At 69.0% G+C, this 56268-nt stretch carries 54 protein-coding genes, 1 tRNA gene and 2 pseudogenes (1 of these 57 only partly in view); 37 read left to right on the plus strand and 20 right to left on the minus strand.

All coding sequences use genetic code 11. From position 1 onward, the window contains the following. Positions 1-18: 18 nt before the first annotated feature. Positions 19-95 (plus strand) — tRNA-Met (locus ACFW16_RS22475). 127 nt (positions 96-222) lie between these two features. Here ACFW16_RS22475 and ACFW16_RS22480 read toward each other — a convergent pair. Then, positions 223-348: a hypothetical protein gene (locus tag ACFW16_RS22480; protein ID WP_380309163.1), complete on the minus strand. Its 126-nt coding sequence runs from the start codon at positions 346-348 to the stop codon at positions 223-225. 181 nt (positions 349-529) lie between these two features. Here ACFW16_RS22480 and ACFW16_RS22485 point away from each other — a divergent pair, with 181 nt between their 5' ends. Beyond that, positions 530-1234: a FadR/GntR family transcriptional regulator gene (locus tag ACFW16_RS22485; RefSeq protein WP_380309166.1), complete on the plus strand. Its 705-nt coding sequence runs from the start codon at positions 530-532 to the stop codon at positions 1232-1234. Positions 1235-1294: 60 nt separating this feature from the next. Here the strand turns inward: ACFW16_RS22485 and ACFW16_RS22490 are convergent, their stop codons facing one another. The 10 genes from ACFW16_RS22490 to ACFW16_RS22535 form a co-directional block, all read right to left on the minus strand. After that, positions 1295-1945, minus strand: coding sequence for a 4-carboxy-4-hydroxy-2-oxoadipate aldolase/oxaloacetate decarboxylase (locus ACFW16_RS22490; RefSeq protein ID WP_380309168.1), 651 nt, complete (start codon positions 1943-1945; stop codon positions 1295-1297). Continuing rightward, entirely contained in the window at positions 1929-2981 is a 1053-nt protein-coding gene (locus tag ACFW16_RS22495; RefSeq protein ID WP_380309170.1) for an aldo/keto reductase, read from the minus strand. The genes ACFW16_RS22490 and ACFW16_RS22495 overlap by 17 nt, the downstream gene beginning before the upstream one ends. A 32-nt stretch (positions 2982-3013) precedes the next feature. Further along, on the minus strand, positions 3014-4162 hold the full coding sequence (locus ACFW16_RS22500) for a mandelate racemase family protein (RefSeq protein ID WP_380309172.1): 1149 nt from the start codon (positions 4160-4162) through the stop codon (positions 3014-3016). Further along, positions 4159-5013, minus strand: coding sequence for an ABC transporter ATP-binding protein (locus tag ACFW16_RS22505; protein WP_380309174.1), 855 nt, complete (start codon positions 5011-5013; stop codon positions 4159-4161). The genes ACFW16_RS22500 and ACFW16_RS22505 overlap by 4 nt, the downstream gene beginning before the upstream one ends. Positions 5014-5023: 10 nt before the next feature. Next, positions 5024-5863: an ABC transporter ATP-binding protein gene (locus ACFW16_RS22510; RefSeq protein ID WP_380309176.1), complete on the minus strand. Its 840-nt coding sequence runs from the start codon at positions 5861-5863 to the stop codon at positions 5024-5026. Between the two features lies 1 nt (position 5864). Further along, positions 5865-6791 (minus strand): ABC transporter permease, encoded by a 927-nt coding sequence (locus ACFW16_RS22515; protein ID WP_380309178.1) that lies wholly within the window; start codon positions 6789-6791, stop codon positions 5865-5867. Further along, complete coding sequence (locus ACFW16_RS22520; RefSeq protein WP_380309181.1) at positions 6791-7834, minus strand: ABC transporter permease; 1044 nt, start codon at positions 7832-7834, stop codon at positions 6791-6793. Before ACFW16_RS22520 ends, ACFW16_RS22515 begins: the two co-directional genes overlap by 1 nt. Before the next feature lie 40 nt (positions 7835-7874). Further along, the gene (locus ACFW16_RS22525) at positions 7875-9488 is read right to left on the minus strand and encodes an ABC transporter substrate-binding protein (protein ID WP_380309183.1); all 1614 of its coding nucleotides are present in this window, start codon (positions 9486-9488) and stop codon (positions 7875-7877) included. Between the two features lie 494 nt (positions 9489-9982). Then, positions 9983-10984, minus strand: a complete 1002-nt coding sequence (gene gcvA, locus ACFW16_RS22530) for a transcriptional regulator GcvA (protein WP_380309185.1) — start codon at positions 10982-10984, stop codon at positions 9983-9985. Positions 10985-11028: 44 nt separating this feature from the next. Next, positions 11029-12102 carry an LLM class flavin-dependent oxidoreductase gene (locus tag ACFW16_RS22535; RefSeq protein WP_380309187.1) on the minus strand — a complete coding sequence of 358 codons (1074 nt, stop codon included), beginning with the start codon at positions 12100-12102 and terminating at the stop codon, positions 11029-11031. 203 nt (positions 12103-12305) lie between these two features. Here ACFW16_RS22535 and ACFW16_RS22540 point away from each other — a divergent pair, with 203 nt between their 5' ends. From ACFW16_RS22540 to ACFW16_RS22590, 11 genes and pseudogenes are all read left to right on the plus strand, one after another. Beyond that, positions 12306-13034 carry an SDR family NAD(P)-dependent oxidoreductase gene (locus tag ACFW16_RS22540; protein WP_380309189.1) on the plus strand — a complete coding sequence of 243 codons (729 nt, stop codon included), beginning with the start codon at positions 12306-12308 and terminating at the stop codon, positions 13032-13034. A 46-nt stretch (positions 13035-13080) separates the two neighbouring features. After that, positions 13081-14166, plus strand: coding sequence for an LLM class flavin-dependent oxidoreductase (locus tag ACFW16_RS22545; protein WP_380309191.1), 1086 nt, complete (start codon positions 13081-13083; stop codon positions 14164-14166). A 63-nt stretch (positions 14167-14229) separates the two neighbouring features. Next, positions 14230-15465 (plus strand): branched-chain amino acid ABC transporter substrate-binding protein, encoded by a 1236-nt coding sequence (locus tag ACFW16_RS22550; RefSeq protein WP_380309193.1) that lies wholly within the window; start codon positions 14230-14232, stop codon positions 15463-15465. Further along, positions 15462-16559 (plus strand): branched-chain amino acid ABC transporter permease, encoded by a 1098-nt coding sequence (locus ACFW16_RS22555; RefSeq protein WP_380309195.1) that lies wholly within the window; start codon positions 15462-15464, stop codon positions 16557-16559. Before ACFW16_RS22550 ends, ACFW16_RS22555 begins: the two co-directional genes overlap by 4 nt. 12 nt (positions 16560-16571) lie before the next feature. Next, on the plus strand, positions 16572-18251 hold the full coding sequence (locus tag ACFW16_RS22560) for a branched-chain amino acid ABC transporter permease (protein WP_380309197.1): 1680 nt from the start codon (positions 16572-16574) through the stop codon (positions 18249-18251). Beyond that, positions 18241-19074 (plus strand): ABC transporter ATP-binding protein, encoded by an 834-nt coding sequence (locus ACFW16_RS22565; RefSeq protein WP_380309199.1) that lies wholly within the window; start codon positions 18241-18243, stop codon positions 19072-19074. Before ACFW16_RS22560 ends, ACFW16_RS22565 begins: the two co-directional genes overlap by 11 nt. After that, positions 19071-19790 carry an ABC transporter ATP-binding protein gene (locus ACFW16_RS22570; protein WP_380309201.1) on the plus strand — a complete coding sequence of 240 codons (720 nt, stop codon included), beginning with the start codon at positions 19071-19073 and terminating at the stop codon, positions 19788-19790. The genes ACFW16_RS22565 and ACFW16_RS22570 overlap by 4 nt, the downstream gene beginning before the upstream one ends. Then, positions 19787-20296, plus strand: a complete 510-nt coding sequence (locus ACFW16_RS22575; RefSeq protein WP_380309203.1) for a flavin reductase family protein — start codon at positions 19787-19789, stop codon at positions 20294-20296. The genes ACFW16_RS22570 and ACFW16_RS22575 overlap by 4 nt, the downstream gene beginning before the upstream one ends. A 22-nt stretch (positions 20297-20318) precedes the next feature. Next, complete coding sequence (locus ACFW16_RS22580) at positions 20319-21074, plus strand: SDR family NAD(P)-dependent oxidoreductase (protein WP_380309205.1); 756 nt, start codon at positions 20319-20321, stop codon at positions 21072-21074. Positions 21075-21093: 19 nt separating this feature from the next. Beyond that, positions 21094-21459, plus strand: coding sequence for a VOC family protein (locus tag ACFW16_RS22585; protein WP_380309207.1), 366 nt, complete (start codon positions 21094-21096; stop codon positions 21457-21459). A 6-nt stretch (positions 21460-21465) separates the two neighbouring features. Then, positions 21466-22170 (plus strand): annotated as a pseudogene (locus tag ACFW16_RS22590) (pyrroline-5-carboxylate reductase family protein); the annotation flags it as partial. Positions 22171-22210: 40 nt separating this feature from the next. On the opposite strand, the pseudogene ACFW16_RS22595 reads toward ACFW16_RS22590, so the two are convergent. The 4 genes and pseudogenes from ACFW16_RS22595 to pxpB form a co-directional block, all read right to left on the minus strand. After that, a pseudogene (locus ACFW16_RS22595) lies at positions 22211-22306 on the minus strand (IS5/IS1182 family transposase); the annotation flags it as partial. 51 nt (positions 22307-22357) lie between these two features. Further along, a complete protein-coding gene (locus tag ACFW16_RS22600; protein ID WP_380309209.1) occupies positions 22358-23149 on the minus strand; it encodes a LamB/YcsF family protein in 792 nt (263 codons plus the stop codon). Further along, positions 23146-24195: a biotin-dependent carboxyltransferase family protein gene (locus ACFW16_RS22605; protein WP_380309211.1), complete on the minus strand. Its 1050-nt coding sequence runs from the start codon at positions 24193-24195 to the stop codon at positions 23146-23148. The genes ACFW16_RS22600 and ACFW16_RS22605 overlap by 4 nt, the downstream gene beginning before the upstream one ends. Further along, positions 24195-25025, minus strand: coding sequence for a 5-oxoprolinase subunit PxpB (gene pxpB / locus ACFW16_RS22610; protein ID WP_380309213.1), 831 nt, complete (start codon positions 25023-25025; stop codon positions 24195-24197). Before pxpB ends, ACFW16_RS22605 begins: the two co-directional genes overlap by 1 nt. A gap of 202 nt (positions 25026-25227) precedes the next feature. Between pxpB and ACFW16_RS22615 the strand changes: the two genes are divergently transcribed. The 3 genes from ACFW16_RS22615 to ACFW16_RS22625 are packed head-to-tail and all read left to right on the plus strand — an operon-like array spanning position 25228 to position 28129. Continuing rightward, positions 25228-26160, plus strand: a complete 933-nt coding sequence (locus ACFW16_RS22615) for a VWA domain-containing protein (protein WP_380309215.1) — start codon at positions 25228-25230, stop codon at positions 26158-26160. Next, entirely contained in the window at positions 26157-26822 is a 666-nt protein-coding gene (locus tag ACFW16_RS22620; RefSeq protein ID WP_380309217.1) for a tetratricopeptide repeat protein, read from the plus strand. Before ACFW16_RS22615 ends, ACFW16_RS22620 begins: the two co-directional genes overlap by 4 nt. Beyond that, positions 26819-28129, plus strand: coding sequence for a hypothetical protein (locus tag ACFW16_RS22625; protein ID WP_380309219.1), 1311 nt, complete (start codon positions 26819-26821; stop codon positions 28127-28129). Before ACFW16_RS22620 ends, ACFW16_RS22625 begins: the two co-directional genes overlap by 4 nt. Positions 28130-28285: 156 nt before the next feature. On the opposite strand, the gene ACFW16_RS22630 is transcribed toward ACFW16_RS22625, so the two are convergent. Then, on the minus strand, positions 28286-28993 hold the full coding sequence (locus tag ACFW16_RS22630) for a GntR family transcriptional regulator (protein ID WP_380309221.1): 708 nt from the start codon (positions 28991-28993) through the stop codon (positions 28286-28288). Positions 28994-29089: 96 nt separating this feature from the next. Here ACFW16_RS22630 and ACFW16_RS22635 point away from each other — a divergent pair, with 96 nt between their 5' ends. Genes ACFW16_RS22635 through ACFW16_RS22655 form a run of 5 tightly spaced genes read left to right on the plus strand, consistent with a single transcriptional unit; the run spans position 29090 to position 34429 of the window. Continuing rightward, positions 29090-30229, plus strand: a complete 1140-nt coding sequence (locus ACFW16_RS22635; RefSeq protein WP_380309223.1) for a mandelate racemase/muconate lactonizing enzyme family protein — start codon at positions 29090-29092, stop codon at positions 30227-30229. Positions 30230-30265: 36 nt separating this feature from the next. Then, positions 30266-31510: an ABC transporter substrate-binding protein gene (locus tag ACFW16_RS22640; RefSeq protein WP_380309225.1), complete on the plus strand. Its 1245-nt coding sequence runs from the start codon at positions 30266-30268 to the stop codon at positions 31508-31510. A gap of 32 nt (positions 31511-31542) precedes the next feature. After that, complete coding sequence (locus tag ACFW16_RS22645; protein ID WP_380309227.1) at positions 31543-32649, plus strand: enolase C-terminal domain-like protein; 1107 nt, start codon at positions 31543-31545, stop codon at positions 32647-32649. Then, on the plus strand, positions 32646-33584 hold the full coding sequence (locus ACFW16_RS22650; RefSeq protein ID WP_380309229.1) for a carbohydrate ABC transporter permease: 939 nt from the start codon (positions 32646-32648) through the stop codon (positions 33582-33584). The genes ACFW16_RS22645 and ACFW16_RS22650 overlap by 4 nt, the downstream gene beginning before the upstream one ends. Then, positions 33584-34429, plus strand: coding sequence for a carbohydrate ABC transporter permease (locus ACFW16_RS22655; RefSeq protein ID WP_380309231.1), 846 nt, complete (start codon positions 33584-33586; stop codon positions 34427-34429). Before ACFW16_RS22650 ends, ACFW16_RS22655 begins: the two co-directional genes overlap by 1 nt. Here the strand turns inward: ACFW16_RS22655 and ACFW16_RS22660 are convergent, their stop codons facing one another. Next, entirely contained in the window at positions 34430-35920 is a 1491-nt protein-coding gene (locus ACFW16_RS22660) for an NAD-dependent succinate-semialdehyde dehydrogenase (protein ID WP_380309233.1), read from the minus strand. 12 nt (positions 35921-35932) lie between these two features. Continuing rightward, positions 35933-37174, minus strand: a complete 1242-nt coding sequence (locus ACFW16_RS22665) for an iron-containing alcohol dehydrogenase (protein WP_380309235.1) — start codon at positions 37172-37174, stop codon at positions 35933-35935. Between the two features lie 71 nt (positions 37175-37245). Between ACFW16_RS22665 and ACFW16_RS22670 the strand changes: the two genes are divergently transcribed. From ACFW16_RS22670 to ACFW16_RS22710, 9 genes are all read left to right on the plus strand, one after another. Then, on the plus strand, positions 37246-38013 hold the full coding sequence (locus tag ACFW16_RS22670) for a GntR family transcriptional regulator (protein ID WP_380309237.1): 768 nt from the start codon (positions 37246-37248) through the stop codon (positions 38011-38013). A gap of 145 nt (positions 38014-38158) precedes the next feature. Further along, positions 38159-39250 (plus strand): ABC transporter ATP-binding protein, encoded by a 1092-nt coding sequence (locus tag ACFW16_RS22675; protein WP_380309239.1) that lies wholly within the window; start codon positions 38159-38161, stop codon positions 39248-39250. Between the two features lie 56 nt (positions 39251-39306). Next, a complete protein-coding gene (locus tag ACFW16_RS22680; protein ID WP_380309241.1) occupies positions 39307-40740 on the plus strand; it encodes an ABC transporter substrate-binding protein in 1434 nt (477 codons plus the stop codon). A 94-nt stretch (positions 40741-40834) separates the two neighbouring features. After that, positions 40835-41911, plus strand: coding sequence for a carbohydrate ABC transporter permease (locus ACFW16_RS22685; protein WP_380309243.1), 1077 nt, complete (start codon positions 40835-40837; stop codon positions 41909-41911). A gap of 2 nt (positions 41912-41913) precedes the next feature. Continuing rightward, positions 41914-42858: a carbohydrate ABC transporter permease gene (locus tag ACFW16_RS22690; protein WP_380309245.1), complete on the plus strand. Its 945-nt coding sequence runs from the start codon at positions 41914-41916 to the stop codon at positions 42856-42858. Between the two features lie 2 nt (positions 42859-42860). Beyond that, on the plus strand, positions 42861-43949 hold the full coding sequence (locus ACFW16_RS22695; protein WP_380309248.1) for an ABC transporter ATP-binding protein: 1089 nt from the start codon (positions 42861-42863) through the stop codon (positions 43947-43949). Beyond that, positions 43946-44446 carry a hypothetical protein gene (locus ACFW16_RS22700; RefSeq protein ID WP_380309250.1) on the plus strand — a complete coding sequence of 167 codons (501 nt, stop codon included), beginning with the start codon at positions 43946-43948 and terminating at the stop codon, positions 44444-44446. The genes ACFW16_RS22695 and ACFW16_RS22700 overlap by 4 nt, the downstream gene beginning before the upstream one ends. 3 nt (positions 44447-44449) lie before the next feature. Continuing rightward, the gene (locus ACFW16_RS22705; RefSeq protein ID WP_380309252.1) at positions 44450-45211 is read left to right on the plus strand and encodes a type 1 glutamine amidotransferase domain-containing protein; all 762 of its coding nucleotides are present in this window, start codon (positions 44450-44452) and stop codon (positions 45209-45211) included. Positions 45212-45596: 385 nt separating this feature from the next. Further along, on the plus strand, positions 45597-46448 hold the full coding sequence (locus tag ACFW16_RS22710; protein ID WP_380309254.1) for a sugar phosphate isomerase/epimerase family protein: 852 nt from the start codon (positions 45597-45599) through the stop codon (positions 46446-46448). 203 nt (positions 46449-46651) lie between these two features. Here the strand turns inward: ACFW16_RS22710 and ACFW16_RS22715 are convergent, their stop codons facing one another. Then, complete coding sequence (locus tag ACFW16_RS22715; protein WP_380309256.1) at positions 46652-47590, minus strand: ArsR/SmtB family transcription factor; 939 nt, start codon at positions 47588-47590, stop codon at positions 46652-46654. A gap of 147 nt (positions 47591-47737) precedes the next feature. Between ACFW16_RS22715 and ACFW16_RS22720 the strand changes: the two genes are divergently transcribed. From ACFW16_RS22720 to ACFW16_RS22745, 6 genes are all read left to right on the plus strand, one after another. Then, positions 47738-49633, plus strand: a complete 1896-nt coding sequence (locus ACFW16_RS22720) for an ABC transporter substrate-binding protein (protein WP_380309258.1) — start codon at positions 47738-47740, stop codon at positions 49631-49633. A gap of 67 nt (positions 49634-49700) precedes the next feature. After that, positions 49701-50705 carry an ABC transporter permease gene (locus ACFW16_RS22725; protein ID WP_380309260.1) on the plus strand — a complete coding sequence of 335 codons (1005 nt, stop codon included), beginning with the start codon at positions 49701-49703 and terminating at the stop codon, positions 50703-50705. Next, on the plus strand, positions 50705-51574 hold the full coding sequence (locus tag ACFW16_RS22730) for an ABC transporter permease (RefSeq protein WP_380309262.1): 870 nt from the start codon (positions 50705-50707) through the stop codon (positions 51572-51574). The genes ACFW16_RS22725 and ACFW16_RS22730 overlap by 1 nt, the downstream gene beginning before the upstream one ends. After that, the gene (locus ACFW16_RS22735; protein ID WP_380309264.1) at positions 51571-52581 is read left to right on the plus strand and encodes an ABC transporter ATP-binding protein; all 1011 of its coding nucleotides are present in this window, start codon (positions 51571-51573) and stop codon (positions 52579-52581) included. Before ACFW16_RS22730 ends, ACFW16_RS22735 begins: the two co-directional genes overlap by 4 nt. Further along, positions 52578-53423, plus strand: coding sequence for an ABC transporter ATP-binding protein (locus ACFW16_RS22740; protein WP_380309266.1), 846 nt, complete (start codon positions 52578-52580; stop codon positions 53421-53423). The genes ACFW16_RS22735 and ACFW16_RS22740 overlap by 4 nt, the downstream gene beginning before the upstream one ends. Positions 53424-53452: 29 nt before the next feature. Beyond that, entirely contained in the window at positions 53453-55003 is a 1551-nt protein-coding gene (locus ACFW16_RS22745) for an alpha-N-arabinofuranosidase (RefSeq protein ID WP_380309268.1), read from the plus strand. Between the two features lie 169 nt (positions 55004-55172). Here ACFW16_RS22745 and ACFW16_RS22750 read toward each other — a convergent pair whose 3' ends face one another. Continuing rightward, on the minus strand, positions 55173-55931 hold the full coding sequence (locus ACFW16_RS22750) for a TetR/AcrR family transcriptional regulator (protein WP_380309270.1): 759 nt from the start codon (positions 55929-55931) through the stop codon (positions 55173-55175). Positions 55932-56142: 211 nt separating this feature from the next. Here ACFW16_RS22750 and ACFW16_RS22755 point away from each other — a divergent pair, with 211 nt between their 5' ends. Continuing rightward, positions 56143-56268 carry the 5' end (the start) of a TonB-dependent siderophore receptor gene (locus ACFW16_RS22755; protein WP_380309272.1) on the plus strand. Its footprint extends 1944 nt past the window's final position, so the window shows 126 of its 2070 coding nt (coding positions 1-126); its start codon is at positions 56143-56145; its stop codon lies beyond the right edge, outside the window.

The following is a 56268-nucleotide window of genomic DNA, read 5'->3' on the forward strand; positions in this document are numbered from 1 at the left end:
ATGCTCCTCTCTCACCCCCGCGGGGTGGAGCAGCCCGGTAGCTCGTCAGGCTCATAACCTGAAGGTCACAGGTTCAAATCCTGTCCCCGCAACCAGATCCGATCCAAAAACCCCGTCCCCTCGGACGGGGCTTTTGCGCCTAGGGATATCGCATCAGGCTCACCTGACAACTCGGGACAATGACGGCCGGACGATCGAGGAATGCGCCTGGCGCGAGAGCGTTCAGGGCAGGACCGACGTGTCCTGGCGCAGCTCGATCACCGTCGGCGGCTGCGCCTTCTTCGATGCGTCGGGCGTGCGGCCGCGTCGCCGGTCGACAGGGGGCAGCTCGATGCCGCCAACACGCACAGGCGATCGGGCTCGCGCTGACGCCCGTCGTCCGGCAACGGCCGGGACCGCGCTGAAGGGAACGCCCGTCGCCCGAGGGCCGTACCGCTCTTGCAATAGCAGGCTACAGTCCATATTCCAGGAGTTGCATGACAACTTGGGGCAAGCGGTACCGGTGGCCAGACGATCTCCCCCCGCATCCTTGACGCTCGACATGGTGGTGCCGAACACCAATCTCGTGTCGTCGCTGAGCGCGGCCCTCGAGCGCGAGATCCTGAGCGGGCGGTTCAAGGCCGGCGACCGGCTGCCCACGGAAAGCGAGCTGTCCCGGACCACGGGCGTGAGCCGCACGGTGGTGCGCGAGGCGGTCGCCGCGCTGCGGGCGTCCGGGCTGGTGGAGACACGCCGCGGCTCCGGCGCCTTCGTGGCGGCGCAGCCGCCCCGGATCGGCCCGGCCATCCTGCGGGCCACGCTCGACGACATCCTGTCCGTCCTTGAGCTTCGCCTGGCCGTCGAGGTCGAGGCGGCGGCCCTGGCCGCCGCGCGCCATCGGGACGAGGACATCCGCGCCCTGTCCGTCGCGTTGGAGGAGGGGGAGGCCGCCGGGGACGGGCGGCGCTTGGTGACGGCCGACCTCGCCTTCCACAAGGCGATCGCCGCGGCGACGCAGAACAAGTACTTTGTGGACTTCATCAACCATCTCGGCGAGTTCGCCTTCCCACGCCGTCACCTCGATCCGTCGGCCGCGTCGGCGTATGGTCTCTCGGACTACCAGGGGAGGATCGAGGCGGAGCATCGGGCGATCCTCGAGGCGATCCGGCAGCGCGACAGCGCGCTCGCGAGCGCCGAAATGCGCCGGCACCTGGCCGGCAGCCGGGCGCGCTATAAGGCGATGACCGGCGAGTAGAGGGCCGTCGCCGAGTTGTATGATAACATCGGGCCGGTGCTCGCGGAGCCATGACGTCGGCTAGCGTGCGGGCTGGAGGAGCGGCCGCAACCCGAGCAGGTCGAGCGTGGTGGCGCCGGCCTTCAGCTTCTGCTTGATCGCGTCCTCCTTGTCCTCGCGCTCGCGTGCGCCCTTCAGGGCCAGCGCGATCAGGGCGCGCGGGACCACGACGACGCCGTCGTCGTCGCCGATGACGACGTCGCCGGGAGAGACGGCGACGCCGGCGCAGACGATCGGAACGCCGACCTCGCCGGGAAGGGTCTTGGCGGCCCCCTTCATGGCGAGGCCGCGGGAGAAGGCGGGAAAGCCCATCTCTCGGAGGCAGGGACCGTCGCGCACGCAGCCGTCGATGACGAGGCCGACGGCGCCTCTCGCCTGGCAGGCAGTGGCCAGCACGTCGCCGAAGGGGCCGGACTCGACGAAGCCGTCATTGTCGACCACCAGCACGTCGCCGGGCTGCGCCGAGGCGGCGGCCACATGGATGGCCAGGTTGTCGCCGGGCTTGCAACGTACCGTCAGCGCCGAGCCGGCGAGCTTCATGCCCGGGTAGATCGGCCTGATGCAGGCGGACATGGCGCCGCGCTGGCCCATCGCCTCGTGCAGGGTGGGCGGCGAAAAGGCGGCGAGCGCGGCGATGTCCTCCTGCGATGCCCGTTCAAAACTCGCGTCCATGCGCGCCTCCATTGCGGTCGTGATGCGATGCGAAACGCCCTTCCACCGGATAGATCGGGTCGATGAAGTTCGGGATCGCCGTGGTGCCGGGCGGCACCAGCCGGTCGACCGCGGCCTCGTCCTCGGCGGTCCAGTCGACGTCGAAGGCGGCGAGGTAGCTGTCCCACTGTGCCATCGTCCGCGGCCCGGCGATGGCGCCCGTCACCGCCTGGTTGGCCAGCACCCAGGCCATGGCGAAGGCGGCGGGGTCGTAGCCGCGCCGGCGGGCGTGTGCGCCGATCTCGGCCGCGGCGGCGAGGGTTGCGGGCGCATATTCGGTTTCCATCATGCGCCGGTTCTGCCGGGCGGCGCGGCTGTCCGGCGGGGGCGGCTCGCCGATCGCGTATTTGCCGGTCAGCACCCCGCGCGCGGTCGGGCTGTAGCAGAACACGCCGATGCCGAGCGCGCGGCAGGCCGGCAGCACCTCGACCTCCACGGTGCGGTTGAGGGCGTGGTACAGCGGCTGGTCGACCACCGGCCGGTCGATGCCGGCCTGGTCGCAGATCGCGGCGATGCGGGCGATGCGCCAGGCCTTGAAGTTCGAGACGCCGAAATAGCGGATGGCGCCGCTGCGCTGCAGGTCGGCGACGGCGCGCACCGTCTCCTCCAGCGGCGTCCCGGGATCCTCCTTGTGCAGGTAGAGGATATCGATGAAGTCGGTGCCGAGCCGCCTCAGGCTCCGCTGCACCTCCTCGATGATCCATTTGCGCGACAGGCCGCGCTGGTTGGGGCCGGGCCCGTTCGGGTTCGCCAGCTTGGTGGCCAGCACCCAGTGATGGCGGTCGGTGGCGATGGCGCGGCCGACGATCTCCTCCGACCGGCCGCCGGCATAGGTGTCGGCCGTATCGATGTGGTTGACGCCGCGGTCGAGTGCGGAGGCGACGATGCGCTTCGCCTCGGCCTCGTCCGTGGTGGCGCCGAAGGTCATCGTGCCCAGGGCCAGCCGCGACACCACCAGCCCGCTGCTGCCCAGCCGTTTCGTTGGGATCGTCGCCATGGCGGTTCTCCCTGCGGGCGTGTCCCGGAGGATCAGCGCACCAGGTTGTCGTTGATGTAGGCGAGGTTGACGTCGGCCCCGAGGCCCGGCAGCTGCGACAGGGGCACGAAGCCGTCCTGGTCCATCGGGTCCACCGGCGCGTTGAGGTAGTCCGGCACCCGGTCGTAGTCGAGGAACGGGTGCAGCAGGCCGCGCTCGTACCAGACGCAGTTCTTGATGCAGCCGATGACGGTGAGGTTGCCGACGCCGCTGCCATGGATCTCGCAATCCATGTTGAAGGCCTCGGCGAGGTGGGCGACCTTGAGGCTCGGCATGATCCCGCCGACGTCGAACACGCCGGTGCGCATGATGTCGCAAGCGCCGGCCTTGGCCCATTCGGCGCGGACCATGTGCTTGCCCATGGCCACTTCCGGGCCGAGGATCGGGATGTCGAGATTGCCGGCGAGCCAGGCGTAGGAGCTCATGCTGGCCTCGTCCATCGGCTCCTCGTACCAGGCGAAGCCCAGCTTCTGCAGCTCGCGGCCGAGATAGAGGGCGTCGGACCGGCTGTACCAGTGGTAGGCGTCGAGCATCAGCGCGATGCCGGGCCCGACCGCCTCGCGCACGGCGGCGCAGGCGGCGACGTCGCGCCTCGGGTCGGGCGCCGCCGCGCCGTCGGGCATCCAGGTGTGCAGCTTGATGCCCTTGTAGCCCCGCCCGACCAGCGCCTCGGCGAAGCGGGCGTAGTCCTCGGGGGAGGAGAGGCCGCCCGGGACGTCGTCGCCCACCATGGTGCTGCCATAGGCGGGCGCCTTGTCGCGATAGCTGCCGATCAGCCGGTGCACCGGCAGGCCGAGCTTGCGCCCGGCCAGGTCCCACAGCGCCAGCTCGACCGCGCACAGCGCCCGGTCGGTGAGCTGCTCGGCGCTGCCGCGCTGCCGCAGCAGCAGCTCCTGCCACAGCCGCTCGCGCTCGAACGGATGCTGGCCGAGGAGGACCGGCTTGTAGAGCTTCTCCACCACATAGGGCCGGATCACCTCGGGGTTGTAGATGCAGTACCCCTCGGTGCCGTCGTCGCAGAGGACGGTGAGCAGCCCGCTCCGCGTCTCGGTCTCCTTGCCGGGATGGGCATGGCCGGCCTTGTCGCGCGCGATCTGGGTCTTGTGGACGAATACGCGCACGGTCACGTCGACGATCTTCACGGGCGTCCTCCATCGGGGCGGATTGCGGCGAGGTCCAGGGTCGTGTCGGGCGGCTGCTCGGGCTGGGGGCCGGTGCCGTCGGCCCGCGCCAGCCGGCGCGCGAGCGACCGGTCGTAGCGCCGGCTGGCCTCGATCAGGATCTGCGTATAGGGATGCTGCGCCCGGCCGTCGGCGAGATCGGCGCTGGTCAGCGTCTCCAGGATGCGGCCGTGCTGCATCACCGCGAAGCGGCTGCACATATGGGCGACGACGCCGAGGTCGTGGCTGACCAGGATGTAGGTGAGCTGCTTCTTCGCCCTGACGTCGGCGAAGAGGTTCAGGATCTCCGCCTGCACCGAGACGTCGAGCGCCGAGGTCGGCTCGTCCAGCAGCAGCAGGCGCGGCTCCAGGATCAGCGCCCGGGCGATGGCGACGCGCTGGCGCTGGCCGCCCGAAAGCTGGTGCGGATAGCGGTAGCGCAGCTGCGGCGCCAGCCCGACGTCGCGCAGCGCCTGGTCGATGCGGTCGCGCACGTCGCCGATGCCGTGGATGACCAGCGGCTCGGCCAGCGTGGCGTTGACCGTGCGGCGCGGATGCAGCGAGCCGTAGGGATCCTGGAACACCATCTGGACCAGGCGCGAGCGGGCCTTGCGGTCCGCCGCCGCGTTGCCGTCGAGCCGCACGGTGCCGGTCCAGTGCCGGTGGAGCCCGGCGATGCAGCGCAGGATGGTCGACTTGCCCGACCCGCTCTCGCCGACCAGGCCGAACACCTCGCCCCGCTCGACCGCGAAGCTGATGCCGTCGAGCACCCGCACGGCGTAGGACCCGCTGCCGAAGGCGAGGCCGAGGTCGTCGACGGTCAGGATCGCCATGGCTGCCTCCTCACCCCTGGGCCCAGGCGGGATCGCGGATCATCACCGGCAGCCGGTCGCGGCGCTGGTCGATGCGGGGCAGGGCGTCCAGAAGCCCGCGGCTGTAGGGATGTCGGACGGTATCGAGCTCGGCCGCGGAGACCGATTCGACGATGCGGCCGGCATACATGATCAGCACCCGGTCGCAGAAGGAGCGGACCAGGTTGAGGTCGTGGCTGATGAAGATCAGGCCGATGCCGCGCTCGCTGACCAGGTCGTCGAGGATGGCGAGGACCTGGAGCCGCACCGTGACGTCGAGGGCGGAGGTCGGCTCGTCGGCGATGATCAGGTCGGGCTCGGGGATCAGCATCATGGCGATCATCACGCGCTGGCCCATCCCGCCCGAGACCTGGTGCGGATACTGGCCGTAGACATGCCCGGGGTTGCGGATTCGCACCGCCTCCAGCATGGCCAGCGCCTGGTCGCGGGCCTCGGCGCGCGAGGCCTTGCGGTGCCGGCGATAGGCCTCGGCGATCTGCTCGCCCACGGTCATGACCGGATCGAGCGCGAATTTCGGGTCCTGCAGGATCATCGAGATGCGCCGGCCGCGGATGCCGAGCATCTGCCGTTCGCCGGCCTGCAGCAGGTCGATGCCGCGGAAGTCGAATTTTTGGGCGGTCATCCGCGCGAAGCGCGGATGGAGCCGCAGGATGGACCGACCGATGGTCGACTTGCCGGAGCCGGATTCCCCGACGATGCCGAGCTTCTCGCGCCCGACGGCGAAGGAGACGCCGCGCACGGCATCGACCAGGCCGCGCGGGGTCGGGAAGCGCACCCGGAGATCCTCGATCGTCAGCAGGGGCTCGGCCATCTCAATCCTGCCTGGGGTCGAGGACATCGCGCAGCCCGTCGCCGAACAGGTTGAAGGCGAGGCTGACGATCAGGATCGCCATGCCGGGCATGGTGATCACCCACCAATGGTCGAGCATGAAGCGGCGGCCGGTCGAGGTCATGGCGCCCCATTCCGGCGTCGGCGGCTGGGCGCCGAGGCCGAGGAAGCCAAGGCCCGCCGCGGTCAGGATGACGCCCGCCATGTTGAGCGTGACCCGGACGATGAGGGAGGGCAGGCACAGCGGCATGACGTGGCGGGTGATGATGCGCAGCGCCGAGGCGCCCTGCAGCTGGGCGGCGGCGATGAAGTCGCTGCCGGCGACGGTCAGGGCCTCGGCCCGGGCCAGGCGCGCGATCGGCGGCCAGGCGGTGAGGGTGATGGCCAGCACCGCGTGGTCGAGACCGGGCCCCAGCGCCGCGGCGAAGGCCAGCGTCAGCACCAGCCCCGGGAAGGACAGGAACAGGTCGGTCAGGCGCATCAGCACCGTGTCGGCGATGCCGCCGAGATAGCCGGCGGTGGCGCCGACCGCGAGGCCGATCGGCCCGACGGTGATGAAGACCAGGCCGACGATGTAGAGCGTGACGCGCGAGCCGTAGACGATGCGGCTGAAGATGTCGCGGCCGATCTCATCGGTGCCGAACCAGTGGGCGGAGGAGGGCGGTCGCAGCGCGTTCGGAAGATCCTGCGCCAGCGGGTCGTGGGTGGCGAGCCACGGGGCGAAGCTGGCGACGAGGCAGAGCAGGACGATGATGGCGAGGCCGATGGCGGCGAGGGGATTGGCGAAGAAGCGCAAGGTGGTGGCATAGAGCTCGTGCAGCATCGCCTCGCCGGGCGAGCGGGGCTCGCGCGCCATATAGGCCTTCAGGCCTCTCGCGGGCGGCGCGGCATCGGCGGGCAGGTCGGCCATCAGCGGGTCCTCGGGTCGAAGACGCGGTACAGCAGGTCGCTCAGCACATTGAGGCTGATGAAGATCAGCCCGACGATCAGGACGCAGACCATCACCGCGTTCATGTCGCCGAGAAGGAGGTTGTTGGTCAGGTACTGGCCGAAGCCCGGCCAGGCGAACACCGTCTCCACGAGCACGGCGCCTTCCAGCAGGTTGCCGTAGGTCAGCGCGATGATGGTGACGAGCTGGACCCGGATGTTGCGGAAGGCATGGCGCCAGATCACGTCGCGGCGGGGCAGGCCCTTGGCGCGCACGGCGATGATGTATTCCTGCGACAGCTGCTCCAGCATGAAGCTGCGCGTCATGCGGCTGAGATAGGCCATCGAGGAGTAGGCGAGCACGGAGGCCGGCAGGGCGATGTGGCGCAGCGCGCTCCAGAACACCTCCATGTCGCCGTCGATCAGGGAATCGACGAGAAGCAGCCCGGTCCTGACCGGCACGATGCCCTCGTAGAAGACCTCGACGCGGCCGCCGCCGCCGACCCAGCTGAGCTGCGCGTAGAACAGCAGCAGCCCCATCATGCCGAGCCAGAAGATCGGCACGGAATGGCCGAGCAGGGTGATGACGCGGACGATGTGGTCGGTGGGGCGGCCGCGGCGGCTGGCGGCCAGCACGCCGAGGGGGACACCGATGCCGGCACCGAGCAGGATGCTCACGGTCGCGAGCTCGACGGTCGCGGGAAAGACGCGGATGACGTCGTCGATCACGCGGTGGCCGGTCAGCAGCGCCACGCCGAAATCGCCGCTGAAGATCTGCCCCAGATAGTACCAGAGCTGCACGTGCAGCGGCTGGTCGAGGCCGAGCTTCTCGTACATCGCCTGATACGCAGCCTGATCGGCATCGGCGCCGACCAGCCGCGCCACCGGATCGACCGGCATGACCCGGCCGATCAGGAAGGTGAGGATCAGGAGACCGAGCAGGGTGACCGCGACCGCGAGGGCCTGGTCGAGCCATGGGCGCGACGGTCTGCCGCGTCCGAACCATCCTGACAGCTGTGACAGCACGCTTCCGCTCCCGGGAATGACGGGACCGTTCGGTCCTCGGTTACCGCTCCTTCGTCACCTCGCGGTACCGTGTGGTCCAGGCATAGTGATAGACGTAGCCCTTCACATCCGCGCGCGTGACGACCGAGTCCAGCGCCTGGGAAAACGGCTGGATCGACGGCACCACGTCTTCGGCGTAGAGCTGGATCTCCTCGTACATCTTCTTCTGCTTGTCCGGATCCGGCTCGAGCAGCGCGGTGTCGATGAGCTGGTTCAGCTTCTCGTCGTAGAAGGCGGTGCGCCAGCCCTGGAACGAGGTCAGCTTGGCCTCGTCGCGGTTGTCGGGATTGTACAGCTGGTTGCGCAGGTTCGAGTGCGGATGCGGATCGGTGCCGCCGCCGCCGCGGCCGACGAGCAGGTCGAATTTGCGCTCGCGCATGGCGCCGTAGACGGCGTCGCCGTTGCCGGAGATGATCTCCGCCTTGATGCCGGCCTGCGCCAGCGTGCCCTGGATCGAGGTGGCCGCGTCGATGAAAGGCGGGTCCGACAGCACCCGCAGCGTGGTCGAGAAGCCGTCCGGATAGCCGGCCTCGGCCAGGAGCTGCTTGGCGCGGTCGACGTCGAGCTTGTAGCCCGGGTCGGGCAGCGAACCCGGCAGCCCGATCTGGATCGGGCGCTGGTGATAGAAGCCGTAGAACGGCATGATCGTCTTGTTGATGCCGTCGTAATCGATCAGATACCGCAGCGCCAGACGGACGTTCTTCTTGGCGAATGCGTCGTCCTTCATGTTGACGGCGAGGTAGTACATGTTGCCGCCCGGCGCCGAGTTGATGACGACATCCTTGTTGTCCTTCAGCGCCTCCATGTCGGCCACCGACAGGTTCATGGCGATGTCGATGTCGCCGCGCTCGATGGCCAGGCGCTGGGTCTGCGGTTCCGGCATGTGGCGGTAGATCACGCGCCGCGTCTTCGCCGGCTCCCGCCAGTAGCCGTCGAAGCGCTCGAGCATGATGATGTTGTTCGGCTGCCAGTTGCGCAGGGTGTAGGGGCCGGAGCCGGCATCGTTGGTGGCGAGCCAGGCCTGGCCGAGATCGCCGTCCTTCTCGTGCTCCATGACCAGCTTGCTGTCGAGCACCATGCCGGCGGTGTTGTGCGCGACGGTGTAGAGAACGAGGGTCGGATCGGTCCGCTGCGGGATCTTGAGCACGACCGTCTCGTCGTCCGGCGCCGTGACGGTCTCGGCGACATTGTCGGCGGTGAAGCCGGAGATCTTCCAGTTCGACCCCTGCGTGGACTGGGTCTTGAGCGCCCGCGTCACCGACCAGACGAAGTCCCTGGCCGTCAGCGGGTTGCCGGAATGGAAGGCCACCCCCTTGCGCAGCTTGAAGGTGATGGTCTGCCCGTCCTCGCTGACCGTCCAGCTTTCCGCCAGGCTCGGCAGCAGCTTGCCGCGCTCGCGCGGATCGGAGTCGATCAGCGAATCGTAGACATTGGCCAGCACCTCGAGCGACTCCCGGCCGGTCTGGAAGGGCGGGTCGAGCGCCAGGATGTTCGTCATGCTGAGCCCGACGACGATCTGGTCGTCCGGGGTGGCGGCGTCACTCCGGCCGACCGGCCAGGCGATGATGGCGAACGCGAACAGTCCGGCGCCGAGGGCGCGGAAGATTGCGGTCATCCTGTTCCTCCCTACGCGCACCCGTCCGGTTCTCCCGCGGCGCATTCATTGTCGTTCGGCAGAAACTTAAATGATGTCATATAACTTATGTCACGCGTTGTCACGCCTCTTGTGTGCAGTCGGACCGATCCGAGCGCGCGGCGCGATCTCTCTGCTATCCGGGCCCGAATATTGTCCTTCGGCACCAGCTCTGGAGGGTATCTAATATATTGTTAAGAAAAGAATTTTTGGATGCGCCAGGGGCGGCGCGTGCCGTGACGGATGGAGAAATCCTGTTCCGGCTCGGTCCGTCGGACCCTGGCGAGCATCGGGGCAGTTTGCTATAAAGTTATCATATAACTTTATAGCAAAGGCGGTTCGGCTGCCGGTTCCTCGGTCTCAGGTTGGTGTCAGCAACCAAACCCTACCGGAGAATCGCAGATGATCACCGCTGTGGATAAGGTGGGACGCAACCGATGGTTGATCGGCCGGCGCGATGGACGTCGGCCTCGCGTTCATTTTGACGAGATCGGCTGTCGTCCGTCGATCGCGGCTTCGGCCTCCGCTCGGATCCAGGCGCGGAAATTCGCGATCGCCGGCTTGTCGCCGTATTCCGGGCTCGACAGGATGTAATAGCCGTCCTCGGTCGTGAGCTCGGTCTCGAAGGCGCGGACCAGCCGGCCGGATTTGAGTTCGCTTTCGACCAGCAGATAGCTCGACAGCCCGACCCCCTGGCCCTGAGCCGCCGCCTCGAGCATCAGACTGGCATCGCTGAAATACAGGGATTCCGCGAGGTCGACGCCGATGCCGCCGGCGGCCTCCTGCCAGGCGGTCCAGGAATGGCCGTGCACCACCTGCAGCAGGGTGTGGCGCGACAGCTCCTCGGCACGGCGGAGCGGCCGTCCGTCCGGCAGCAGCGACGGGCTGCACACCGGGAAGATCGGCTCGCGCCCCATCGGCTCCGCCCGCACCCCCGGCCACCGGCCGCTGCCCCAACGGATCGCGACATCGATATCCTGCCGGTCGAAGTCGACGGGGTCGTTCGAGGCCAGCAGCGTCACCTTCACCAGCGGGTGCGTCTCCATGAAGCGCTTCAGCCGCGGCACCAGCCAGCGCGAGGCCAGGGCGGGCGCGGCGTTGACGCAGAGGACGGTCGGGGTCGCGGGATCGGCGATGCGGTCGCAGGCCCGGCCGAGCATGGCCAGCGCCTCGTGCACCACGCCGGCGAGGGCCGTGCCCTCGCGCGTCAGCTCCAGCCGGCGCGGCAGGCGGCGGAACAAGCGGACCTCGAGGAACTCCTCGAGCTGCCGGATCTGCTGGCTGACGGCGGACTGGGTCACGCACAGCTCGTCGGCCGCGGCGGTGAAGCTGTGGTGCTGGGCCGCCGCGTCGAACACCCGGAACAGGTTCAATTGCGGCAGCCGCGCCGCCCGCCGGCCGGCCCGGCCCTCCCGCGGCGGCGCAGCCTCGGGCGGGGCAATGGCGGCCGTGGGGCGGTCCGGCGGCACCGCGCTCATCTCTGGGCTGCTCTGGGTTGGTGGTTTCGGGGCGAGCCGGTTGATCATGCCGCGTCGAGCACGCTGTCGTCACGCAGCTCGACGATGCCTTCGAGCTGCGGGATGACGTCGCAGCCGAAGCGTTCGAGCGAGGCCAGGGTCTCGCGACGCCCGATGCCGGCGAAGCCCGCGAAGCAGGACAGATGGGTCGGGCGCAACACCTCCAGCTCCTGATGCAGCTTCTCGGCGCAGTAGTTCGCCGGGCCGATCACCGCATTGTCCAGGAAGTCGTCCAGCGGCGGCTCGTCGTTCAGCGGCATCAGGCGCAGGAACGGACCGTCCTTGCTGGGCTGCGCCGTCGCCAGCGGCACCGCCGCGCGCGCCAGGTTGCGGACGCAGCGCGCGGCATGGCGCGCATCCTCCGGATCGTCGGTGACATAGACGTAGCGCTGCACCGCCAGCGGCATCCGCCGGGCGTCGCCGCCGGCCGCGGACCAGCGCTCGGCGATCAGGTCGCGGAACCCCCGGGCGGCGTCGAGGCCGCGATGACCGAAGCTCATGAACGGCGTGTGGCCGCCCCGGACCATGCGCGCCACCACCGCGGGGTGGCTGCTGGCGACGTAGACGTCCGGCATGGCCAGCCCGAAAGGCCGCATCGACAGCTCGGTGTGCGGAATGTCGAAGATCGCGCCACGGTGCTCCACCACGCCCGAGGTCAGCCCCTGCTCCAGGATGTCCCAGGCCTCGAGCATCCGCTGGTGGCGCTGGTCGGAATCGACCCGGTAGCGGTCGAATTCGTAGGGCTGGTAGCCGCAGCCGAGGCCGAGGACCAGCCGGCCGGAGGTCAGGAGGTCGGCGAAGGCCGCCTCCTGCACGATCCGCAGCGGCTCGTAGAAGGGCAGGGCCAGCACGGCCGGGCCGAGGCGGATGCGGCTGGTCGCGGCCGCGCAATGCGCGACCATCAGGAGGGAGGACGGGCAGATCGAATGGTTCGTGAACTGGTGCTCGGCGAACCACGCGATGTCGAAGCCGAAATCCTCGGCCATGCGCACCGTGTCGACGGTGGTGCGCAGCACCGATGCCGGCGAGGTGTTGCGGTCGTACAGCCCCATCAGGCTGAACAGGCCGATCTTGACCATGCTTGCCTCCTGCGCCGACGGTAGGGGCTGCCCCGGCCCCGGGCAAATTAGCTGTTCTAATCCGACGATAACCGCTGCTTGCCGCTTCGCCGGACGGGTGTCCGCGCTAATCGGTGCAGTAGAAATCACCGTTTGTCCGGCCGGCCCCGTCCTGGACAGAGTGTCCCGTCGGCAACGAAACGACACGGGAAGGCGGAGCGGAGATGCAGGGGCACACCATCGTCGTCACCGGCGGGGCCAGCGGGCTGGGCAGGGCGGTCTGCCTGCGGCTGGCGCGGGCCGGGGCCAGGATCGCGGTGATCGACATCGACGCCGCCGGCGCGGCCGCCGTGGTCGAGGAGATCCGGGGCTTCGGCGGGGCGGCCGTGTCCGCGGTCGGCGACCTGACCCGGCGCGACAGCGCCCACGCGCTGTTCGCCGAGGTCGCCGCCACCGGCCGGGTCCACGGGCTGGTCAACTGCGCCGGGGTCTATCCGCGCCGGCCGATCCTGGAGGTCTCGGACGAGGACTGGGATTTCAGCTTCGCGGTCAATGTCCGCGGCCTCTACCACATGAGCGTCGCCGCGATCCGGCACATGCAGGGGCAGGGCGGCGGACGGATCGTCAACGTCGCCTCGATCGACGCCTTCAAGGCGCATCCGAAGAACGCGCATTACGCCGCGATGAAGGCGGCGGTGGTCAGCCTGACCAAGAGCCTCGGGCACGAGGTCGCGGGGCAGGGCATCCTGGTCAACGGCGTCGCCCCGGCGGCGATCGCGACCGAGAAGGCGAAGGCGGCCGGCTTCCTGCCGGAGCTGGCGGCGCAGACGCCGATCGGCCGCGCCGCCGAGCCCGACGACGTGGCCGACGTCATCCTGTTCCTGGTGTCCGGGCAGAACCGCTACATGGTCGGCGAGACCGTGGCGGTGAGCGGCGGATACTTCATCCCCTGACATCGATCGACTTCGAGACTTCCCGCGCAAAGGGGCGCCACAGATCATGCATTTCGGTCTCTTCAGCCTGATGGGCCTGCGCGACAACCCGGGCGGCATCGCCGGCGTCATCGCCGACACCAGGGACATGGTGAAGCTGGCCGAGCAGGCCGGGTTCGAGATCGCCTGGTTCGCCGAGCACCATTTCACCAACTACTCGATCAGCGTCTCGCCGCTGATGATGGCGGCGCATATGGCGGGGCAGACCAGCCGCATCCGCCTCGGCGCCGGGGTCGTGGTGCTGCCGCTGTACCATCCGATGCGGGTGGCGCAGGAGATCGCGCTGCTCGACCAGCAGTCGGGCGGCCGGGCCGTGCTCGGCGTCGGCACCGGCTACCAGGCCTATGAGTTCGAGCGCTACGGCGCCCCGGTGGCGCAGAAGACCGAGCTGTTCCTGGAATACTGGGCGGTGGTCGAGCAGGCGCTGTCCGAGGGCCGCGTCGCCTTCTCCGGCAAGCACATCACCGTGCCGGAATCGGTCTTCACCATGCGGCCGGTGCAGACGCCGATGCCGCCGGTCTACTGCACCTCCCCGCATCCGGCGATCCTGAAGGCGCTGGCGCGCTGGGACGGCGTGCCCTTCGTCACCGCCGGCTGGCGCGGCACCAAGGCGCTGTTCGACATCGTCGAGCAGGTCCGGGCGAGCTGGGTGGCGGCGGGGCTGGACGGTGCTGCCATGCCGGTCGCGCTGCAACAGTACATCCATGTCACCGACAGCCGTGAGGAGGCGCTGGCGGCGGCCGAGCGGGCGCGCTATGTCGGCCGCATGGTCACGGCGCTGCGCAACCCCGAGCTGGTGCTCGACGGCTCCTTCGTCCAGGCGCCGGCGCTGCCGGACGAGCCGCCGCTGGAGACCTTCGCCGACAACCTGCTGATCGGCGACCCGCACCATGTCGCCGAGCGGCTGGTGACGGAGATCCGGCGGCTGCAGCCGACCCATTACAACTGCTTCTTCCAGTTCGGCGACATGCCCGTCGCCCGTGCCCGGCGCGCGCTGGAGCGCTTCGCCACGGAGGTGCTGCCGCTGGTCGAGCGCGAGGTCGGACCGATCGCGTCGATCGGCGCCCGGCCCGCGACCGCCGCGGCCGAGTAGGGATCCCGGCGCACCCGCAAACGGGGCGCCGGCAGGAACAACAATCGCAAAAGGGGTGGCTTCATGGGCAAGTACAGGACATCCGCGCTCGTCCTCGCATCGGCGCTCCTCGCCGCGCCGGGGCTGCGGGCGGAAACCGTCGGTCCCGTCACCGACGCGATCGGTGTGGTCAAGATCGCCAAGGGGCAGTCGATCCTGATCGGCGGCTACTCGTCCCAGTCGGGCGGCGACACCAACCAGGGCATCGACGAGCTGCGCGGCTCGTCCCTCGCCATCGCCGATGCCGGCGGCGAGGTGCTGGGCTTCCCGGTCAAGCTGTTGTCCGAGGACGCGCAATGCACCGCGGAGGGCGGCCAGACGGCGGCGACCAAGCTGGCCGGCAACCGCCAGGTCCTGGCCGTGCTCGGCCCCAGCTGCTCGAGCGGGGCGCGGGTCGGGGCGCCGATCCTGTGGAATCTCGGCATCCCCAGCGTCGCCTTCGGCGCGACCGCCCCGGCCCTGACCGCCGCCGACCGGCCGGCCGACTTCCAGGGCTTCCTGCGGGTCATCCCGAACGATCTGAAATCGGCCGAATTCGCCGTCGGCTACGCGCTGAACACGCTGCATGCCAAGACCGCGGCGACGATCCATGACGGATCGCCCTACACCGAACAGCTGGTGCGCGCCTTCGAGGCGGGCTTCACCGCCAAGGGCGGCAAGATCGCGGCCAGCGAGGCGATCGCGCCGACCGACACCGACCTGCGGCCGGTGCTGACCCGGATCGCGACCAGCACGCCGGATATCATCTTCACCCCGGTCTTCACCTCCAGCATCGGCTTCCTGCTGCGGCAGCGGGGCGAGGTGCCGGCGCTGAAGGACACCGTGATCCTGGGCGGAGAAGGCGTGTTCAGCGCCAATGTGATCGAGGCCGCCGGGGCGGATATCGTCGGCTTCCGCATCGTCGGCCCGTCGACCGACCAGTTCTCCGACCGCTTCCCGGCCTTCGTCGAAGGCTTCAAGGAGGAGTATGGCGAGGCCCCGATCGGCGGCTTCAGCGCCTATGGCTACGACGCTGCGCTGTTGACCCTGGCCGCGATCAAGGCGGTCGGCCAGACCGATGGCGACGGCAACCTCTATGTCGGCCGCAAGGCGCTGCACGACGCGATGCTGGCGACCAAGGACCTGCCGGGCCTGACCGGCAGCCTGAGCTGCGGCCCGACCGGCGATTGCGGCGCCGCGACCTACGCGGTCTGGCAGTTCACCGGCGACGACCCGTCCAGCTTCGCGCCGGGCACCAACCCGAAGAGGATCTACCCATGACGGCGGCGGCCGACGCCTCCGCGCCGCGCCGCCTCCTGGCCGAATGGCTGCGGCGCTCCACCTGGGTCGACCATCTCCTGCTGGCGATCCGGATCGGCGTCGCCGCCCTGGTCCTCGTCGGGCTCGTCGGCAGCCTCGCCGCCGGCACCTATTCCGCGGCGAATCTGGGCTCGTTCTTCGTCTTCGGGCTGACCATCGGCAGCGTCTACGCCTTGATCGCGCTGGGCTACACCATGGTCTACGGCATCCTGCGGATGATCAACTTCGCCCATGGCGACGTGATGATGGTCGGCTCCTTCGCCGGCCTGTTCGCGGCGGTGGCGCTGAAGGACGCCGGCCTCACCGCCGGCGCGCCGCTGCTGGCGCTGCCGCTGATCCTGGCGGCCGGGATGGCGGTGGGGGCGACCGTGTCGCTCGGGGTCGAGCGGGTGGCCTACAGGCCTTTCCTGCATGTCCGGTCGCTGGCGCCGCTGATCTGCGCCATCGGCCTGTCCTTCGTGCTGCAATACGGCGCGCGCGGCCTGTTCGGCACCCGCAACCGGGCCTATCCGGATCTTGGCTGGATGGAAGGGACGATCGTCCTGGGCTCCGTCTCCGTCCCGATCCCGCAGCTCGTCGCCTTCGCGGCGGCGCTGCTGATGCTGGCCGGGCTGGTCGCGGTGGTCCGGTTCACCCGGCTGGGCAAGGCGATGCGGGCGGTGGCCGAGGACCGCGATGCCGCGGCGATGGTCGGGATCGACGTCGCCCGGGTGATCGTCGCCACCTTCGCCATCGGCGGCGCCATGGCCGGGGCGGCCGGCGTGCTCTACGCCCTGGTGTTCAAGCAGATCACCGTGTTCATGGGCTTCGCCCTTGGCGTGAAGGGCTTCGCCGCGGCGATCCTCGGCGGCATCGGCAACCTGCCCGGCGCGATGCTGGGCGGGCTGGTCCTCGGCGTCGCCGAGGCGCTCGGCCCGGCCCTGCTGCTCGAAGGTTTCGGCCTGCCGGCGCCCTATCAGCTCAAGGACGTGATCGGCTACGGCATGCTGGTCATGATCCTGATCTTCCGGCCCCAGGGGCTACTCGGCGAGCGCCTGTCGGCCAAGCGGGCATAGGGGAGGGGAGCCATGGCCTTCGACGTCGTCACCAGCTCCTTCCGCGTCGGCCGGCGCCGCCGCGGTGCCGCGCCCGAGGCGCTGCGCGCGGGGGTCTTCGCCGGACTCGCCGCCATCGCCTTCGCCCTGGTCGGCGCCTATGTCCTGATGGACGAACGCTTCGTCGTCGAGGACGCGCTGACCCTGGCACAGGCCGTCCTGCTCGCGATCGGCCTCGCCGCCGGGGCGCTCGGCGCCCGGGCCGCGGGCCGGGCCGGGGCAGGGGCCGCCGCGTCCCTCGGGCTCGGCCTCGCGGCCGGCCTCCTGGCCGGGGCGATGGTCGCCGGCCTGGTGCTGCTGGTCGCATCGGTCGACGTGCGCAGCATCCTGGTCGCCGCCAGCCCGGCGCTGACCAAGGCGCTCAGCCTCGGCCTGCCGCGCGCCTCGGCGGCGGCGCTGGCGCTCCTCGCCGGCCTCGGCGCCGCGGCCGGCCTGCTCGGCGGCGGACTGGCCCTGCTGCCACCGGCCGCGCGCAAGGCGCTGCTGGCCGGCCTCGGCGCGGTGCTGGCCGCCGGACTGTTCCGCGACGTCTTCGCCGGCACCCTCGACACCCTGTCCGGGCTCGGGCTGCCGACGCCCGACATCTTCGGCTCCGCCGGGATCATGCCCGGGCCGGCCGCGGCGCTGTTCGCGGCCGCCGCCGGCATCGCCGTTCTGCGCGCGGCCCTGGCCGGGCGGCGCCGGGACCAGCCGGCCGGGCCATGGCCGCGGCGGCTCGGCATCGGCCTGCTGCTGGCGGGCATCCTGGTCCTGCCGCTGGTGACCGGCGACTTCGTGGCCCAGGTGGCGATGCTGGTCGGGCTCTACGTGCTGATGGCGATGGGCCTCAACGTCGAGCTCGGCCTGGCCGGGCTGGTCGATCTCGGCTTCGTCGCCTTCTTCGCGGTCGGCGCCTATACGGTCGCGCTGCTCTGCTCCACCGGCCCCTATGCCATCGCGCATCTGTCGTTCTGGGCGGCGCTGCCGGTGGCGGTCGGCATCGCGGCGCTGGCCGGGCTGGTCTTCGGCCTGCCGGTGCTGCGGGTGCGCGGCGACTACCTGGCGATGGCGACGCTGGCGCTGGGCGAGATCATCCGCATCCTGGTCGTCTCCGACGCCCTGCGGCCGCTCCTCGGCGGGTCCCAGGGCATCATCGAGATCGCCCGGCCGTCGCTGTTCGGCTTTCCCCTGAACACCCCGGCCGAGCTCTACTACCTGGCGCTGTCGCTCGGCGGGGTGGTCGGGTTCGTCTCCTGGCGGCTGCAGCATTCCCGCACCGGCCGGGCCTGGCTGGCGATCCGCGAGGACGAGGACGTGGCCCAGGCGCTCGGCATCGACCCGGTCGCGGTCAAGCTCCTGGCCTACACCGTCGGGGCCGCCTTCGCCGGCGCGGCGGGGGCGGTGTTCGCCGTGCTGGTCGGTTCGGTCTACCCGCATTCCTTCCAGCTGCTGATCTCGATCAACGTGCTGGCGATCCTGGTGATCGGCGGCCTCGGCAGCCTGCCGGGCGTGGTCGTCGGCGCCCTGATGCTGGTCGGCCTGCCCGAGCTGCTGCGGGAGTTCGGCGAGTTCCGCTACCTGTTCTACGGCCTGGCCCTGGTGGCGATGATGCATCTCCGGGCCGAAGGCCTGTGGCCGGCCCGCTCAGCCAGGGAGGCCGCCGATGCGCGGTGACGGATCGATCCCGATGCTCGAGGTGCGGGGCCTGGCCAAGCGCTTCGGCGGCATCGTCGCCGTGCGCGATGTCGACCTGACCGTGCCGCGCGGCCGCGTCCATGCCGTGATCGGGCCGAACGGTGCCGGCAAGACGACGGTGTTCAACTGCATCGCCGCCTTCCTGCCGCCCTCGTCCGGCGTGATCCGGGTCGACGGCGTCCGCGTCGACGGGCTGCCGGCCCACCGGGTCGCCGCCCATGGCGTGGCGCGGACCTATCAGAATGTCCGCCTGTTCCCGAACATGACGGCGCTGGAGACCGTGCTGGTCGGCCGCCACCGCCGGCTGCGCGCCGCCTTCTGGGAGGCGGTGGTGGGCACGTCGCGCTTCCGCCGCGAGGAGGCGGAGGCCCGCGATCGGGCCCGGGCGCTGCTCGACTTCGCCGGCATCGGCCACCGCGCCGGCACGCTGGCCCGGCACCTGCCCTATGGCGACCAGCGCCGGCTGGAGATCGCCCGGGCCTTGGCGACCGAGCCGTGCCTGCTGCTGCTGGACGAGCCGGCGGCGGGTATGAACCCGGCCGAAGGCCAGGCGTTGGCGCAGCTGATCGACCGCATCCGGCACCAGTTCGGCATCACCGTGCTGCTGATCGAGCATCACATGCGGGTGGTGATGGCGGTGGCCGAGCGGATCACCGTGTTCGAGCAGGGCCGGGTGCTGACCGAGGGCACGCCGGCGGAGGTCCAGGCCGATGAGCGCGTGATCGCCGCCTATCTCGGCCGCCCGCGAGCCCCGGCCGGGCCGCGGCCTGCACCCCGACTGCAGGAGGCGAGCGTCGCATGAGCATCGCGCTCGACGTCCGCGGCCTCACGGTCGCCTATGGCAGCATTGCCGCGGTGCGCGGCGCCAGCTTCCGGGTCGAGACCGGGGAGATCGCGACCATCATCGGCGCCAACGGCGCCGGCAAGACCACCATCCTCAACGCGCTGTGCGGGCTGCGCGACGTCCGCGCCGGCTCGATCCGGCTCGGCGATCGGGACATCACCGCGCTGCCGCCGCATGCGCGGGTGCCGCTGGGGCTGGCCCAGGTGCCGGAGGGGCGCCGCCTGTTCGGCCGGATGACGGTGGCCGAGAACCTGGAGATCGGCGGCTACGCCCGGACCGACCGGGCCGCGATCGCGGCTGATCTCGACCGGGTGCTGGCGCTGTTCCCGCGGCTGCGCGAGCGCATCCGCCAGCTCGCCGGCACGCTGTCGGGCGGCGAGCAGCAGATGGTCGCGATGGGCCGGGCGCTGATGACGCGCCCCCGCCTGCTGCTGCTGGACGAGCCGACCATGGGGCTGGCGCCGCAGGTGGCGGAGCTGGTGCTCGACGCCGTCCGCGCCGTCAACGCCGACGGCGTCACCGTGCTGCTGGTCGAGCAGAACGCCTATCGCGCCCTGGAGATCGCGGACCGCGCCTTCGTCGTCGAATCCGGCGAGATCTCGCTCGAAGGCAGCGGGGTCGAGCTGATCGACCATCCGCGGGTGCGGACCGCCTATCTGGGGTATGACGCATGAATGCCCTCTCACCCCACGCGGCCTTCGTCGGCCAGGATGATTTCCGCGCCGCGATGCGCGAGCTGGCCGGCGGCGTCGCCATCGTCACCACCGGCACGGGCGACGACCGGCGGGGGCTGACCGCGACCGCGGTCTGCTCGCTGTCGGCCGAGCCGCCGACGCTGCTGGCCTGCGTCAACCGTTCGGCCGAGAGCCACGCCGCGATCCTGCGGCACGGCGCCTTCTGCGTGAACCTGACCGCCGGCGAGCACCAGGCGCTGGCCGAACGCTTCGCCGGCCGGGCGGGGGTGCGCGGGGCCGAGCGGTTCGCGGCGGGGCAATGGATCACGCTGGCCACCGGCGCGCCGGTGCTCGCCGACGCGCCGGCCGCCTTCGACTGCACTGTGCTGGACGCGCTGGAGCGCGGCAGCCACACCATCTTCATCGGCGGGGTGAAGGCCGTGCATGTCACGCCGCGGCGGCCGGCGCTGGTCTACCGCTCCGGCCTGTTCGCCGCCCTGCCCTGATCCCGAACCGAAAGGAACTGCCATGCCGACGCTCGACGGTCGCGTCGCCGTGATCACCGGGGCCGGGTCCGGCATCGGCCGGGCGATGGCGACGGCCTTCGTCGCCGCCGGTGCCCGGGTGCTGGCGGTGGACCTGTCGGCCGAAAGGCTGGCCGAGACCAGAGCGCATGCCGGCGATCCCGAGGCCCTCGAACCCCATGTCGCCGACGCCGCCGACGAGGCCGCGATCGCCGGCATGCTGGCGGCGGCCGATGCCCGGTTCGGCCCGATCGACATCCTGTGCAACAACGCCGGCATCCTCGACCGCATGGCGCCGCTCGACGAGACCGACAACGCGCTGTGGCACCGCGTGGTCGGGGTCAACCTGACCGGCCCGTTCCTGGCCTGCCGCGCGGTGCTGCCGGGCATGCTGGCGCGCGGCCGCGGCGTCATCGTCAACACCTGCTCGATCGCCGGCCTGCTCGGCGGCCGGGCCGGCATCGCCTACACCGCGACCAAGCACGGTCTGCTCGGCCTGACCCGCAGCATCGCCGCGACCTATGGCGACCGCGGCATCCGCTGCAACGCCGTCTCGCCGGGGTCGGTGAGGACGGACCTCGCCGCCGGCGTCGAACCGTCCGCGGCAGGCTGGGCCTTGCGCCAGAAGGGGCTGGCGACGCGGCCGCCCCAGGCCGCGGCCGAGGAGATCGCGCCGGTCGCCGTGTTCCTGGCCTCGGACGAGGCGCGCTACGTCAACGGCGCCAACATCGTCGCCGATGCCGGCTGGACGGCCTACTGAGCGACCGAAGGGGAGGAGCATGACAATCAAGCGGCTGCAAACCGCCTATCACGTCGTCGCCGACATGCCTGGCGCGCGACGCTTCTACGAGGAGGTGCTCGGCCTCCGGCTCAAATTCGCCGATGGCGAGCGCTGGGCGCAGTACGATGCCGGCGGTGCGAATTTCGCGATCGGATCTCCGGCCGAGGGGCCGCCGGGAGCAGCGGGGGCGGTGATCGTGTTCGAGGTCGACTCGGTCGATGACTTCCGGGCCAGGGCTGCGGCCGCCGGCATCGAGATCCAGGGTGAGCGCGACATGGGCGGCCATGGCCGTGTCCTCACCCTGGCCGATCCCGAAGGCCATCCGATCCAGCTCTTCGAACGCGCACCGCAGGTGGGAGGATAGCCACAGATGGCGACTGAGGAGGCCGGCGAGGCCGTGGGGATCATCGGCGTCGGCGGGCTTGCGGGCTTCGTCGTCGAGGGGCTGCGGGCGGGCGGCGACAACCGGCCCGTCATGCTGTCGCCGCGGAACGCTGTGCAGGCCGAGCGGCTGGCACGGCGCTTCGGCTGCACGGTCGCGGCGGACAACCAGGAGGTGGTTGACAGCACCGGGATCGTGATCGTGGCGACGCGGCCGCCGGACACGCTGGCCGCGATCGAGGCCCTGCGTTGGAGCGACCGGCATCTGCTGGTCAACGTGGCGGCCGGGGTCCCCCTGGCGATGATCGGCAGCCGCGGCGGCGCGGCCAGGCTGGTCCGGGCGATGCCGATCGCCTCCAGTGCGATCGGTGCCGGCGTGACCGCGATCCATCCTCCCGATCCCAGGGCCGAGCGGCTGTTCGCCGCGCTGGGGCGCGTCATCCCGCTCCTCGAGGAAGAACAGTTCACCGCGGCCACAGCGGTGTCCTGCTCCCATCTCTGGCTATACGGGCTGATGGACGCGATGGTCCAGGCGGGTAGGGCGGGTGGACTGCCGACTCGGGCGGCGGTGGATTTGGTGGCGGGCTATGCCGGGGCAGCCGCCGCGATGGTGCTGGCCGGAGATCGGACGGCGCCGGTCAGGGCTCCACTCGATGCTCATCGGAAGGCGGGGAGTCTGACGGGACGAGGGTTGGAGGTTCTGGAGGCAGCCCGGGCATTCGAGGCTTGGCAGGCGGCGATATCAGCCGCCATTCCTCATCCGCCGTGTCGCTTGGATACCGCAGCCCCTTGCGCCGATACTGCGGCCGGGTGATCTCAGTCCAGACCATCTTGTGCTTCGTCGTCGCTCGCAACCACGACCGAATCACAACCGACTGATATCACTCAACTCCTTTCGGGTCAGGCGCTAGCCCGGCCATCGGCTTGACGACATAGCCGGCCCCGGTAAGGCGGCGCTTCACCGCCCGCGCCATCGCGACAGCACCAGCGGTGTCTCCGTGCACACAGACCGTATCGGCACGAGCGGGGATACGCTTGCCGTTGATCGAGACGATCTCGCCGCTTTCGACGATCCGCAGGACGCGCTCGGCGGCGGCTTCGGCATCATGCAGCACCGAGCCCGGCAGCTTGCGCGAGGCGAGATTGCCGTTGTCCGCATAGGCGCGGTCGGCATAGATCTCGCGGGCGAGCCGCAGCCCGGCCTCCTCGCCGGCCCGTTCGGTCGGCAGGCCGGGCATCACCACGAAGATGAAGTCGGGGTCCACGGCCTTGATGGCCCGGGCCACGGCGCGGGCGAGACCGATGTCCTCATTCGCCATGTTGCCGAGCGAGCCATGCGTCTTCACGTGGCCGAGGCGGCTGCCCTGGGCATGGGCGAGGGCCTGCAGCGCGCCGATCTGATAGATCAACTGCTTCTCGATCTCGTCGGGGCTCTGGCCGAGGATGGGCCGGCGGCCGAAGCCCCACAGGTCCATGAAGCTCGGATGCGCCCCCGCGCCGACGCCGCGGGCCTTGGCCTGTGCGAGCGTACGGTCCATCACCAGCGGATCGCCGGCGTGGAAACCGCAGGCGATGTTGGCCGAGGTCACGATCTCCAGCATCGCCGCATCGTCGCCCATCTCCCAGGCGCCGAAAGCCTCCCCCATGTCGCAGTTGAGGTCGATGGTCTTCATGGTCGCTCCACTCCCTGAGGCCCCGGCTCGATCGCCGAGCAGACGCCGCTGACGAGGTTGTGTGCGAGCAGGTGCTCGCTCGAGAGCCCGGCGCCGCCTTCGGACGCCTCGCACATGTGGCCGGTCATCGCCGCGATCAGCTCCTCATGCGCCCGCGCCGCCGCCGCGGCGTCTTCCACGGAGACGTGGGCGAAGCGCAGCAGGTCGCCGGACCGTTTCTGGCCGAGCCGCCAGAGATCCGGGCCGATGACCGTGGCGATCTTCGGATAGCCGCCCGTGGTCTGCCGGTCCGCCAGCAGGATCAGCGGACGGCCGTTGCCCGGCACCTGGATGCTGCCGTTCATGACGCCGTCCGACACGATGTTGAACCCGCTTGCATGCTCGATCGCGGGGCCGTCGAGCTGCGCGCCCATGCGATCGGCCTTGTCGGTCACGCGATACTCCGAGGACAGGAAGGTCGCGATGCCGGCCGGTGTGAAACAGTCGTCCTGCGGGCCCATCACGACGCGCAGGGGGCCGGCGTCCTTCGGCCGGTGCTCGGGCGCCAGCGACAGCAGCGGCGCCGGGGGCGCGCCGCGCAGCGGCAGGCGGTCGCCGCCGCGCAGCGCCCGGCCGTCCAGCCCTCCGATCGCCGAGCGCGAATGGGTGGAGAGGCTGCCCAGCGTGGCCGGAACCGCGAAGCCGCCGGCGAGGGCGAGATAGGCCCGCAGACCGCTGCGGGCGGTGCCGATCTCGATCCTGTCTCCTGGTCGAAGCCCATGGGCTCGCCAAGTCGCGGCAGGCCGGCCGTTGATGCCGAGCGGCATGTCCGCACCGGCGAGCGCGAGGCGGCAGGGGCCGCCTTCGATCGTGGCGGCGAGTCCCGTCATGGTGAGCTCGATCACCGCCGTGCCGCGCGGGTTGCCGACCAGGAGATTGGCGGTCTGCATGGCGAGGGTGTCCATGGCCCCGGAGGCCGAGATGCCGAAGCGCTGGTAGCCGAAGCGGCCGTTGTCCTGCAGGCTGGAGAACAGGCCGGGCCGGTCGATGACGAGCTGTGCGCCCATCACGCAGCGTCCCATTGCGCAACGATCTCCCCAGCCTCTGCCGCCTTGCACAGGTCTCGGTATTCGGCGGGTGAGACGGGCGCGAACCGGATCGCGTCTCCGGCGGTGAACAGGAAGGGACGGTCGGTCCGCCGTGGATCATAGGACCGCACCGGTGTCTGGCCGAGCAGGTGCCAGCCGCTCGGGATCTCCATCGGTGGCGAGACGGCCGTCTGGCGGCCGCCGATCGAGACGCTGCGCGGCGGCGTCTTCAGGCGGGGATCCGTCCTGCGGCTGGTATGCAGCGCCTCCGGCAACCCGCCGAGATAGGCGAAGCCGGGGGCGAAGCCGATCATGTAGACGCGGTACTCCGCTCCCGAATGGAGCGCGACCACGTCCTCCGCGGCCATTCCATGAGTGCGGGCGACGTGGTCGAGATCGACGCCATGTTCGCCGCCGTACAGCACCGGCACGCGCCAGAAGCCGCGGCGTCCGCTCGCCGTCTCGGGCGGAGGCCAGAGGGAGAGCACCGCCGCGCACAGCTCCTGCCGGGCGATGAGGAGCGGATCGAACAGGATGAGCAGCGACCGATAGGTCGGCACCACCTCGCGCACGCCGGGCAGCGCCAGGGACTCCACGGCGTGGGCGAAGGCGATCACCTGCCGGTTCATCCGCTCGTCGATGTCGTCGCCGACCTCGACGACGAGGCCGCCATCGCCGGCATCCAGCAGGCGCGGCGAGGCGGGCTGCTCAATTCGCATGCACAATCTTCCATCGATCACGTCGTCCCGGCCCCATTGCCAGATGCGTGCCAGCCGGCGGGCCACACCGGCACAGCGCTCCGCCACCATGCCGTCCGTCGTCCATCATCCCTTTGCGGGCCTCGCTTTCGCCTGCCTCACCGCGACCGATGTCCGAGGGCCGGACCATCGCCCCAGCGGTGCCGCACCGCTGGGGCGACCCTGCCGTGACGCTGCTGGACCGTGCCGTTTCGCTCTGGGCAGCGCATCGCCGCGACCGGCGTGCAGCCCTCGGCGCGGTGGAGAGAGCGGCATGATCGACGTCCTCGCCCCGTTCCATCTCCTGCGGCCCTGGGCGCTGCTGGCCCTGCTGCCCGCCTTTGCCCTATGGTGGCTGGAGCGGCGGCGCGCCGACCCCGCGCTGCGCTGGCGCCGGGCGATCGACCCGGAGCTGCTGCGCCACCTGCTGGTGCGGCCGGAAGGCGCGTCGCGGCTGATCCCGGCCGATCTCCTGCTCGCCGCCTGGGTCATCGCGACGATCGCGCTGGCGGGCCCGAGCTGGCGGCAGGAGCCGTCGCCCTTCGCCGATGCCCAGCCGCCCGCCGTCATCGTGCTGCGCGTCACCCCCTCCATGGCCACCGCCGACGTGCCGCCGACGCGGCTGGAGCGGGCGCAGCAGAAGATCGCGGATCTGGTCGGGCTGCGCGAAGGCGCCGCGACCGGCCTCGTCGCCTATAGCGGCTCGGCCCATCTGGTGCTGCCGCCGACCGCCGACGGCAGCGTCGTCGCGGCCATGGCCGGGGCGCTGGCGCCGGAGGTGATGCCGCGCGAGGGCGACGCCCTGGCTGACGCGGTCGCCCTGGCCGGGCAGGTGCTGGCCGAAGGCGGGCGGGGCGGGTCGATCCTGGTGCTGGCCGACACCGTCGCCCCGGACCAGCTCTCGGCGCTACAAGACCGGGCCCCGCCCGGCGTCCCTGTGCTGCTCCTGCCGGTGGTGCCGCCGGCCCAGGGCGGCGCCGACCGGGCCTTGTCCGATGCCGCCGCCGCCCTGGATGCGGCCACGATCGGCCTGACCGTCGACACCGCCGATGTCCAGGCCATCGCCCGCCGCATGGCCCGGGCCGCCCCGGTCGGGACGGTCGCGGGCGAGGGACGGCGCTGGGAAGAGGCCGGCTTCTGGCTGGTGCCGGTGCTGGCGCTGTTCGTGCTGGGCTGGTTCCGGCGCGGCTGGGGGCTGCGCGCATGAGGGCGGCGCTCCACAAGACGGCCGCGGTGGCGGGACGGCATCCGCTGGCGCTGATCGGCTTCGCCCTGGCGGTTGCCCTGGCCGTGACCGGCAGCCGCGCGGGCTGGCTCGCGCTCTGGCTGACGCCCGACCAGCAGGGGCGCTGGCTGATGGAGCGGCAGCGCTATGCCGAGGCGACCGAAGCGTTCCAGGATCCGATGTGGCGCGGCGCGGCGCTGATGCGGGCCGGGCAGTTCAAGGAGGCCGCGGTCGGGTTCGGCGGGCTGGACACGGCCGAAGCCGCCTACGACCAGGGCAACGTGCTCGTCATGCTCGGGAAGTACGAGGATGCGGTCGGGCGCTATGACCGCGCCCTGGCGCTTCGCCCGGGCTGGGACGACGCGGTCGCGAACCGGAGGCTGGCGCAGCTCCGGGCCGAGCGGCTGAAGACCGAGGGCGGCGACGAGACGGGCGGGCAGGTCGCTGCCGACCAGATCGTGATCGAGCCGGGCAAGAAGGGCGGGGAAGCGGCGGACCAGGAACAGGGCGGCGGTGCGCCGATGAGCGACGCCGACATCCGCGCCCTGTGGCTCAGGCGCGTGCAGACGCGGCCCGGCGATTTCCTGCGGGCGAAATTCGCCTACCAGCTGCAGATCTCCGGGGCGCCGGGAGGGACGCCGTGAGGCGGCTCGCCTTCCTGCTGCTGCTCCTGGCCCTGGCCGGTCGCGCCGCCGCGCAGGACAGCGATGTGCTGGTTCGGGTGACTGCGGATCCGGCGGAGGGTGCGGTGATCGGCCAGCGGATCCGCCTCTTCGTCGACGTGCTGTTCCCCCACGACATGCCGCATCCGCCGAAGGTGACGGCGCCGGAGTTCCCGGGCGCCCAGCTGTTCCGCTTCGAGAGCCAGGCGACGACGATGAACGACCGGCTCGAAGGGCGCAGCTATGTCGGCCAGCGCTTCGAGTTCGCGCTCTATCCGCGCCGCGGCGGCAGCCTGACGCTTCCGGCCTTCGTCGCCACGCTTCTGGACCGGGCCGGCAATCCGGTGGGCAGCGCCCGCTCGGACCCGGCCTCGGTCGCCGTTGCGGTGCCGCCCGGCATCGATCCGTCGCAGCCCGTCGTCGCGTCCACGGATGTCTCGGCCGAGGAGCAATGGACGCCGGATCCGGCCAAGCCCTTCGTGGTCGGCGACGCGCTGAAGCGCAGCATGACGCGCACCGCCCTGGACGTGCCCGGCCTGGCGCTGGCCGCCCTCGATCCCTCGGCACCCGACGGCGTGCGCGCCTATGCCGACCCGCCGGAGATCGCCGACAGCATCGATCGCGGCGAGGTCACCGGCCGCCGCACCGATCGGGTGACGTATGTCTTCGAACGGCCGGGCACGTATCGTCTGCCGGACACCGCGCAGATCTGGTGGGACCTGGACGACGGCACCGCGCGGATTGCGCAGGAACCGGGCGTGGAGGTGGTGGTGCAGGCGGCAGAAGCCGCCGCGGCGGGGATGCCGGACGCTGGCGATAGCCGTCGACCATGGCTGCCGATCGCCGGCGCCGTCCTGGTGCTGCTGGCGGCGGGCGCCCTCGGCTATCGCTATTGGACCGCCGCCATGTCCTGGTGGCGCCGCCGGCGCGAGGCCCGAGAGGACGGCGAGCCCGCGGTGTTTCGCAGGCTGCGGCGGGCCTGCCGGACGGGCGATGCGGCTGCGACCTGCCGGCTGCTGCACGCGTGGCTCTCCTGCCTGCCGGCCCGGCCCGGCCCAGAGCCGCAGGTGCAGGGCCGCGGCCGGGCGGATCTGGCGTCGCTCTATGCCCGGCTGCAGCAGGCGCTGTTCGCCTCGCGTGGCGAGACCTGGACGATGGAGGAGGGGCGTGCTCTGGCCCGCATTCTCATCGCCTGTCGCCGCGGGCTTCGCAGCAGGGAGCGGATACGATCGTCGACATTGCCCGATCTGAACCCAGGGCCGATGCTGCTCGATCCCAGCCGTCGATAGGCTTTCCGAAGGGGGGATCTTCAAAGCCGCCGCTTGGTCCGGCTTAGGCGCCGGGGTTTTTGCTTTGAGACGCCGGGGCTCGGCATCTCTCGTCCGATCCGGTCTCCAGGCCACCGAGATCGGGACGCACGGATGCTCGACCTGCCGATCTGTGATCTAAATTCCCATCGCCCGCTGGATCGATTGTGTCAGATGGGCTTTGAGCGCCGCCTCGGCAGCGTCCGGATCCCTCGCCAGGCAGGCCCCGAAGATCTCCAGATGCTCCGCCATCGTCCGCCGCACCTTCGCTGCGGAATAGGCGTAGTGATGATCCAGACGGATCAGCCGGATGTAGTCCTGCGTCTGCAGGAACGCCCTGCGCAGGAGGGGGTTGTCGAGCGCATCGATCGCGCCGAGATGGAGGCTGGCGTCGACTTCCTCGATCCGGCGCGCCAGGTCGCGGTCGACATCGGCACCATCGACCCAGCCGATAGCCTCGCGATGCTGCGCGATCATCGCCTCGATCCGGTCGCGCGGCGCGGTCTCGGCGAAGTGCCGGATGGCGGGCGTCTCGAGGAACAGGCGCAGCTGGTAGGAGTTGCGGACCAGCGCCAGGTCCGGCTTGGCGATCTCGATGCCCGCGCGGGCCCGGATCGTCACCAGCCCTTCCGCCTGCAGCACCTGCAGCGCCTCCCGCAGCGGCCCCAGGGGCGAGCCGACGATCTCGACCAGCTCCGCCTGCGACATGAAGGCGCCGGGCTGCAGCCTGCGGTCGAACAACGCTTCCTTGAACCGCTCATAGGCGATGCGGCTGAGATTCGGCGCGGCTTCGGCGCGCAGCGTCGGCGGGTGTTCGTCGGATGACCGTCTCGGGGTGCTGCTCATTTGCCTGATGATTCAATTGCCACGTTTAGAAATATCTGTTAACTGAGTTGATATATCAATAACTGACACACAAGACGGCGCATGGAGGAGCCCGGGATGCGGCTGACCGATTTCACCCTGACCCGCTTCCAGTTCGCCCGCGACCGGGTGATCGGCGACAGCCAGGTCCGCATCGCCCAGGCGCATATCGGCGTGGTCGAGCTGCACACCGATGACGGGCGCACCGGCACGGGCTTCTTCCACAGCCTCTTTCATCCGCTGCCGGCGCTGGCCGAGATCGAGCGGATCTTCGCCGAAGAGGCGTGGCCCGGCCTGGCGGGGCAGGCGCCGGCGGGGCTGATCCACCGCGTCACCCGGCCCCGCGGCGGCAACAACCGCCGGACGTCGCTCGGCTTCGAAGAAGCTGTGGCCCAGGCGCTGTGGGATCTCGCAGCCCAGGAGGCCGGCCTGCCGCTCTACCGCTATCTCGGCGGCAGCGATCCCAAGGTGCGGGTCTATGCCAGCGGCCTCGACTTCCACCTGACCGACGACGAGTACGCGTCGCTGTTCCGGCAAGCGCGGGACCAGGGCTATCGCGGCTTCAAGATCAAGGTCGGCCATCCCGACATCGAATGGGATCTCCGGCGCCTGGCGCTGGTGGCCGAGATCGCCAAAGGCCACGGGCCGATCATGATCGATGCCAACGAGGCCTGGTCGCCGAAGGAGGCGATCCGGCGGCTCGACCGGTTCCGGCGCGCGGGTTTCGACATTCTCTGGGTCGAAGATCCCTGTTTGCGCGACGATTTCGACGGCCTGCGGGAGATCCGCCTGGCCGCGCCGCATGTGCTGGTCAATTCCGGCGAGTATCTCGACCTGCGCGGCAAGCGGCGGCTGCTGGAGGGCCGCGGCGCCGACCTCCTCAACGTCCACGGCCATATCGGCGACGTGATGAAGGCTGGCTGGCTGGCGGCGGAGCACGGCGTCCCGGTGACGCTCGGCAACACCTCGCTGGAGATCGGGGTCCACCTGGCCGCCGCGCTGCCGGAGGCCGATTGGCTGGAATACTCGTTCCAGAACACCAACCACCTGGTCGAGCAGCCGATCGCCATGCGCGACGGCTATGCCTACGCGCCGGACCGGCCGGGCCATGGCCTGGTGCTGTCCGCCGAGGCGCGGGCCGGGGCGGCACCGAAGGTGCTGCGGCCGGAGGAACTGCCGCCGGCCCCGGCGTCGACGCCGATCCGGCTCTCGACCTGAGCAGATCCAAGAACGCAAAACAGGGGAGGACATGTCATGCTCGTCGATCGGCGCACATTGCTGCGGACCGCCGCGGCCGTCCCGGTCCTGGCGCTCGCGCCGCGCCTCGCCCAGGCGGCGGCGGAAGGCCGCATCAACTACTGGCACCACCTGACCAGCGAGAGCGAGTTCAAGGGGCTGGAGGCGGTGATGGCGCTGTTCCGGCAACGCTATCCCGGCATCTCGCTGACCCAGGAGAACATCCCGAACCCGGAATACATGTCGAAGATCACCGCGGCGGTGGTCTCGGGATCGAAGCCCGACACGGCGATGGTGATCGCCGAGCGGGTCAACGACATGGTCGGGATGGGCGGGCTGATCGACATCACCGACCGGATCAAGGGCTGGGACAAGGCGGCGGCGTTCCCGGAGGACCGATGGAGCGGGGCGAGCGTCGGCGGCAAGGTCTACGGCGTCCCGGCCTTCACCTTCGTCGACTGGATGTACTACCGGAAGGACTGGTTCGACGAGGCCGGCATCAGCGGGCCGCCGAAGACCATGGCCGAATTCCAGGACGCCGCGATCAAGCTGACCGACCCGGCGAAGGGCCGCTACGGCTTCGGCCTGCGCGGCGGGGCCGGCGGGTACCAGTACGTGGTCGACATGATCGAGAGCTTCGGCTCGCCGATCGTCGTCGACGGCAAGCCGGCGATGGACAAGCCCAAGGCCGTCGAGGCGGTCACCTTCCTGTCGGAGCTGTTCACGCGGCACAAGGTCTGCCCGCCCAGCGCCCCCAATGACAGCTACCGGCAGATCATGGAGGCGTTCAAGACGGGCCAGACCGCCATGGTCTGGCACCACACCGGATCGCTGGCGGAGATCTCCGGCGCGATGAAGCCGGACCAGTTCATGACCGCGGTGCGCCCGGCCGGCCCCGCCGCCCACATCGCGCGGCTGACCTATCTGTTCAACGGCCTGATGTCGGACGCCAATGCCGACGCCGCCTGGGCCTGGCTCGCCTTCTGGGCGGAGCCCGACGCAGCGATCGCGTTCCTGGAGCAGACGGGGTACTTCCCGGCCTCGCCGGAGACGGCGTCGGACAGCCGCATCACCGGCAACGCGCTGTACGGCGCCGCGGTGGAGACGACCAAATTCGGCCGCCTGCCGCCCAAATTTATCGGGTCCGCGGGATGGAGCGACAATGTCGTGCTGCCCGAATTCCAGAAGGTGCTGGTCGGCCGGAGCACGCCGGAAGGCTGCGTCGACGCCCTGATGGCCGGCCTCGAGGCGGCCCTGCAATAACGGCCGGGCAGGCCGTCCGAGGGAGGCATGGAATGCGCATCGAGGACATCCGCTGCTGGGTGGTCGAGACCGAGCACCCGGCCCATCCCTATCGCTGGCGCAACGGGCTGGCCGGATCCGGCGACGGCACGCGAGCGGACCGGAAGCCGCTGAAGGCCGTGATCCGGATGGACACCGATGCCGGCATCACCGGCGCGATCGAGGTGACGAACGCCTGGGGCGCGATGAGCCTCGTCGATCGGCGGCTGAAGCGCCTGGTCGGCGAGAACCCGCTCCTGACCGAGCGGCTGTGGACGCTGATCTGGGAGATCGACCGGATCGATGAGATCCCGATGCCGCATCTCGGCATCGTCGACCTGCTCGCCTGGGACATCAAGGCCAAGGCCGCCGGCATGCCGCTGCACCAGCTGCTTGGCGGCCACGACCGCCGGGTGCCGGCCTATGCCTCCACGGTCACCTGGGATTCGATGGACGACTACGAGCGGCACATCAAGGAGTGCATCGACGCCGGCTTCACCGCCTTCAAGCTGCATGCCTGGGGCGACGCGAAGGAGGACGCGGCCTTGTCCCGCAACCTCCGGCGCTGGGCCGGGCCCGGTGCGGTTCTGATGTTCGACGGCTCGGCCGGCTGGGACTACGTCACCGCCCTGAAATTCGGCCGGGTGCTCGAGGCGGAAGGCTTCCTCTGGTACGAGGAGCCGATGCGGGAGTTCGAGCTGGGCTCGTACCGCAAGCTCTGCGACGCGCTCGACATCCCGGTCCTGGCGGCGGAGACCTCGGACGGCTGCCATTGGAACATGGCCAGCTGGATCCAGGCCGGCGCTCTCGATATGGCGCGGACCAGCACCTTCTACAAAGGCGGCCTGACCGGCGCGGTCAAGATCGCGCATCTGGCGGAGGCCCATGGCATGCGGGCCCAGGTGCACGGCATGGGCCTCGCCAACGCCCAGCTCTGCGCCGCCATCCGCAACAACGACTATTACGAGCAGCTGGTCATCTCGAGCGAGCAGATCGCGGGCCTCGGCAGCCTCGGGCCCCTGTCGGTCGAGGGCGGCGTGCTCACGGTGTCCGATCGACCGGGCATCGGCTTCGACTTCGACTGGGAGCGGATCGAGGCCACGGCCGTGGCACGGGCATGACGGCGCTGGACCTGCCCTCGGCGCCCGCGCCCGCCCGCCGGCTCGGCCCCCTCGGCCGCCTGTCGGAAAGCCGGCGCTGGGCCTACTACCTGCTGCTTCCCAGCCTGGTGCTGATCCTGGCGGTCGTGCTGTACCCGACGCTGTGGGGCATGGTGCTCAGCGTCCGCGAGATGAGGCTGAACCGGGTCGACCTCGGGACCGGCTTCGTCGGCCTCAAGCACTATGTCGCGCTGGTCCATGATCCGGTGTTCTGGCTGTCGCTGCAGAACACCGTCGTCTGGGTCGCGGGGGCCGCGAGCGGCGAGCTGCTGCTCGGGCTGCTGACGGCGCTGGTGCTCAACACCAGCCTGCCGGGCTTCCGCGTGTTCGGAGTCATGGTGCTGCTGCCCTGGTTCCTGCCGAATGTCGTCGCCGGCCATATGTGGGCGCTGATGCTGGATCCGCGCCTCGGCGTGCTCAACGACATCCTGGTGCGCGTGGGTGTGCTCGGCAGCTACAAGGCGTGGTTCGCGGATCCGGACATGGCGATGTTCGCCGCCATGGTGGTCGAGGTCTGGCACGGCTTTCCCTTCTTCGCGCTGCTGCTGCTGGCCGCCCTGAAGGGCATCCCCGGCGACCTCTACGAGGCGGCGGCGACCGACGGTGCCGGGCTGTGGCGCCAGTTCGTGCATATCACCCTGCCGCAGCTGCGGGTCGTGATCGTGGCGACCGTGGTGCTGCGCGTCATCAGCCTGGTGAACTCGCCCGACATCCTGCTGATCCTGACCGGCGGCGGGCCGGGCCGCTCGACCCAGGTGCTGTCGCTCTATGCCTTCCTGAAGGCGAACAAGGAGTTCAACTTCGGCTACGCCAGCGCGCTGTCGGTGGTCATGTTCCTGCTGCTGATGGTGTTCAGCTACGCCTATGTGAAGCTCTCCAACGCGATGAGGGACTGATGCTTCGCAGCCGTTCCGCCCGGCGCCGGATCCATGTCCTGCTCTGCTACGCCGCCGCCCTGTCGATCGTGGCCTTCGCGATGTTTCCGGTGCTCTGGGCGCTCCTGACCTCTCTCAAGCCGGAATCCGACATCGTCACCGCCACGATCCAGTACATCCCAGCGAGGGTGACGTTCGAGAACTACGTCGCGATCTGGACGCGGTCCAACTTCCCCACCCTGATCGTCAACAGCGCCGTGGTGACGCTGACGACCGTGGCGATCTGCGTCGTGATCGGGACACTCGCCTCCTATGCCGTCGCCCGCTATCGCTTCCGCGGCCGGCGCGAGCTGATGCTGTTCTACCTGGTGGTGCGGATGTTTCCGGCGGTCATGATCATCGTGCCGCTGTTCATCCTGATGCGCAGCGTCGGCCTGCTCGACAGCCGCCTCGGCCTGGCCCTGGCCTATACGACGTTCCTGCTGCCGGTCTTCATCTGGATGATGAAGGGATTCTTCGATGCGGTGCCGTCGGAGCTGGAGGACGCCGCCCGGATCGACGGCGCCTCCCGCATCGGCGCGATGCTCCGCATCGTCCTGCCGCTGGTGGCCGGCGGCCTCGTCGCCACCGCGGTCTTCGTGGCGATCGGGGCCTGGAACGAGTTCCTGTTCGCGCTGATGCTGACCACCAGCACCGGGTCGCGAACCTGGCCGGTCGGGCTGCAGCTCATGGTCGGGGAATTCCAGCTGCCCTGGGGCGCGCTCTCGGCCGGGGGCATCATCAGCATCGTGCCGGTCGTCGTGCTGTTCGCGATCGTGCAGCGGGCGATGGTGCGAGGCCTGACGGCCGGGGCGGTGAAGGGCTGATCAAAGCCGCGTCGCGATGTACTTGGCCTCGAGGAATTCCAGCACGCCCTGCGCGCCGCCCTCCCGGCCGAGCCCGCTCTGCTTGGTGCCGCCGAACGGCGCCGCCGGATCGGAGACCAGGCCGCGGTTGAGCCCGACCATGCCGGTCTCGATGCGCCGGCAGACCCTCAAGCCCCGCGCCAGATCGCGGGTGAAGACATAGGCGGCCAGGCCGTATTCGGTCGCATTGGCGAGGGCGACGGCCTCGTCCTCGGTCTCGAAGCGGCTGAGTGCGGCGACCGGCCCGAAGATCTCCTCCCGCGCCATGGCGGCGTCGGCCGGGACGCCGTCCAGCACGGTCGGCGGATAGAAATAGCCGGGCCCGTCCGGCCGCCGGCCGCCGCAGAGCAGCCGGGCGCCACGCGACAGGGCGTCGTCCACCAGCCGCTCGATCTTGTCGACGGCGGCCGGGTTGATCATCGGGCCGCATTCGGTGGCGGGGTCGGTGCCGGGGCCGAGCTTCAGCGCCGCCATGCGCGCCGCGAGCTCCGCCGCGAACCGGTCGTACAGGCCGGATTGCACATAGAGGCGGTTGGCGGCGGTGCAGGCTTCGCCGCCGTTGCGCATCTTGGCCAGCATGGCGCCTTCGATCGCCAGCTCCAGGTCGGCGTCGTCGAAGACGATGAGCGGCGCGTTGCCGCCGAGCTCCATCGAGCAGCTCACCACATGTCTCGCCGCCTCGGCGAGCAGCACCCGGCCGACCTGGGTCGAGCCGGTGAAGGACAGCTTCCGCACCCGGGGATCCGCCAGCATCGAAGCCGTCACCGGGCCGGGCGCGGAGGTGGTCAGCACATTGACGACGCCCGGCGGCACGCCGGCCTCGGCGCAGAGGGCGGCGAGCGCATAGGCGGTCAGCGGCGTCTCGCTCGCCGGCTTCAGCACCACGGTGCAGCCGGCGGCGAGCGCCGGCGCGATCTTGCGGGTGGCCATCGCCGCCGGGAAGTTCCAGGGCGTGACCAGCACGCAGATGCCGATCGGCTCGTAGTCGACGACGATATGGTTCGCGCCGGTGGGGGAGAGCATGAAATCGCCGCAGATGCGCACCGCCTCTTCCGCGTTCCAGCGGAAGAAGTCGGCGGCATAGGCGACCTCGCCGCGCGCGTCGCGCAGGGCCTTGCCGTTCTCCAGCGCGATCAGCCGCGCCAGGTCCTCGGCGCGCTCCGTCATCAGCTCGAAGCAGCGGCGCAGGATCTCCGACCGCCGGCGCGGCGGGGTCGCGCGCCAGGCCGCGGCCGCCTGCGCCGCCGCCTCGACCGCCGCCGCCGCATCCTCGATCGATGCGTCCGGCACCTCGGCCAGGAGCCGTTCGGTTGACGGATCGATGACGGGAATCGGCTTGCGCCCCGCCGGCCACAGCCGTTCTCCGCCGATCCAGAGGCCGCGGGCGCAACTCGCCGGATCGAGGGTCGATGCGGAACGGGGCGCAGCCGAAAGCGGCGTCGCAACGGTCATGGACGGAATCCCTTATTCGAGGACGGGGGCGGAGGCCGCGGCGTCCAGGTCGCCGCGATAGGCGGCGTCGACCAGGCAACGCATGTCGGCGAGCCCGATCGGGCGCGGATTGTTCTTGATCAGGCGCTCGATGCCGACCGCCTGCTCGGCGGTCCAGTCCAGCCTGTCGGCGGGCAGGCCGAGTCCGGCGAGCGTCGGCGTGATGCCGATGGCGTGCAGCAGCCGCGTCACTTCGTCGATGGCGGCGTCGGCCAGCGCCGCGCGGCTGGTACGCCCGCCATCGACCCCGAGCGCGACGGCGATCTCCGCCATCTCGGCCAGCGCCGCGGCGCGGTTGAAGCGCATCACATAGGGCAGGGCGGTGGCGACGCCGAGGCCGTGGGGCGTGTGGGTCAGGGCGCCGACGGGATACTGGATGGCATGCGCCGCCGCCGTGCCCGCCGTGCCGAAGGCGCAGCCCGCGGCCAGCGCCGCCATCATCACCTCCGCCCTCGCATCCTCGTCCGCCCCGTCGCGCCAGGCGCGTTCGAGGCTGCGCCCGAGGAGGCGGATGGCGAGCAGCGCGAAATGGTCGGTCAGCGCGCTCTTGCCGATGAAGACGTGCTGCTGCGCCAGCTCCGCCGAGGGCGGGCGTCGGCCGGCGGTGAACGCCTCGATGGCATGGGTGAGCGCGTCGGCGCCGGCGACCGCGGTCAGGGCGGGCGGGCAGGAGAGGGTGAGGTCGGGGTCGCAGATGGCCGCGGCGGGGATGAGATGCGGGCTCGAGATGCCGACCTTCAGCATGCGATCCGGGTCGGAGATCACCGCGACCGGCGTCGCTTCCGAGCCGGTCCCCGCGGTGGTCGGAACGGCGACGACCGGCAGCACCGGTCCTGGCACCTCGAACTCGCCGTAATAGTCCGGCAGCCGGCCGCCATGGGTCAGCAGCAGGGCGGCGCATTTCGCCATGTCGAGGCAGCTGCCGCCGCCGACGCCGATGACGAGGTCGGGCGCGAAGCCGCGCGCCTCCTCGGCGCAGCCGGCGGCGCTGTCGCGCGGCACGTCCGGCAGCACGCGGCCATGGACGTGGACGGCAAGGCCGGCCGCGCGCAGGCCGTCCAGCATCCGCTCGAAATCGGACGATGCGGCGAGGCGCTCGTCCGTGCACACCAGCGCCCGCCGCCCGAGGCGGCCGGCGACCGCGGGCAGGGCGGCGCGCTGGCCTTTGCCGAACAGGATCTCCTTGGGCAGCCGGATCGCCGAGAAGGACGTCACGATCGACTCCATCGATTGCCGCTGAAATCTGCTCCCGCAATATCCTATATCGAATCGTATAGGATATCGTATTGAACGCGGCGGAGGATCGTGCTAGCTGTCCTGCATTGTCAAGGGACAAAGCAGTGCGCAGTCAGAAACCACTCATCGCATCTCGTCCGGCGGCCGATCCCGGCGAGGGCGGTCCGGCGATCCATCGCGCGGCCAGCCTCGCGGAAGAGGTCTACGAGGCGATCTTCGCCCAGCTGATGGCGCTGAAGATCCCGCCCGGTGGCCGCATCACGGTCGACGCCCTGGTGCGCGAGTTCAACGTGTCGCAGACCCCGATCCGCGAAGCGCTGGGCCGCCTGGAGGGCGAGGGCCTGGTGGTCAAGACGCATCTCGTCGGCTACAGCGCGGCGCCTCAGATCTCCCGCCGACGCTTTACCGAGCTTTACGAGCTGCGCCTGCTGCTCGAGCCCGACGCGGCGCACAGGGCCGCGGCGGCGATGACGGATGCGGCGCTGCAGGTGCTGACCGAAGCGGCGGGGGTGATGTCGCGCCCGGATGGACCCGACGCACGGGCCCGCTACTCCCAGTTCGCGCGCGAAGACGCGGTGTTCCACGACAAGATCCTCGCGGTCGCCGGCAACGAGCTCATCCGCGAGACGCTGGCGCACCAGCACACGCATTTTCATATTTTCCGCCTGATGTTCCACTCGCGGGTCACCGAGGAGGCGCTCGACGAGCACGCGGCGATCCTGGCCGCCTTCTCCCGACGGGACCCGAACGAGGCCGGGCGGGCGATGCGCACGCATATCGAGCGGTCGCGCGATCGCCTGCTGCCGGCATTCGACTGATGTCGGCCGTGGTCGAGCCTGCCGAAAGGGAGAGGCATGGGGCCGCTCGGGAATTGCGCGGCTCGACGCAGATCCCCGCAGCCGGATGGGGGTCATCGGCGGAGCGGCGATCCGTGATACGCTGGCGGTCAAGGGAGGGGTAGCGATGGGACAGGTCGACGCCTGCGCGCTGAGCCTGACGAATGTCAGCAAATCCTACGGCCGCGTCACAGCCCTGCACAACCTGTCGTTCAGCGTCGCGGAAAGCCGCTTCTTCGTGCTGTTCGGGCCCAGCTCGGTCGGCAAGACGACGACGCTCCGCATGATCGCCGGTCTCGTCGCGCCGGACCGGGGCCGCGTCGAGATCTTCGGCCGGGATTGGACGCACGAGCCGATCGCGGGACGCGGCGTGTCGATGGTGTTCCAGTCCTTCGCGCTCTATCCGCATCTCACCGTCCACGAGAACCTGGCCTATCCGCTGCGCGAGGCCGGGGTGGGGCGGGAGGAGATCGGCCGCCGTGTCCGCGAGACCGCGGCGATGCTCCGGCTCGACACGAAGATCGACCGCAAGCCCGGCACGCTTTCGGGCGGCGAACAGCAGCGGGTCGCGCTCGGCCGGTCCCTGATCCGGCGCCCCCGGATCCTGCTGCTGGACGAACCCCTGACCAACCTCGATGCCAAGCTGAGGCACGAGATGCGCGCCGAGCTCAAGCGGCTGCACCGCCAGTTCGGACTGACGATCGTCTATGCGACGCCCGACGAGCTCGAGGCGCTGTCGATGGGCGAGGAGATCGCCGTGCTGCGGGACGGCGGCGTCGTGCAGACCGGGACGCCGGACGAGCTCTACGAAGCACCGCGCGACCTGTATGTGGCCGGCAAGATCGGCTCGCCCGCCATGAACATGGTCAAGGGCACGCTGGCCCGCGACGGCACCGCCGTCGAATCCGCGATCGGCCTCCTGCCATGCCCGCGCAGACTGAGCACCGCGGAAGCGGGAGAGGCGGCCGTGGTGGGCATCCGGCCGAGCGACATCCGCCTGGCGACCGGCGGCGAAGGCGGTGTGGCGGCGAGCATCGCCATGCTGGAGCCGTTGGGCGACGTCACCGTGATCTCGATGGAGACCGGCGGCGAGACGCTTCGGCTGGTGCTGCCGGAAGCGGCGGCCTCGGGCCTGCTGCCCGGTCAGCAGGCCTCGATCGTTCTCGATCCAAGAAAGCTGCACGTCTTCCGGGCCTCGAACGGGCAGGCGATGACCTGACGCCGAGGCCGGACAAAAACAAAAAAGCCGATAACACATGGGGAGGAGATCTGAGAATGATGGCAACGACGAAGATCAAGGGCGTAGTGGCGGTGGCGGGCCTGGCCGCTTTGCTGATGACGGGCGGGGCCAGGTTTTCCCTGGCCGAAGAGGTCACGCTGTCGATGGCGGTGCCCGACTGGCCGCCGACGCGCGTCATGAAGAAGTTCTTCGACGAGCAGTACAAGCCGAAATCCGGCAACACCGTGAAGCTCGATGTCGACTTCATTCCCTGGCCCGATTTCTACACGCGCGTGAACGCCTCGCTCACCTCCGGTGAGCAGAAATACAACTTCATCGTATCCGACTCGCAGTGGCTGGGCGCCTTCGTCGAAGGCGGCTATTTCCGGAAGATCAACGATCTTCTGGATGCCGATCCCGAGTTCAAGAAAGCGTTCATGGAGATCCATCCCAATCCGCTGAACGCCTACGCGACTTATCCTTACAAGTCCGAGAACTATTACGGCTTCCCGCAGTTTCCCGACGTCCTGGTCACCTACGGGCGCAAGGACGTCCTCTGCGACGAGACCGAGCAGAAGAATTTTACGGCGAAGTACCAGAAGAAGCTGCCCTGCACGGGCGAAGAGATCGACGCGATGACCTGGGATGATTTCAGGAACGTCGGTGAGTTCTTCCGGCGCAAGAAGGGCGAGATGCTGGCCGGCAAGCCCGCCGACGACGACTTCTACGGCATCGCCTTTCAGGCCGGCAAGGCGTACGACTTCTCGTCCATGCAGATCAACGGCCTGATCTGGCAGATGGGCGGCGACATCTGGGACGAAACCCAGGTTCCCAAAGGGCAGGCGGAAGGCGTGGTCAACTCGCCGATCGCGGTGAAGGCCCTCGAGACGTATCTGAGCCTGATCGAGTACATGCCGCCGGTGGCCAGGACCGGCACCATGGACATCTTCAAATCGGACGAGCTGTTCCGTGAAGGCAAGGTCGCCATGAACGTCGACTGGATCGGCCTGGGCGAAGCCTCGCTCGACCCGAAGACCTCGAAGGTCGCGGACAAGCTGGTGTTCGGCCTGATGCCGGGAACCATCGGGGCCGACGGCAAGATGGTCCGCTGGTCCAACATCGGCGGGCAGCCCTTCGTGCTGACCACCTGGACGACCGACGTCCAGATCAAGGAGGCCGTGGAGTTCGTGAAGTGGTGGCTGTCCTCGGACGTCCAGCACCAGTTCGCGGCGGCTGGCGGCCAGTCGGCGATCAAGTCGGTGTATTCGGATCCCAAATACGTGACCTATCGCCCGTGGAACCGGGCATGGGCCCCGTCGCTGGACTGGCAGAAGGACGTGTGGCACGTGCCCCAGTTCTTCGAACTGCTGACTCAGCAGCAGGATCAGTTCGATCTCGCGATCACCGGCAAGCAGGACGCCAAGGCGACCTTGGACAACATCGCCAAGTTCCAGCAGAACCTGCTGACCGAAGCGGGCCTGATCCAATGATGTGACGAGGCCGCTGCCGCCGGCCGGCGGCAGCGATCCCGAGCCGGGGCCGGTGTGCCGGACCCGCCAAGCAGAACCGCGATCGAGAGCGCCCATGTCCGTGACCCCCATCATGTCGGCTCCCGGGGCCCGAACGTCGCCGGCATTTTCGCATATCGCCGCCGACAACTGGCGGCTGGCCATCGTCGTCGGCGTCGTCGTCTCCGTGGCTGCGGCGGCGGCGCTGCCCGCGGCCATCGCCTTCTGGATCGTCGGCGCCATGGCGGCGCTGGTCGCCGCGGCGTTCGCGGTCAACGCCTATCGCCGCCGCTACTATGGCGGGCTGCTGGTGGCGCCGGCCATCGCCGTGCTGTTCACGATGAACATCTTCCCGCTGCTGTGGTCGCTGGGGCTTTCGTTCTTTGCCTATCAGTCGAACCAGCAGTCGATCCGGTTCGTCGGGCTCGGCAACTATATCAAGGTGCTGACCAACGACATCGCCGCGGCGGACAACTGGCACGCCCTGACCAACACGGCCATGTTCGTCGTGCTCACGGTCGCGGCCCAGATGATCGTCGGCTTCCTGCTGGCCATGCTGTTCGCCAAGCAGTTCCCTCTGCGCAAGTATCTCCTGATCCTGGTATTGGCGCCGATGATGCTGTCGGTCGTCGCTTCGGGCGTGTTCTTCACCTACTACTACGACCCGACCTTCGGCATCCTCAGCTATGTGATGAACAGCATCGCCGACGGCCAGTTCATCCTGATGGACAGCAAGGCGGGCGCGGTGGGGGGCATCGTCTTCGCCGACGCCTGGATGTGGTCGCCCTTCGTCATGCTGCTGGTGCTGGCCGGGCTCGTATCCGTGCCGAAATATCTCTACGAGGCGGCCGCCATCGACCGCGTCTCCGCTTGGCGGCGCTTCTGGACCATCACCTTCCCCTATATCCGCGGGCTGCTGATGCTGGCGCTGCTGTTCCGCACCATCGAGGCGTTCAAGCTGGCCGACCTCGTCATCCTCCTGACCAAGGGCGGCAACGACACGATGACGATCTCGTACCACCTGATCCGGATCGCCAACGAGCAGAACAAGACCAGCGAAGGCGCTGCGATCTCCTACATCATGCTGTTCATGGTGATCGTCCTCACCAACCTCTACCTCTATCTCGCCAATCGCCGGAACGGGGAGAGCTGACCATGGTCTCCGGCCCGTCCATCTGGGAACGCATCGGTTTCCGCCGGAGCCACGGCGTCGCGGAGGCCGGCTGGGGACGCACCCTGGTCGTGGCCGGCGTCAGCCTGGTCTACTTCCTGCCGGTGCTGTTCATCATCTTCACCGCGATCAAGCCGCAGGAGCTGGCGCTGTCGGTGCCGCCGACGCTGTCGCCGACCGCGCTGTTCGGCCTCATCCCCGACCGCTTCGTCTTCACCCCGACCTTGGAGAATTTCGGCTCGGTGTTCTCGCGCGTGATGACGGCCGGCGGGCAGCCGGAGGCGACCGGCTTCGACCGCTTCTTCTTCAACTCGATCGTGATCGCGTCGGTCTCGGTCCTGCTCGCCCTCGTCCTCGGCACGCTCGCGGCCTACGGCTTCTCGCGCTACCCGCTCAAGGGCAACGACACCTACCTCTTCATCATCCTGACCACGCGGATGCTGCCGGCCATCGTCGTCATCATTCCGGTGATCCTGATGTTCCGCGCCGTCGGCCTGTCCGGGTCCTATCCCGGCATCATCCTGCTCTACACCGCCTTCAACCTCGCCTTCACCATCTGGATGATGAAGAGCTTCTTCGACGAGCTCTCGACCGATGTCGAGGATGCCGCCCGCATCGACGGCTCGTCCGAGGTCAAGGTGTTCTGGAAGATCTGCCTGCCGCAGGTCGTCGCCGGCCTGGCCGCGACCTTCGTGTTCGGGCTGATCCTGACCTGGAACGAGTTCCTGTTCGCGCTGCTCCTGACCGGCGCCGACACGCGCACCGTGCCGGTGGCGATGAACCAGGCCGTCTCCTCCGGCGGCCGCGGCACCGACTGGACGCTGCTGGCCGCGATCGAGACGCTGTTCCTGATCCCGGTCTTCCTCGTCACCTTCTTCCTGCAGAACCACCTGCTGCGCGGCGTCACCTTCGGCACGGTCAGGAAATAGCGATGTCGACCATCGAGATCCGCGGGATCACCAAGGCCTTCGGTCCGTTCGTCGCGGTCCGGGACGCCGACCTGTCGGTCGCGGCGGGCGAGGTCGTCTGCCTGCTCGGCCCGTCGGGCTGCGGCAAGACCACGACGCTGCGCATGATCGCGGGGCTGGAGCGCGCCACGGCGGGCGACATCGTGATCGCGGGGCAGCGCATGAACGAGCTGTCGCCGCAGAAGCGCAACATCGCCATGGTCTTCCAGTTCTATGCGCTGTATCCGGCGCTGACGGTCGGCGAGAACATCGCGATGCCGCTGCACCGCGAAGGCATCGGCAAGGCGGAGGTCGCCGCCCGGGTCGGCAAGGTGGCCGACATCCTGCATCTGCGCGATGTCCTGGACCGGATGCCGGGGCAGGTCTCCGAAGGGGAGAAGCAGCGCGTCGCCGTCGCGCGCGCCATCGTGCGCGATCCCAACTGCTTCCTGTTCGACGAGCCGCTGTCGCGGCTGGATGTGGAGCTGCGCCACGCCATGCGCGGCCAGATCAAGGCGGTGCTGTCGAACCTGTCCAAGGCCACGGTCATCGTCACCCACGACCAGCTCGAAGCCCTGACCATGGCGGATCGGATCGCGATCATGCGCGACGGCATGATCGAGCAGGTGGGCAGCCCGCACGAGGTCTTCGCCAGGCCGGCCAATGTCTTCGTCGCCAGCTTCATCGGCACGCCGCAGATGAACCTGATCGAGGCGGAGCTCAAGGGCTATGGTGGCGGCAAGGCGACGGTCACCTTCGACCAGCAGGACGTCGATCTCCCCGCGAACCCCGCCGTCGCCGCCCTGGGGCCGGGACGGGTCACGGTCGGCGTGCGCCCGCGCGCCTTCACCGTCGTGCCCGAGGACACCGCCGGCACGATCGACGCCATGACCGAGCTGATCGAGCCGATGGGCGCCGAGATGCTCATCCATGCGCGGACCAAGGCCGGCGGCGACATCCGGGTGGTCGTGCCGCGCGACAGGAAGGTGAAGATCGGCGAGCCGCTCCACCTGATTCCGGATCCCATGCAGACCCACATCTTCGCCGCGGACGGCAAGGCGGTCCGCGCATGAGCCGGCATGATCGAGGCAATGGCGGGCTGTCGTCCGCAGGCGCGCGCAGGCTGGAATACGCGATCATCGGGCTCGGCGTCGCGGCGCTGCTGCTGATCTTCCAGCCCTTCAATATTGCGTTGTTCACGGCCGGGGGCGTCATCGTCATCGTGGCGGCGCTGGCGAACAACCTGCTGCCGCTGGCGCAGCCCGGCATCCCGAAACGGTCCGTGGTGAAGGCGGCGATGATCGTCGCCATGATCTTCTGTCTCACCCTGCTGGTCGCGATCGCCGCCGCGCATCTCTACGGCCAGTTCTTCCTGAAGCCGCCGGATCCCAGCACCGTCACCGGCAAGGCCCAACTGGCCGCCAAGCCCTGGTACATGCACGGCTTCACCTGGACGGTCGCGGTCATCGCCTGCGTCCTGGCCGGCGTGCTGATGCTGCAGGGGCGCTGGCGCACCGGCAGCGAGGAAGGATCCGGCGAGCACAATCCCTCAACATCTCCAGGAGAGTGAACAATGAGCCTTCATCAAGCCGCCCTCGTCCAGCGGATGCAGCAGCTGATGTCCACATCTCCGGTTCCCTCCATCTCGACAGAGCTGCTGGTCACGGCGGATGGCGAGCTGAACCGGGAGCTCAACAGCTTCCTGTTCGACCCACCCTCGGATCCGACCCTGCTGAAGGGCAAGCGGATCGCCATCTGCTGCACCAACGGCGTGGAGGAGGTGGAGATCCTGGGCGCCCAGCGCTGGCTGACGGAGCACGGGGCCACGGTCCACATCGTCTCGCCGCGCATCGGCGAATTCGATCCGACGCTGGGGCTGCGCTTCCCGCCGCAATGCGCCACCCATGTCCTCGCCATCCGCCTGATGGAGAATGCGGGCTGGCTGAAGATCGACCGCTACACCGACGAGGCCAAGGCCGCGGATTACGACGCCGTCCTGTTGCCCGGCGGCTGCTGGAACCCCGATGCGCTGCGCATGGACAAGCCCACCCTGGCCTTCGTGCGCGCCATGGATGAAGCCGGCAAGCCGACCACCGCAATCTGCCATGGCCAATGGGTGATGGTCAGCGCCAAAATCCTCAAGGGCAAGCGCGCCACCGCGGTGTGGAACATCCAGATCGACCTCGAGAATGCCGGCGCCGTCGTGCTCGACGAACCCTGCGTGGTCGACGGCAACCTGATCACCGCGCGCTTCCCCTACGACCTGCCGCGGCTGGTCCAGGCCATGGTGCAGCAGCTGCTGGCCGCGAAGGGCGAGGCGTCGGCGGCGCAGTGAGCGCGGATCTCGCCTGAAGGGAGCGGGCCGACGATCCGCAACGGCCGATGGAGGCTACGGCATTCACACATCGGCCGGCACCGGGTTTGCGAGATCATTGCCTCTCCCGCTTGCGGGAGAGGTCGGACATCCGAAGGATGTCCGGGTGAGGGGATAGCGGCCTCGCCGAAAGCACAGCTTTGCCAGGGGCGAGTGCATGATCCGCCCCGCTCCTGAAACGCTGGCCCTGGTGTCGCGGTCGAGCCGCCCTCACCCGGTCTCGCTGCGCGAGCCCGACCTCTCCCGCAAGCGGGAGAGGCAACGAACAGGGCCCAACGAGGGTGCGGAAGAGATGTGTGACTTCAGAAGAGATGTGTGACTCCAATAGCCGATGGAGGAGGGGGGCATGAAGTACGGGTTCAACCTGCTGCTCTGGACGGGACACGTCACCGACGAACACGCCCCCCTGCTGAAGGCGCTCCGGGAGACGGGGTATGACAGCATCGAGATCCCGGTCTTCGAAGGCACGGCCGACGACTACGCCCAGCTCGGTGAGCAGCTTGCGGTGCTGGGCTTCGATGTCACGGCCGTGAGCGTGCTGGGGGCAGGGCACAACTGCCTTTCGGACGACCGGGCCGAGCGGGAGGCCGCGCTGGACCGGGCGAAGTGGGTCGTCGACTGCACCAAGGCGCTCGGCGGGTCGATCGTCGCCGGCCCGATGCACTCGCAGCTCGGCCATTTCACGGGCCATGGCCCCACGGCCGAGGAGCGCCGGCGCGGCATCGAATTCAACCGCCGCGCCGGCGACCACGCCCAGCGGCAGGGCGTACGCTTTGCCCTCGAGGCGCTGAACCGCTTCGAATGCTACGTCCTCAACACGATGGAGCAGCTGGCCGACTATCTGGACGAGGTGGACCATCCCGCCGTGAAGGGGATGTACGACACCTTTCACGCCAATATCGAGGAGAAGGACCCGGTCGCCGCCATCGGCACGATCAGCCGCCACATGATCCATGTCCATGTCTCGGAGAATGACCGCGGCACGCCGGGCAAGGGCCATGTGCCGTGGGGCCCTACTTACAAGGCGCTGCGGGACGCGGGCTATGACGGCAGGCTGACGATCGAGGCCTTCGGCCGCGGCGTTCCGGCGCTCGCCGCCGCCACCCGCGTGTGGCGCGACTTCTTCCCCAATGAGGAAGAGGTCTACCGATACGGCTTCGCGCAGATGACGCGGGGCTGGGCCGATGCGGGGTGCTGAGCGATGCGCTTAGGTCTCGCCCGAGAATAAGTGAGCCGATTGATGATCGGACTTCCACCTCAACTGTCATGCCCGGGCTTGACCCGGGCATCCAGAGACTGTCGACATCTTCTGGATTGCCGGGTCAAGCCCGGCAATGACAATAAAAGAATGACGTCCTCTTCCCTGGAGCACGAATTCTCGGACGATGCCTTGCCGGACCGTTACCCCCGCAGGCGCAGGCGCATGACGATGTCCTGATCATGGTTGCCGAAGCCCCGGCCGAAGATGTTGAGGCCACCCGGGTGCTCGGCATTCTCGTCGATGCCGACGCGGAGGCGGATCGCGTGATGGTCGTTCAGGCGGAGCTGCTCCAGCGTCACGTCGGAGGCACGATTGCCATCGACGAACGCCCCCTCATCGGTGACCTGCCAGGTGACGAGCTTGCCGTATTGCGAGCCGGCCAGCTTCCACCATCGCGGCGTATAGCGGCCGCGGATATCGCCGTAGTCGCCCGGCGACGTCCAGGTCGCGACGGCGACATGGTTGATCCACAGCGTGATGTCGGATGGCCAGTCGCTGTTGGTGCCGGGCACCTCCGACGACAGCTCCATGGTGACCTCGAGCTGTTCGATCGCCTTTTCGACCACCTTGGCGTTGTTGGGGAACTTGTATTCGACGAAGCCGCGGCCGAACCAGATCAGGGACGCCTTCATCCGGTTCGGATCGAGAAAGTGATCGGGGACGTCGAGCAGGCCGAGCACGCCGTCCGTCGAGCACAGCCCGCAGGGGGCGCTGACCTCGCAGGTCGTGTAGAGGCCGATCGGCATCGCGACCTCGATGATCCGGTCGTCCTGCAGGGCATCGGGGTCGTCGAGCCGGACCGTGATCTCGTCATAGAGGGCGGAGCAGACCTTCTGCTGTCCTTTGCTCGCCTTCACGGCCTCGGTGCGGATCAGCTCGGCCCGCTCCAGCTTCTGCACGTTGATGGCGACTGTCGACTGCGGCAGCTCCAGCTCGCTGCTGATCTGGTTGACGTTCAACGGCCCGCGCCGCCGGAGAAGCCTGAGCATGGCCAGCCTGACGGGCGAGGCGAGCGCTTCCAGCGCCTCGCTGCCGTCGCCGGCCATCAATGTCAGCAACCGGCGCTGTGGGACGTCCATCGCACGATCATCCTTCGGGAGAAGCGGCACGGTAACGCGACGTTCATATCATCATAAATGATACATATCAAAATGATTGACGCATTCTCTGAATGAGGCTTCACTCCTGCCGAGCCGGCCGCAGAACCGGTCAGAAAGGGAGAGCCTATGCGCGCCATCAAGCTGCTCGTGCTCGCCTTGGCGAGCCTCATCGCAAGCACTGTCGCGGCATCCGCCCAAGCCACGATCTCGGAGCTGCCGCGCCGGGAGACGCTGATCCTCGAAAACCCGGAAGGGACGATCAAGAATCCCGGCTGGTTCAACATCTGGGCCATCAACGCCGGCGGGCAGTACACCGGCCTGCACCAATTGGCCCTCGACACGCTCTGGTACATCGATCCGGAGCGGGGGCTCGACGGCTCCTGGCAGAATTCCCTGGCCGCCGAGAAGCCGATCTACAATGCCGATTTCACGGAAATGACCGTGAAGCTGCGTCCGGGGATCTACTGGAGCGACGGCGTCGAGTTCACCGCCGACGATCTCGTCTACACCGTCGAGACGCAGATCAAGACCCCGGGGATGCGCTGGAGCGCGCTGCTCTCGCTCAACGTCGACAGTGTCAAGGAGGTCGATCCGCAGACCGTCGTCTTCAAGCTGAAGAAGCCGAATTCCCGCTTCCACGCGCTGTTCACCGTGCGCTTCAACGCCATCTGGATGATGCCGAAGCATGTCTTCGAGAAGGCGCCCGACCCGCTGCGGTTCGACTTCAACAAGCCGGTCTCGCTCGGGGCCTACACGCTCAACAGCTACGACCCGGACGGCAAATGGTTCGTCTGGCAACGACGGGACGACTGGCAGCGCACCACGCTCGGCCGCTACGGCGAGCCGGGACCGAAATACGTCGCCTATGTCGACCCTGGTCCGCCGGACAAGCGCGTGATCGCCCAGCTCAACCACGACCTGGATGTGATCCATGACGTCGCGCCCGAGGGCATGTTCACCCTCGCCAAGCAGTCGAAGTCGCTGAAGACCTGGTTCAAGGGCTTCCCCTACGGCCACCCCGATCCGACCCTGCCGGCCGTGATCTTCAACCTGCAGAATCCGGCCTTCCAGAACCATGACGTGCGCTGGGCCCTGGCCCTGCTGATCGACATCCGGGCCGTGGCGATGGCGTCCTACCGCGGGGCCGCGACGATCTCGGCCATCGCCGTCCCGCCGACCGGCACCCATCCGGACGACTACCACAAGCCGATGCAGGAGTGGCTGGCCGCCTTCGAGCTGGACACCGGCAAGGAGAAGATCAAGCCGTATGACCCGACCATGGGGCAGCAGATCGCGACGATGCTGCGGCCGTCCATGGGCGACCAGATCCCGACCGACCCCGCCGAGATCGCGCGCTCCTTCGGCTATGGCTGGTGGAAGCCGAACCCCACGGCCGCGGCCGAGCTGCTCGAGCGGGCCGGCTATGCCAAGCGCGGCAACGCCTGGTACACGCCGGACGGCAAGCCCTTCTCGATCAAGATCATGGTCGAGGGCGACTCCCGCCCGGTGATGACGCGGGCCGGCACCATGATCGCCCAGCAATGGCGCCAGTTCGGCATCGACGCCAAGATCGACGTGGCGCAGGGCACGAACATGCTGGACCGGCGCGGCGCCGGCGATTTCGACACCTTCATCGGCTGGAGTGTCGAGACCTATGGCGGCCACCCCGACCTCGCCTTCTTCCTCGACAGCTGGCATTCCCAGTTCGTGGCGCCGGCCGGCAAGACCCAGTCGCCGCGCAACTGGCAGCGTCTGACCAGCCCGGAACTCGACAAGCTGATCGAGCAGATCCGGACCGTGTCCTTCGAGGACCCGAAGACGGTCGAACTCGGGCGCGACTACGCCAAGTTCATGGTCCGCGAGATGCCGATCATCCCGCTGATGGCCTACAACGTCTTCACGGCCATGGACGAGACCTACTGGACCGGCTACCCGACGGCCGAGGACCCCTACACCGATCCGGTGCCGAACTGGGGCAATTCGCGCCTGATGATGGTGCGGCTCAAGCCGACCCAGCCCTGATCCCCGCGAAAGTCCCGCGGTGCCCGAAAGGCCCGGGTGCCGCGGGCAGCCCGAGGGCCGGAGACATATGAAGCCCTTCCTCGCCTATCTCGCCAAGCGGCTGCTGCAATTCGCGCTGGTCGTCTTCATCGGCGTGAACATCACCTATGTCATCACGCATGCGACGCCGATCGACCCGGTCGAGCAGAGCGTGACCGCGGCGACTTCGTTCGGCGTCACCAGCCCCGAGGCGGTCGAGATGATGCGGGCCTCGCTGCGCCAGCTCTACGGCCTCGAGGGATCGCCGGTCGAGCAGTATCTGTCGTTCTGGCGACGGGTCGTCGTCGGCGATTTCGGTCCGTCGCTGTCCGCCTTCCCGACCCCGGTCTCCACCCTGATCTGGCGGGCCATGCCCTGGACCGTCGGGCTGCTTCTCGCCTCCACCCTGATGACCTGGATCATCGGCAACCTGATCGGCGGGCTCGCCGGCTACTACCGGCGGAACCGCCTGCTGAAGCTGGCCGGGATCGTGTCGATGGGGGTTCATCCGATCCCGTACTACATCGTCGCCTTCGTCTTCCTGATCGTGTTCGGCTTCGTCTGGCCGGTGCTGCCGATCAGCGGCGGCGCCAGCATGAACGTCAATCGCGAGGACGGCTTCGGCTTCGCCCTGGACGTGCTGGTGCATTCCATACTGCCCAGCCTGTCGCTGATGGCGGTCGGCATCGGCGGCTGGTTCATGGGCATGCGGGCGCTGGTGTCCAACATCGTGACCGAGGACTACGTCACCTATGCCGAGCTGGCCGGCGTCGGCCGCCGGCGGATCCTCGGCTCCTATGTCATGCGCAACGCGCTGGGGCCTCAGGTCACCGGCCTCGCGCTCCAACTCGGCGCGATCTTCAACGGCGCGATCATCACCGAGCAGGTGTTCGGCTATCCCGGCCTCGGCTCACTGCTGATCAGCGGGGTTCATGCCGGCGACTACAGCCTGGTGCTCGGCATCACCTCGGTGTCGATCATCGCGGTCTCGGCCGCGGTCCTGGTGATCGACCTCCTGTTTCCGCTGATCGATCCGCGCGTGGAGGTCCGCTGATGCAGTTCCTCGCCATCCTCCGGGACCTCGTCCGCTACAATTTCGAATTCGCCGCGGGCCTGGTCCTGGTGGGGCTCGTGCTCGTCATGGCGCTGCTGTCCTTCGTGTCGCCCTACCCGCCGCTCGACGTCTATGTGGTGGCGCCGGACGTCCCGCCGTCATCGGACTACCTCTTCGGCACGACCTCGCGCGGGCAGGACGTGTTCTGGCAGCTCACCCTCGCGATCCGCAACACGCTCACCTTCGGCATCGTGGTCGCGGTGCTCAGCCGGATCATCGCGCTGCTGGTCGGGCTCGTCGCCGGCTACAAGGGCGGATGGGTCGACCGGGTGCTGATGTCGATCAACGACACCTTCGTCGTCATCCCGCTGTTCCCGATCCTCGTGCTGTTCTACTTCATCATGCGCGACGCGATGAGCTGGGCCATGCTCGCGCTGATCACCGCCGGGCTCGGCTGGGCCTATGACGCGCGGCTGATCCGCGCCATGGCGATGAGCCTGCGGTCCCGCGAATTCACCAACCAGGCCTATTTCTCGGGCGCGAGCACCGGCCGGATCCTGGTGCAGGAACACCTGCCCTTCGTCCTCCCGATCGTGTTCTCCACGACGATGAACAACATCAACTGGTCGATCGGCATCGAGGTCACGCTGTCGGTGCTCGGCTTCACCGACATCAACACCCCGACCGTGGGCGGGATGATCTACTGGGCGAACCAGCACACGGCGCTCGTCGCCGGCGTGTGGTGGTGGATCGCCTTTCCGGTGGCCCTGGTGGTCATGCTCTTCGTCGGGCTGTTCCTGCTCGCGATCTCGATGAACGAATACATCGATCCGCGCAGCCGGCTCGCGCGCATGGGGGGCGGCGCATGAGCCCGGCACCGCTGCTCCAGGTCTCGGGCCTCAAGGCCTACTATCAGATGCGCTTCTTCGGCGTGACCCGGGAGGTGCGGGCCGTCGACGACGTCACCTTCGCCATCCGCCGCAACGAGGTCTACGGCCTGGCCGGGGAATCCAGCTCCGGCAAGACCACGCTGATCAAGACCATCGCCCGCGCGATCCGCCCGCCGCTGAACGTCGTCGGCGGCTCGGTCACCTTCGACTTCAAGGACGGCCGCCGGGACGTCTACGCGATGTCCCCGGCCCAGCTCGACGCGATCCGCTGGAGCCGCCTGTCCTATGTCAGCCAGGGCTCGATGAACGTGCTCAACCCGGTGCGCCGGATCCGGCACAGCTTCGTCGACTTCGCCGCCCGCCACCTCGGCGGCACCCGGCAGGCCTTCTTCGCCGCGGTCTCTGCCCATCTGCGGCGGCTGTCCCTCGACCCGAAGGTGCTCGACGCCTATCCGCACGAGATGTCGGGCGGCATGCGCCAGCGCCTGACCATCGCGCTCGCCACCATCTGCCGGCCCGAATTCATCATCGCCGACGAACCGACCACCGCGCTGGACGTCATCGTTCAGAAGGGCGTGCTGGCCATGCTGCGCGAGGTGCAGCAGGAGATGGGCTCCTCCATCCTGTTCGTCACCCACGACATGGCGGTGCATGCCAATCTGACCGACCGGCTCGGCATCATGTATGCCGGCCGGCTGGTGGAGGAGGGGCCGACCGCGGAAATCTTCCAGCGCCCGTTCCATCCCTATACGGCGCACCTCATCTCCAGCCTGCCCCGGATCGGGGACGAGGTCAGGCAGGCCGGCCTGCCGGGGGCGCCGCCGAACCTGGCCGACCCGCCGGCGGGCTGCCGCTTTCACCCCCGCTGCCCGCTGGCGGTGGGGCGCTGCCGCGAGGCGGCGCCGGCGCTGGAGGAGCTCGAGCCGGGGCACCGCGTCGCTTGCCATGTCGCCAAGGCCAGGGCCGGCGGGGCGGTCCTGGCATGACCACCCTTCTGGAGATCCGGCAGGTCAGCAAGACCTTCAGGTCCGGAGGGCTGTTCGGGCGCCATGTGGTGCACGCCGTCGACAGCGTCGATTTCGCCCTGGCCAGCGAGCGGCCGGAGATCTTCACGATCATCGGCGAGTCCGGCTCGGGCAAGTCGACGCTGGCGCGGATGATCCTGAACAGCGTGTCGCCGAGCGGCGGGTCGATCCAGTTTCGCGGCCGCGATCTCGCGGCCATCCGCAGCCGTCGCGACCGGCTGGCCTTCATGGCCGAGGTGCAGCCGGTGTTCCAGAACCCCTTCGAGGCGTTCAACCCGCTGAAGCGGCTCGACCGCTATTTGTACATGGCGGCGCGCCGCTTCTGCGGCGCCAAAACGCGCGACGATGCCGAGGCCCGGGCGGATGCGGCGCTGCGCAAGGTCGGGCTCACGCTCGCCGAGGTCCGCGGCCGCTTCCCGCACGAGATGTCCGGCGGGCAGCTGCAGCGCGTGGCGATCGCCCGTGCCCTGGTGCCCGAGCCGGCGCTGGTGGTGGCGGACGAGCCGGTCTCGATGATCGACGCGTCGCTGCGCATGACGATCGTCAACATGTTCCGGACGCTGCGCGACGAGTTCGGCGTCTCGATCATCTACATCACCCACGACCTCGCCACCGCCTACACCATCAGCGACCGCCTGATCATCATGGAGAAGGGCAGGGTGGTGGAGAGCGGGCCGGCCCGCGCCGTGCTCGACGCCCCGAGCCACCCCTATTCCATCCGATTGCTGCAGGCGGTGCTGCCCGTCGGCAACGCCTGGCGGGACGAGCGTCCCGCCGAACCCAGGCCCCAGCCGGCGGCCTGACCGTCCTCCCGTCTCTCTCGGAGTCCGACATGCAGACCGTCAAGGTTTCCATCGACCGCAACTTTGCCATCGGCGAGACCGACCCTCGTCTGTTCGGCGCCTTCGTCGAGCATCTCGGGCGCTGCGTCTATGGCGGTCTGTACGAGCCGGGACATCCGAGCGCCGATGCCCAGGGCTTTCGCGGCGACGTGCTCGCACTGGTGCGTGAGCTGGCGCCGACCATCATGCGGTATCCGGGCGGCAATTTCGTCTCGGGCTACAACTGGGAGGACGGCGTCGGGCCGGCCGACAAGCGTCCCCGCCGTCTCGATCTCGCCTGGATGTCGATGGAAACCAATGCCTTCGGCACCAACGAGTTCATCGACTGGTGCCGGGCGGCCGGCATCGAGCCGATGCTCGCGGTCAATCTCGGCACGCGCGACGGCGACGCCGCCCGCCGGTTCCTCGAATACTGCAACTTCCCCGGCGGGACGGAGCTTTCGGATCTTCGTCGTGCCCATGGCTGGCCGGAACCGCACGGTGTCAAGTTCTGGTGCCTCGGCAACGAGATGGACGGCGCTTGGCAGATGGGGACCAAGACGGCGGAAGAATACGGCCGCATCGCCACCGAGGCTGCCAAGCTGATGAAATGGGTCGATCCGTCGATCGAGCTCGCCGCCTGCGGCTCCTCCGGCCGCACCATGCCGACCTTCGGCGCCTGGGAGGACACGGTGCTCGAGCACAGCTTCGAGCATGTCGACTTCATCTCGCTGCACACCTATCTCAACGACTATGCCGGGGACACGCCGGCCTTCCTCGCCAGCTCCGACCTGATGGACTCCTTCATCGACGAGGTCGTCGCCATCGTCGACGCGGTGGCGGCGCGGCGGCGCTCGTCCAAGCGCATCATGCTCAGCTTCGACGAATGGAACGTGTGGTACCGCACGCGCCGGAGAGGTGAGGGGCGGACCAAGCTCGGCTGGCCGGTCGCGCCCGAGATCCTCGAAGAGGTCTACACCATGAAGGATGCGCTGGCCTTCGGCGGGGCCTGCATCTCGCTGCTCAACCACGCCGACCGGGTGCGCTCTGCCTGCCTCGCGCAGCTGGTGAACGCCATCGCGCCGATCATGACGGAAACCGGCGGCCCGGCCTGGCGGCAGACGATCTTCCACCCCTTCGCCCATTTCAGCAATTTCGGCCGCGGGCGGGTCCTGCGCGCGCAGGTGGCCTCGCCGACCTATGCCGCGACCTATCACGATCCTCGCGGCACCGCCGACCTGACCTTCCCACTGCCCGCCGTGCCTTATGTCAAGCTCGCCGCCGTTCACGACGAGGCCGGCCGGGCCGTGACTCTGTTCGTCCTCAACCGCCATCTCGACCAATCGGCCCCGATCGGAATCGACGTGCACGGCTTCGGGGACCTCGAATTGTCGGAGGCGCTGGAAATCCGCGACGACGATCTCTCCGCGACCAATACCAGGGAGACGCCAGACCGCATCACGCCTCGCGCGCTCAATGGCGTGCGGGTCGAGGGCGGGCGGATCGCGGCGACACTCGGGCCTGCGTCCTGGAACGTGATCAGGCTGTCGGCCTCGGCGTGACCACATAGGCGAGGTCCTCGCGGATCGCGAGCTTGTTTGCTTTCTGCCCCGGCTATGCTTGCGTCGCGTTTGTGACGACAGCGCTCAACCTCAGCGAAGCGCGATGGATAGCCGGACGGCGGATGCGGCCTTCCGGGTCGCCAATGTCGATTGCAAGGCGGCGATGAAGTCAGGAGTCGAGTTTGTCGACGTCATAGACGAGATGCAGCGTCTTTCTGCACCACTTCAACAGTATGTCCCGTTCGCGGCCCGAATTGACCTCGGCCGCCGCGGAGAGGCACGCGACCGCCACGTTGTGCTGGAGGCGGGCAAGGGCGCGGGCCTGTTCCGCGGTGACCTTTCGCGCGAACTTCCGTTGCGATGCGACGATGCGATGGAAAACCTCCTGATCATGCCGTCTTTCAAGGTCCGCCAGGTCTCGTGAACTGCTCATCGCGAACCTCAGCTGCCAGTGACCCCGGGAATTTATGGTTTCGTCACGGGACAAGCTTTCAAAGACGGCATCGGCATAGGCTTCCAGCCCCTCGCTTCCGTCAAACCGGGCGTCGATCTCGTCCAAAAGGTTCAGGGTCTGTTCAAGCCACTGCCGGTAGATCTCGTAATATATATCTTCCTTTTTTGAAAAAAACTGATACAGGGTTCCAATGCTGATGTTTGCATTTCTTGCAATATCATTGGTCGTTATCTTGTCGGCAGGGCCGGCGTTGAGCATGGACAGCGTCGTGTCGAGAATGAGACGGACTTTCGCCTTCGATCGGCTCTGCTTGGCGGATTTCCTCCCGACCGCGGGGGGCTCTTCTCCTTCCTGCAACACGACCTCCAGGTTCGCTTCCTGCCCAATGTCCATAGAACAGGACAAGATTTCTTGAGGAATATGGCCGATTTTCTCTGGTCTCGACAGCGGCAGCGCCGCCTGGATGGGCCGCATTGTTAGATCGCAGACTCTCCTCCCGCAACTGGCCTCAACTCATGGGAGCGCCATAGGGCCGCCTCCCGCAACTGATATTTTGAGCTATTGCTCACATTTATGTTGCGCGGCCGATCCCGGGATCCTAAGAGAGGCACCGCATATCAACCTCCAAGCCGAAAGCCAGGACTCCAGATCATGGGCCACAGGACCGATGCTGAGATATTCCGGCTTGATCACGGCGACGATGCTGCTTGCAGTGGAGGGCGCTGCCGCACAGGACACGCCGGACCAGGGAACGCTCGCGCTCGAGCCGATCGTCGTCCAGGGTGCGGGCGGGGCGGACGACCGGGCGACG

Origin of the sequence: Inquilinus sp. NPDC058860 (assembly GCF_042743185.1) — a bacterium.
Lineage (GTDB): Bacteria > Pseudomonadota > Alphaproteobacteria > DSM-16000 > Inquilinaceae > Inquilinus.

Coding starts and splice junctions, on each gene's coding strand:
- ACFW16_RS22490 (WP_380309168.1), bottom strand. CDS start 1,945: ATGGACGCGAGTTTTGAACGGGCATCGCAGGAGGACATCGCCGCGCTC.
- ACFW16_RS22495 (WP_380309170.1), bottom strand. CDS start 2,981: ATGGCGACGATCCCAACGAAACGGCTGGGCAGCAGCGGGCTGGTGGTG.
- ACFW16_RS22505 (WP_380309174.1), bottom strand. CDS start 5,013: ATGGCGATCCTGACCGTCGACGACCTCGGCCTCGCCTTCGGCAGCGGG.
- ACFW16_RS22510 (WP_380309176.1), bottom strand. CDS start 5,863: ATGGCCGAGCCCCTGCTGACGATCGAGGATCTCCGGGTGCGCTTCCCG.
- ACFW16_RS22515 (WP_380309178.1), bottom strand. CDS start 6,791: ATGGCCGACCTGCCCGCCGATGCCGCGCCGCCCGCGAGAGGCCTGAAG.
- ACFW16_RS22525 (WP_380309183.1), bottom strand. CDS start 9,488: ATGACCGCAATCTTCCGCGCCCTCGGCGCCGGACTGTTCGCGTTCGCC.
- gcvA (WP_380309185.1), bottom strand. CDS start 10,984: ATGAGCGCGGTGCCGCCGGACCGCCCCACGGCCGCCATTGCCCCGCCC.
- ACFW16_RS22535 (WP_380309187.1), bottom strand. CDS start 12,102: ATGGTCAAGATCGGCCTGTTCAGCCTGATGGGGCTGTACGACCGCAAC.
- ACFW16_RS22540 (WP_380309189.1), top strand. CDS start 12,306: ATGCAGGGGCACACCATCGTCGTCACCGGCGGGGCCAGCGGGCTGGGC.
- ACFW16_RS22545 (WP_380309191.1), top strand. CDS start 13,081: ATGCATTTCGGTCTCTTCAGCCTGATGGGCCTGCGCGACAACCCGGGC.
- ACFW16_RS22550 (WP_380309193.1), top strand. CDS start 14,230: ATGGGCAAGTACAGGACATCCGCGCTCGTCCTCGCATCGGCGCTCCTC.
- ACFW16_RS22555 (WP_380309195.1), top strand. CDS start 15,462: ATGACGGCGGCGGCCGACGCCTCCGCGCCGCGCCGCCTCCTGGCCGAA.
- ACFW16_RS22560 (WP_380309197.1), top strand. CDS start 16,572: ATGGCCTTCGACGTCGTCACCAGCTCCTTCCGCGTCGGCCGGCGCCGC.
- ACFW16_RS22565 (WP_380309199.1), top strand. CDS start 18,241: ATGCGCGGTGACGGATCGATCCCGATGCTCGAGGTGCGGGGCCTGGCC.
- ACFW16_RS22570 (WP_380309201.1), top strand. CDS start 19,071: ATGAGCATCGCGCTCGACGTCCGCGGCCTCACGGTCGCCTATGGCAGC.
- ACFW16_RS22575 (WP_380309203.1), top strand. CDS start 19,787: ATGAATGCCCTCTCACCCCACGCGGCCTTCGTCGGCCAGGATGATTTC.
- ACFW16_RS22580 (WP_380309205.1), top strand. CDS start 20,319: ATGCCGACGCTCGACGGTCGCGTCGCCGTGATCACCGGGGCCGGGTCC.
- ACFW16_RS22585 (WP_380309207.1), top strand. CDS start 21,094: ATGACAATCAAGCGGCTGCAAACCGCCTATCACGTCGTCGCCGACATG.
- ACFW16_RS22600 (WP_380309209.1), bottom strand. CDS start 23,149: ATGAAGACCATCGACCTCAACTGCGACATGGGGGAGGCTTTCGGCGCC.
- ACFW16_RS22605 (WP_380309211.1), bottom strand. CDS start 24,195: ATGGGCGCACAGCTCGTCATCGACCGGCCCGGCCTGTTCTCCAGCCTG.
- pxpB (WP_380309213.1), bottom strand. CDS start 25,025: ATGGTGGCGGAGCGCTGTGCCGGTGTGGCCCGCCGGCTGGCACGCATC.
- ACFW16_RS22615 (WP_380309215.1), top strand. CDS start 25,228: ATGATCGACGTCCTCGCCCCGTTCCATCTCCTGCGGCCCTGGGCGCTG.
- ACFW16_RS22620 (WP_380309217.1), top strand. CDS start 26,157: ATGAGGGCGGCGCTCCACAAGACGGCCGCGGTGGCGGGACGGCATCCG.
- ACFW16_RS22630 (WP_380309221.1), bottom strand. CDS start 28,993: ATGAGCAGCACCCCGAGACGGTCATCCGACGAACACCCGCCGACGCTG.
- ACFW16_RS22635 (WP_380309223.1), top strand. CDS start 29,090: ATGCGGCTGACCGATTTCACCCTGACCCGCTTCCAGTTCGCCCGCGAC.
- ACFW16_RS22640 (WP_380309225.1), top strand. CDS start 30,266: ATGCTCGTCGATCGGCGCACATTGCTGCGGACCGCCGCGGCCGTCCCG.
- ACFW16_RS22645 (WP_380309227.1), top strand. CDS start 31,543: ATGCGCATCGAGGACATCCGCTGCTGGGTGGTCGAGACCGAGCACCCG.
- ACFW16_RS22650 (WP_380309229.1), top strand. CDS start 32,646: ATGACGGCGCTGGACCTGCCCTCGGCGCCCGCGCCCGCCCGCCGGCTC.
- ACFW16_RS22655 (WP_380309231.1), top strand. CDS start 33,584: ATGCTTCGCAGCCGTTCCGCCCGGCGCCGGATCCATGTCCTGCTCTGC.
- ACFW16_RS22660 (WP_380309233.1), bottom strand. CDS start 35,920: ATGACCGTTGCGACGCCGCTTTCGGCTGCGCCCCGTTCCGCATCGACC.
- ACFW16_RS22675 (WP_380309239.1), top strand. CDS start 38,159: ATGGGACAGGTCGACGCCTGCGCGCTGAGCCTGACGAATGTCAGCAAA.
- ACFW16_RS22680 (WP_380309241.1), top strand. CDS start 39,307: ATGATGGCAACGACGAAGATCAAGGGCGTAGTGGCGGTGGCGGGCCTG.
- ACFW16_RS22685 (WP_380309243.1), top strand. CDS start 40,835: ATGTCCGTGACCCCCATCATGTCGGCTCCCGGGGCCCGAACGTCGCCG.
- ACFW16_RS22690 (WP_380309245.1), top strand. CDS start 41,914: ATGGTCTCCGGCCCGTCCATCTGGGAACGCATCGGTTTCCGCCGGAGC.
- ACFW16_RS22695 (WP_380309248.1), top strand. CDS start 42,861: ATGTCGACCATCGAGATCCGCGGGATCACCAAGGCCTTCGGTCCGTTC.
- ACFW16_RS22700 (WP_380309250.1), top strand. CDS start 43,946: ATGAGCCGGCATGATCGAGGCAATGGCGGGCTGTCGTCCGCAGGCGCG.
- ACFW16_RS22705 (WP_380309252.1), top strand. CDS start 44,450: ATGAGCCTTCATCAAGCCGCCCTCGTCCAGCGGATGCAGCAGCTGATG.
- ACFW16_RS22710 (WP_380309254.1), top strand. CDS start 45,597: ATGAAGTACGGGTTCAACCTGCTGCTCTGGACGGGACACGTCACCGAC.
- ACFW16_RS22715 (WP_380309256.1), bottom strand. CDS start 47,590: ATGGACGTCCCACAGCGCCGGTTGCTGACATTGATGGCCGGCGACGGC.
- ACFW16_RS22720 (WP_380309258.1), top strand. CDS start 47,738: ATGCGCGCCATCAAGCTGCTCGTGCTCGCCTTGGCGAGCCTCATCGCA.
- ACFW16_RS22725 (WP_380309260.1), top strand. CDS start 49,701: ATGAAGCCCTTCCTCGCCTATCTCGCCAAGCGGCTGCTGCAATTCGCG.
- ACFW16_RS22730 (WP_380309262.1), top strand. CDS start 50,705: ATGCAGTTCCTCGCCATCCTCCGGGACCTCGTCCGCTACAATTTCGAA.
- ACFW16_RS22735 (WP_380309264.1), top strand. CDS start 51,571: ATGAGCCCGGCACCGCTGCTCCAGGTCTCGGGCCTCAAGGCCTACTAT.
- ACFW16_RS22740 (WP_380309266.1), top strand. CDS start 52,578: ATGACCACCCTTCTGGAGATCCGGCAGGTCAGCAAGACCTTCAGGTCC.
- ACFW16_RS22745 (WP_380309268.1), top strand. CDS start 53,453: ATGCAGACCGTCAAGGTTTCCATCGACCGCAACTTTGCCATCGGCGAG.
- ACFW16_RS22750 (WP_380309270.1), bottom strand. CDS start 55,931: ATGCGGCCCATCCAGGCGGCGCTGCCGCTGTCGAGACCAGAGAAAATC.